Source organism: Lactiplantibacillus xiangfangensis, assembly GCF_001438845.1.
Lineage (GTDB): Bacteria > Bacillota > Bacilli > Lactobacillales > Lactobacillaceae > Lactiplantibacillus > Lactiplantibacillus xiangfangensis.
The window spans coordinates 1-57,671 of the sequence record NZ_JQCL01000055.1 but is presented as its reverse complement, the minus strand read 5'-3'; the positions used below and the strand labels follow the sequence as shown (position 1 = coordinate 57,671).

At 45.4% G+C, this 57,671-nt stretch carries 52 protein-coding genes and 2 pseudogenes (1 of these 54 running past the window's edge); 43 read left to right on the top strand and 11 right to left on the bottom strand.

The window, feature by feature from the left end; translation table 11 throughout:
• Both IV64_RS05155 and rplQ read left to right on the top strand, forming a co-directional pair.
• Positions 1-151, top strand: partial view of a DNA-directed RNA polymerase subunit alpha gene (locus IV64_RS05155; protein WP_057706081.1) — the 3' end only. It extends 794 nt beyond the left edge of the window; only the last 151 of its 945 coding nucleotides appear in the window; its start codon lies off the left edge, out of view; it ends in the stop codon at positions 149-151.
• A 21-nt stretch (positions 152-172) separates the two neighbouring features.
• Complete coding sequence (gene rplQ / locus IV64_RS05150; RefSeq protein WP_057706080.1) at positions 173-556, top strand: 50S ribosomal protein L17; 384 nt, start codon at positions 173-175, stop codon at positions 554-556.
• Between the two features lie 672 nt (positions 557-1,228).
• Here the strand turns inward: rplQ and IV64_RS05145 are convergent.
• The 4 genes from IV64_RS05145 to IV64_RS05130 form a co-directional block, all read right to left on the bottom strand.
• Positions 1,229-2,221: a polyprenyl synthetase family protein gene (locus IV64_RS05145; protein WP_057706079.1), complete on the bottom strand. Its 993-nt coding sequence runs from the start codon at positions 2,219-2,221 to the stop codon at positions 1,229-1,231.
• A 6-nt stretch (positions 2,222-2,227) separates the two neighbouring features.
• Positions 2,228-2,797, bottom strand: a complete 570-nt coding sequence (locus IV64_RS05140; protein ID WP_057706078.1) for a Gx transporter family protein — start codon at positions 2,795-2,797, stop codon at positions 2,228-2,230.
• A 6-nt stretch (positions 2,798-2,803) separates the two neighbouring features.
• Complete coding sequence (locus IV64_RS05135) at positions 2,804-3,295, bottom strand: NusG domain II-containing protein (protein WP_057706077.1); 492 nt, start codon at positions 3,293-3,295, stop codon at positions 2,804-2,806.
• A 95-nt stretch (positions 3,296-3,390) separates the two neighbouring features.
• Positions 3,391-5,301 carry an NAD(P)/FAD-dependent oxidoreductase gene (locus IV64_RS05130; RefSeq protein WP_057706076.1) on the bottom strand — a complete coding sequence of 637 codons (1,911 nt, stop codon included), beginning with the start codon at positions 5,299-5,301 and terminating at the stop codon, positions 3,391-3,393.
• Between the two features lie 283 nt (positions 5,302-5,584).
• On the opposite strand from IV64_RS05130, the gene pplA reads away from it, so the two are divergent.
• The 13 genes from pplA (at position 5,585) to IV64_RS05065 (ending at position 16,803) form a co-directional block, all read left to right on the top strand.
• The gene (gene pplA, locus IV64_RS05125) at positions 5,585-6,511 is read left to right on the top strand and encodes an extracellular electron transfer flavoprotein PplA (RefSeq protein ID WP_057706075.1); all 927 of its coding nucleotides are present in this window, start codon (positions 5,585-5,587) and stop codon (positions 6,509-6,511) included.
• Positions 6,512-6,782: 271 nt separating this feature from the next.
• Entirely contained in the window at positions 6,783-7,895 is a 1,113-nt protein-coding gene (locus IV64_RS05120; RefSeq protein ID WP_057706074.1) for an FAD:protein FMN transferase, read from the top strand.
• A 47-nt stretch (positions 7,896-7,942) separates the two neighbouring features.
• Positions 7,943-8,788 carry an energy-coupling factor ABC transporter ATP-binding protein gene (locus tag IV64_RS05115; protein ID WP_057706073.1) on the top strand — a complete coding sequence of 282 codons (846 nt, stop codon included), beginning with the start codon at positions 7,943-7,945 and terminating at the stop codon, positions 8,786-8,788.
• On the top strand, positions 8,764-9,651 hold the full coding sequence (locus IV64_RS05110; protein WP_057706072.1) for an energy-coupling factor ABC transporter ATP-binding protein: 888 nt from the start codon (positions 8,764-8,766) through the stop codon (positions 9,649-9,651). Before IV64_RS05115 ends, IV64_RS05110 begins: the two co-directional genes overlap by 25 nt.
• The gene (locus IV64_RS05105) at positions 9,641-10,441 is read left to right on the top strand and encodes an energy-coupling factor transporter transmembrane component T family protein (protein WP_057706071.1); all 801 of its coding nucleotides are present in this window, start codon (positions 9,641-9,643) and stop codon (positions 10,439-10,441) included. The genes IV64_RS05110 and IV64_RS05105 overlap by 11 nt, the downstream gene beginning before the upstream one ends.
• A 57-nt stretch (positions 10,442-10,498) precedes the next feature.
• Positions 10,499-11,290, top strand: coding sequence for a tRNA pseudouridine(38-40) synthase TruA (gene truA, locus IV64_RS05100; RefSeq protein ID WP_057706070.1), 792 nt, complete (start codon positions 10,499-10,501; stop codon positions 11,288-11,290).
• Positions 11,291-11,522: 232 nt separating this feature from the next.
• Positions 11,523-11,966: a 50S ribosomal protein L13 gene (gene rplM / locus IV64_RS05095; RefSeq protein WP_057706069.1), complete on the top strand. Its 444-nt coding sequence runs from the start codon at positions 11,523-11,525 to the stop codon at positions 11,964-11,966.
• 13 nt (positions 11,967-11,979) lie between these two features.
• Positions 11,980-12,372: a 30S ribosomal protein S9 gene (gene rpsI / locus IV64_RS05090; protein ID WP_057706068.1), complete on the top strand. Its 393-nt coding sequence runs from the start codon at positions 11,980-11,982 to the stop codon at positions 12,370-12,372.
• 386 nt (positions 12,373-12,758) lie between these two features.
• Positions 12,759-13,544, top strand: coding sequence for a CAP domain-containing protein (locus tag IV64_RS05085; RefSeq protein ID WP_057706067.1), 786 nt, complete (start codon positions 12,759-12,761; stop codon positions 13,542-13,544).
• Positions 13,545-13,687: 143 nt separating this feature from the next.
• Positions 13,688-14,080, top strand: a complete 393-nt coding sequence (locus IV64_RS05080) for a hypothetical protein (protein WP_157061049.1) — start codon at positions 13,688-13,690, stop codon at positions 14,078-14,080.
• A gap of 178 nt (positions 14,081-14,258) precedes the next feature.
• On the top strand, positions 14,259-14,996 hold the full coding sequence (locus IV64_RS05075) for a metal ABC transporter ATP-binding protein (RefSeq protein WP_057706065.1): 738 nt from the start codon (positions 14,259-14,261) through the stop codon (positions 14,994-14,996).
• Positions 14,996-15,871, top strand: a complete 876-nt coding sequence (locus IV64_RS05070) for a metal ABC transporter permease (protein WP_057706064.1) — start codon at positions 14,996-14,998, stop codon at positions 15,869-15,871. The genes IV64_RS05075 and IV64_RS05070 overlap by 1 nt, the downstream gene beginning before the upstream one ends.
• Positions 15,868-16,803, top strand: a complete 936-nt coding sequence (locus IV64_RS05065; protein WP_057706063.1) for a metal ABC transporter solute-binding protein, Zn/Mn family — start codon at positions 15,868-15,870, stop codon at positions 16,801-16,803. The genes IV64_RS05070 and IV64_RS05065 overlap by 4 nt, the downstream gene beginning before the upstream one ends.
• 261 nt (positions 16,804-17,064) lie before the next feature.
• Here the strand turns inward: IV64_RS05065 and IV64_RS05060 are convergent, their stop codons facing one another.
• Positions 17,065-17,934 (bottom strand): DegV family protein, encoded by an 870-nt coding sequence (locus tag IV64_RS05060; RefSeq protein ID WP_057706062.1) that lies wholly within the window; start codon positions 17,932-17,934, stop codon positions 17,065-17,067.
• A 282-nt stretch (positions 17,935-18,216) separates the two neighbouring features.
• Here IV64_RS05060 and IV64_RS05055 point away from each other — a divergent pair, with 282 nt between their 5' ends.
• Positions 18,217-19,059 (top strand): triphosphoribosyl-dephospho-CoA synthase, encoded by an 843-nt coding sequence (locus IV64_RS05055; protein ID WP_057706061.1) that lies wholly within the window; start codon positions 18,217-18,219, stop codon positions 19,057-19,059.
• Positions 19,060-19,148: 89 nt separating this feature from the next.
• On the opposite strand, the gene IV64_RS05050 is transcribed toward IV64_RS05055, so the two are convergent.
• A complete protein-coding gene (locus IV64_RS05050) occupies positions 19,149-19,460 on the bottom strand; it encodes a hypothetical protein (RefSeq protein ID WP_057706060.1) in 312 nt (103 codons plus the stop codon).
• A gap of 379 nt (positions 19,461-19,839) precedes the next feature.
• Between IV64_RS05050 and IV64_RS05045 the strand changes: the two genes are divergently transcribed.
• Together IV64_RS05045 and IV64_RS05040 are read left to right on the top strand one after the other, a co-directional pair.
• A complete protein-coding gene (locus IV64_RS05045) occupies positions 19,840-20,766 on the top strand; it encodes an L-lactate dehydrogenase (protein WP_057706059.1) in 927 nt (308 codons plus the stop codon).
• 31 nt (positions 20,767-20,797) lie between these two features.
• Positions 20,798-22,216, top strand: coding sequence for an anion permease (locus IV64_RS05040; protein ID WP_057706058.1), 1,419 nt, complete (start codon positions 20,798-20,800; stop codon positions 22,214-22,216).
• A gap of 80 nt (positions 22,217-22,296) precedes the next feature.
• Here the strand turns inward: IV64_RS05040 and IV64_RS05035 are convergent, their stop codons facing one another.
• Positions 22,297-23,259: a sugar-binding transcriptional regulator gene (locus IV64_RS05035; RefSeq protein WP_057706057.1), complete on the bottom strand. Its 963-nt coding sequence runs from the start codon at positions 23,257-23,259 to the stop codon at positions 22,297-22,299.
• A 161-nt stretch (positions 23,260-23,420) separates the two neighbouring features.
• Here IV64_RS05035 and IV64_RS05030 point away from each other — a divergent pair, with 161 nt between their 5' ends.
• The 9 genes from IV64_RS05030 (at position 23,421) to IV64_RS04990 (ending at position 33,443) form a co-directional block, all read left to right on the top strand.
• Positions 23,421-24,578 (top strand): NAD(P)-dependent malic enzyme, encoded by a 1,158-nt coding sequence (locus tag IV64_RS05030; protein WP_057706056.1) that lies wholly within the window; start codon positions 23,421-23,423, stop codon positions 24,576-24,578.
• A 15-nt stretch (positions 24,579-24,593) separates the two neighbouring features.
• On the top strand, positions 24,594-25,649 hold the full coding sequence (citC, locus tag IV64_RS05025; RefSeq protein ID WP_057706055.1) for a [citrate (pro-3S)-lyase] ligase: 1,056 nt from the start codon (positions 24,594-24,596) through the stop codon (positions 25,647-25,649).
• Positions 25,639-25,929, top strand: a complete 291-nt coding sequence (citD, locus tag IV64_RS05020) for a citrate lyase acyl carrier protein (protein ID WP_057706054.1) — start codon at positions 25,639-25,641, stop codon at positions 25,927-25,929. The genes citC and citD overlap by 11 nt, the downstream gene beginning before the upstream one ends.
• Positions 25,929-26,843, top strand: coding sequence for a citrate (pro-3S)-lyase subunit beta (gene citE, locus IV64_RS05015; protein ID WP_057706053.1), 915 nt, complete (start codon positions 25,929-25,931; stop codon positions 26,841-26,843). Before citD ends, citE begins: the two co-directional genes overlap by 1 nt.
• Positions 26,833-28,371, top strand: a complete 1,539-nt coding sequence (gene citF, locus IV64_RS05010) for a citrate lyase subunit alpha (protein WP_057706052.1) — start codon at positions 26,833-26,835, stop codon at positions 28,369-28,371. The genes citE and citF overlap by 11 nt, the downstream gene beginning before the upstream one ends.
• A gap of 375 nt (positions 28,372-28,746) precedes the next feature.
• The gene (locus IV64_RS05005; protein ID WP_057706051.1) at positions 28,747-30,129 is read left to right on the top strand and encodes a class II fumarate hydratase; all 1,383 of its coding nucleotides are present in this window, start codon (positions 28,747-28,749) and stop codon (positions 30,127-30,129) included.
• A 65-nt stretch (positions 30,130-30,194) separates the two neighbouring features.
• Positions 30,195-31,583 (top strand): flavocytochrome c, encoded by a 1,389-nt coding sequence (locus IV64_RS05000; RefSeq protein ID WP_057706050.1) that lies wholly within the window; start codon positions 30,195-30,197, stop codon positions 31,581-31,583.
• A gap of 445 nt (positions 31,584-32,028) precedes the next feature.
• A complete protein-coding gene (gene citX / locus IV64_RS04995) occupies positions 32,029-32,565 on the top strand; it encodes a citrate lyase holo-[acyl-carrier protein] synthase (RefSeq protein WP_057706049.1) in 537 nt (178 codons plus the stop codon).
• The gene (locus IV64_RS04990) at positions 32,562-33,443 is read left to right on the top strand and encodes a LysR family transcriptional regulator (protein ID WP_057706048.1); all 882 of its coding nucleotides are present in this window, start codon (positions 32,562-32,564) and stop codon (positions 33,441-33,443) included. The genes citX and IV64_RS04990 overlap by 4 nt, the downstream gene beginning before the upstream one ends.
• Here IV64_RS04990 and IV64_RS14650 read toward each other — a convergent pair.
• Positions 33,412-33,947 (bottom strand): annotated as a pseudogene (locus IV64_RS14650) (transposase); the annotation flags it as partial. The gene IV64_RS04990 and the pseudogene IV64_RS14650 overlap by 32 nt on opposite strands.
• 534 nt (positions 33,948-34,481) lie before the next feature.
• Between IV64_RS14650 and IV64_RS14330 the strand changes: the two are divergent.
• Both IV64_RS14330 and IV64_RS04975 read left to right on the top strand, forming a co-directional pair.
• On the top strand, positions 34,482-34,658 hold the full coding sequence (locus tag IV64_RS14330) for a hypothetical protein (RefSeq protein ID WP_157061047.1): 177 nt from the start codon (positions 34,482-34,484) through the stop codon (positions 34,656-34,658).
• A 47-nt stretch (positions 34,659-34,705) separates the two neighbouring features.
• Entirely contained in the window at positions 34,706-35,374 is a 669-nt protein-coding gene (locus IV64_RS04975) for a CPBP family intramembrane glutamic endopeptidase (protein WP_057706045.1), read from the top strand.
• Between the two features lie 712 nt (positions 35,375-36,086).
• Here the strand turns inward: IV64_RS04975 and IV64_RS04970 are convergent.
• The gene (locus IV64_RS04970) at positions 36,087-36,977 is read right to left on the bottom strand and encodes a LysR family transcriptional regulator (protein ID WP_057706044.1); all 891 of its coding nucleotides are present in this window, start codon (positions 36,975-36,977) and stop codon (positions 36,087-36,089) included.
• 212 nt (positions 36,978-37,189) lie between these two features.
• Between IV64_RS04970 and IV64_RS04965 the strand changes: the two genes are divergently transcribed.
• The 10 genes and pseudogenes from IV64_RS04965 to IV64_RS04925 all read left to right on the top strand — a co-directional run bounded on the left by IV64_RS04965 (position 37,190) and on the right by IV64_RS04925 (position 47,787).
• Positions 37,190-38,830 (top strand): malolactic enzyme, encoded by a 1,641-nt coding sequence (locus IV64_RS04965; RefSeq protein WP_057706043.1) that lies wholly within the window; start codon positions 37,190-37,192, stop codon positions 38,828-38,830.
• Between the two features lie 86 nt (positions 38,831-38,916).
• Entirely contained in the window at positions 38,917-39,888 is a 972-nt protein-coding gene (locus IV64_RS04960) for an AEC family transporter (protein WP_057706042.1), read from the top strand.
• Between the two features lie 225 nt (positions 39,889-40,113).
• The gene (locus tag IV64_RS04955) at positions 40,114-41,517 is read left to right on the top strand and encodes a zinc ribbon domain-containing protein (protein WP_057706041.1); all 1,404 of its coding nucleotides are present in this window, start codon (positions 40,114-40,116) and stop codon (positions 41,515-41,517) included.
• 18 nt (positions 41,518-41,535) lie between these two features.
• On the top strand, positions 41,536-41,625 hold the full coding sequence (locus IV64_RS14860) for a zinc-ribbon domain-containing protein (RefSeq protein WP_083491577.1): 90 nt from the start codon (positions 41,536-41,538) through the stop codon (positions 41,623-41,625).
• Positions 41,626-41,659: 34 nt separating this feature from the next.
• Positions 41,660-42,406 (top strand): annotated as a pseudogene (locus IV64_RS04950) (DUF6574 domain-containing protein); the annotation flags it as partial.
• A gap of 25 nt (positions 42,407-42,431) precedes the next feature.
• Positions 42,432-43,067, top strand: a complete 636-nt coding sequence (locus tag IV64_RS04945; protein WP_057706039.1) for a zinc ribbon domain-containing protein — start codon at positions 42,432-42,434, stop codon at positions 43,065-43,067.
• 23 nt (positions 43,068-43,090) lie between these two features.
• On the top strand, positions 43,091-44,737 hold the full coding sequence (locus IV64_RS04940; RefSeq protein ID WP_057706038.1) for a zinc ribbon domain-containing protein: 1,647 nt from the start codon (positions 43,091-43,093) through the stop codon (positions 44,735-44,737).
• Between the two features lie 31 nt (positions 44,738-44,768).
• Positions 44,769-45,200 (top strand): zinc ribbon domain-containing protein, encoded by a 432-nt coding sequence (locus IV64_RS04935; protein ID WP_057706037.1) that lies wholly within the window; start codon positions 44,769-44,771, stop codon positions 45,198-45,200.
• A gap of 309 nt (positions 45,201-45,509) precedes the next feature.
• Entirely contained in the window at positions 45,510-46,931 is a 1,422-nt protein-coding gene (locus IV64_RS04930) for an amino acid permease (protein WP_057706036.1), read from the top strand.
• A gap of 268 nt (positions 46,932-47,199) precedes the next feature.
• Entirely contained in the window at positions 47,200-47,787 is a 588-nt protein-coding gene (locus IV64_RS04925) for an ECF transporter S component (RefSeq protein ID WP_057706035.1), read from the top strand.
• 322 nt (positions 47,788-48,109) lie between these two features.
• Here the strand turns inward: IV64_RS04925 and IV64_RS14550 are convergent, their stop codons facing one another.
• Together IV64_RS14550 and IV64_RS04920 are read right to left on the bottom strand one after the other, a co-directional pair.
• Entirely contained in the window at positions 48,110-48,286 is a 177-nt protein-coding gene (locus IV64_RS14550; protein ID WP_191982888.1) for a hypothetical protein, read from the bottom strand.
• Between the two features lie 65 nt (positions 48,287-48,351).
• On the bottom strand, positions 48,352-51,054 hold the full coding sequence (locus tag IV64_RS04920; protein WP_057706034.1) for a serine aminopeptidase domain-containing protein: 2,703 nt from the start codon (positions 51,052-51,054) through the stop codon (positions 48,352-48,354).
• A 435-nt stretch (positions 51,055-51,489) separates the two neighbouring features.
• On the opposite strand from IV64_RS04920, the gene IV64_RS04915 reads away from it, so the two are divergent.
• The 4 genes from IV64_RS04915 to cydC all read left to right on the top strand — a co-directional run bounded on the left by IV64_RS04915 (position 51,490) and on the right by cydC (position 57,525).
• A complete protein-coding gene (locus IV64_RS04915; RefSeq protein WP_057706033.1) occupies positions 51,490-52,929 on the top strand; it encodes a cytochrome ubiquinol oxidase subunit I in 1,440 nt (479 codons plus the stop codon).
• On the top strand, positions 52,922-53,917 hold the full coding sequence (gene cydB, locus IV64_RS04910; RefSeq protein WP_057706032.1) for a cytochrome d ubiquinol oxidase subunit II: 996 nt from the start codon (positions 52,922-52,924) through the stop codon (positions 53,915-53,917). Before IV64_RS04915 ends, cydB begins: the two co-directional genes overlap by 8 nt.
• A gap of 129 nt (positions 53,918-54,046) precedes the next feature.
• Positions 54,047-55,780 (top strand): thiol reductant ABC exporter subunit CydD, encoded by a 1,734-nt coding sequence (gene cydD / locus IV64_RS04905; protein WP_057706031.1) that lies wholly within the window; start codon positions 54,047-54,049, stop codon positions 55,778-55,780.
• Positions 55,780-57,525 carry a thiol reductant ABC exporter subunit CydC gene (gene cydC, locus IV64_RS04900; protein WP_057706030.1) on the top strand — a complete coding sequence of 582 codons (1,746 nt, stop codon included), beginning with the start codon at positions 55,780-55,782 and terminating at the stop codon, positions 57,523-57,525. Before cydD ends, cydC begins: the two co-directional genes overlap by 1 nt.
• Positions 57,526-57,671 lie beyond the last annotated feature (146 nt).

The window sequence follows — 57,671 nt, the reverse complement described above, 5'->3', positions numbered from 1 at the left end:
CTTGAAACGTGCTGGTATCAACACGGTCCAAGAATTAACTAACAAAACTGAAGCTGATATGATGAAGGTTCGCAACCTTGGACGCAAGTCACTCGAAGAAGTTAAAGCAAAATTAGCTGATCTCGGGTTATCATTACGCAAAGAAGACTAATACAAGGGAGGATATCCGTTCATGAGTTACCGTAAATTACAACGTACAAGTTCACAACGTCGTGCCTTACTTCGTGATTTAACGACTTCATTAATCGTTAATGGTAAGATCGAAACTACCGAAGCACGTGCTAAGGAAGTTCGTTCAACTACCGACAAGATGATCACTTTGGCAAAGAAGGGTGATTTAAGCGCCCGTCGTCAAGCTGCTACGTTTATGCGTGACGTCGTTGCCGATGTTAAAGAAGATGGCGACAACGTGGCTGTACAAACCGCTTTGCAAAAGTTATTTAGTGACTTAGGTCCTCAATACACTGACCGCAATGGTGGGTACACACGAATTTACAAGACTATGCCTCGTCGTGGAGACGGTGCACAAATGGTAGTCTTGGAACTTGTTGACTAGTTAATTGTTTTACGGATCACTGGGATTGATGATTGACGGACGCTATGATGATGGTTACTCTTTGAGTTTCCAAGTCTAGTTCGGAAGTTATTTATGGTTAACATAGATGGCGTATCGCAATCTTAAGTGATTTTTTTTGGCGCTAGCCAACCAAGACCGTTAGTCCAACTCTATGTTGGGTTAACGGTTTTTTTGTACATTTTTTTATTGTCGTTGTTTTCCAGCTGGAATGATTGGTAATTCCATCGTCATGGGAACCGGTTAGTGCCTGAAAAGCGGTCACTAACCTCATCAATGAGACTTGCATAAACAGCACGCAAGTCTCATTGATGTTCCGTACGGTTAAATTGGCAACCCCACCAATTTAACCGTACCGCCACGACGATTCCATTGCCAATCATTCCAGCCTAAAATGTGCCCTAACTACAATGTAACGAGGAGTTAGTTAGCAGGTTAAAGAGAAAATACATATAGAACCTTATCTTCTGGTTATTAGTTGCTGACAGGTGTGTGTGGTTATGATGTGGATAATATTCTGACCGTTAAATAGTCTGGTTAATTGATAACTAGTGGAGGCGACATAGCACACTGGTTCTGCCCGCTGGAACGGCATAGATATACAAAAAAGCTGGCCTCAAAGAAGAGGTCAGCTCAGATAGTAAAGTGATTCGGCTAGTTATGCCGAGTTAATAATTGCGTGGTTAATTGAATGAGGTTATCTTTAGCAGGGTTATCAGGAAGCTTGTTCAAAATGTGCAAGGCGTCCTGAGTGTACTTTTCAGCGAGCTGTTGGGCTTTCGTAACCCCACCAGCATCAATGACCATCCGCTGTAATTCCCGGCGCTGAGCGTCTGTAATGGCACCCTGAAGCCGCATCAGTGGCAAGATATCGTGACGTGCGTCCGTTTGTAAGGCAAAGATCAAGGGGGACGTATAAACGCCTTCAGCGACGTCTTCTAAGATTGGCTTACCAATTTCTTGACTGTCTTCTTGGTAATCGAGAATATCATCTAAAATTTGGAAAGCCATCCCGATTGCCATGCCGGCTTTACGGGCTCGCTGTGAAAAGAGGGTGCTTTGACCAGATTCAAAGGCGCCTAAGAAACAACTGAGCGCAAAGAGTTCGGCCGTCTTGCCTTGAATCTGTTCCTTATATTGATCCATGGTAATGTCGATATGGTAGTGGCGGTCCTTTTGCTGAACCTCACCGACCAAAATCTTTTCCATGTTTTCAGAATTGACCTGAATACTTTTGAAGCTGCTTGAATACTTAGCCAGAATTTTGAAAACCACGACGAATAGATAGTCGCCGGCATAGACCGCGACGTCCTTACCGAAACGCTGCTGAATCGTCGCGCGGTGCCGACGTAACTCGGAATCGTCCAAGATGTCATCGTGGATCAAAGTTGCCGTGTGGAGCGTCTCTAAAGAGGCTGCCAGGGCAATCATCCGGTCGCGGTCCGTATCCTTAAACGATGAGAATAGCAGACAATACGCTGGCCGTAGTAATTTACCACCACTGTGAATCATATCAATAATCGCGTCAGAAATGGCGCTGTCTTTAATGTTAATGTTATCGGTCATAAGCTGCATGACCTTGGTTAATTCCGGCTGCATGGCCGGGTAATCACGCCAAATTGGGTGTAATTGCGTTGCCGATTGCATAAAATGTTACTCCTTTGTTTTACTTGGGTGCTTGGTGCGCTTAAACCGCAAGTAGCTTAGAATTGTCACGTGTGTAAATAAGTAGTTCGCGGCAATCCCTAAGGCAATGCCGGCTGCGATTCCGATGATTGACATGGCCGGGAGGTATAGCATGACCGTCCACGTCTGGGCAATCAGACTCGCCACTAATAGTTGGCCAACGTTGTGCATCACGCCCCCAGTTGCTGAAATTCCGATGATACTGACCCGTTTTGGCCCTAGCAACTTAACTAGGAGCATTGAAAACAGGCTCAGAAACGCTCCCCCAAAGCTGTACAGGAACGTTGACATTGTTCCGCCCAGTAATGCGGTTAGAATCAGTCGTAACCAGGTCAGCGTAATCACGTCGCGAAAGGACAATGTGAAGATGGCAACAATTGTGATTAAGTTAGCTAACCCCAATTTGGCTCCCGGTGCGAAGGCGAACGGGAAGGGAATCATTCGCTCTAAAATTCCGATGATCACCCCTTGAGCAACTAGGAGGGCAATGTAAATATTCCGATGGGTCTTATTTGATTGTCCAAATGAATTATTCAATAGTTTTTACTCCGTAACTAGCCCGTTACCGCCGGACTTAACGTGTCCGGACCCTGACTTGATTTCAACCAGGACTTTATGCGGTAAACAGACGATCGTTTGGCCTGGTTTAGTAATCCAGCCTCGCCGAATGCAGACTTGATCACTGCAGTTAGCCTTGGTAATCGCGACGCGTTTAGGTTCAAACGTAACGGTATTATAGTGGCCATCCTTAGCGCGATAGGTGTAGCGTTTTGTCTTGGTCAAAGTCGTTAAATTGACCCGCTTTAAAACGGTCCCGTTATGAGAAACAACCGCGGTATAATCCGTCCGACTTTTCTTGGCCTGTCGTTTGGCGATTTGTTCAGCACGTTGGGCTTGTTGTTTTTGCTGATATGAAAAAATTGCTATTGGGGTAAACGATAAAATAATTAAGGCAACAATAATAACAATGTCAAAAGGTCGGATCATGCCGCCGTAACGCCTTAGCACTCGTGCGGTCGCCCGTAATTTCTTCATCGCCAGCCCTCCTTTTTTCGTTGCATAAAAAATGGTTCAAGGGGAAAAAGCAACCCTTGAACCATCGGGAAACTATTCAATTAATTATAACGCATCTAGCGGGTTTTGACAGCATCGTAATGTGAACGAACGTTGCCGTACCACCAGTGCCCAAGATGTTTTTGCATCCACGGAACAACCCAGTAGTCCAAACCAAATGTCCGGCCGGAACCGTTCATTAAGGCGAGGGCGACGAAGACCATCCAAATGTTGACCCAGTAGAACATCCCTGACAAGCAGAAGACAACGACTAAACCAATTGTGATGGCGTTAGCTAACCAGCTAAAGAGACCGAAGAAGATGCAAAGTGCAATCACGATTTCAACACAGGTCATGAATTTCTGGAAGAAGAGCGCCATGCCCATGTTTGGTACGAAGACCTTTGTAACGGATTCGAACCAGTGTGGCATCTTGTCAAAGACCATCAGTGGTTCCTTACCGTACATGTAAGATAAGCTGAAGACACCCTTGGCAGCTTTCGCAGTCGATGATGCTGCTTCAGAAGCACCACTAGTTGCAGCAGCCTTAGTTGCTTGACTGGCACCACTAGTCGCGGCAGCTTGTAACCAACTAAATGGTAAGCGAAGTTTGTCAGTGAACCATGATTCAGAACCCTGAACCTTCGTCCAGCAATCCCACAGCCACATTGCGCCGTAGAAGAACCGAAGTGGCACACTCCACAAAACGTTACCAGCACGTGAAATCCAGCCACGTCCGAGGTTCCGACCATTGCGGGTCCGGAAGAATTCGTTCATGAAGTACTGGAAGAGGTAGTAGCCAGAGAAAATCTGGCAGTAGTACAACCAGTTGATTGCGTGTTTCAAAAGAACGGCGATGAACCCAGAAACGTTCCAGTTGTCCATCACTTGTGCAACGGCGTACTTGGAACCAATCGAATCAACGGAAGCTTGGTAAGCACCCTTGAACGGTTTGATTTCTTTGCTACTGCCGTCAACGTTCTTGATAATCCCTTCAACCGCTTTGGCAGCCGTTTCTTCGGCACCTTGGACGATTTGTGGGACGGGACGTGGTTGGTCAGGTTCTTGATAACTCGTTGAGTCACCAGCTAAGAAGACGTTCTTGGTATCCTTAGCTTGCATGAATTCGTTAGCAAGTAAACGGCCACCGCGAGGGTTCGTTTCAATACCAAAGTTCTTGACAACACTGTTAGCCCGCACACCGGCGGTCCAAATTAATGTATAGGTTGGAATTGGATCCTTGCCCTTTAAGTTAACGTGATCAGCAGCAACTTCGGTAATCATGGAGTTGGTCATAATATCAACGCCATGTTTAGTCATGTATGCTTCAGCTTTTCCAGCTTGCGTCCGGTTGAGCATGTTGATAATGGTAGGTGCCGCTTCAACTAATTGAAGGGTGATTTCGCTAGGATCTAGCTTGTTTTCTTTAGCTAGAACGTCGCGGTATTCGATCAATTCACCAATCAGTTCGGAACCAGTGAAACCAGAACCGCAGACTGTGAATGTCAGCATTGCTTTCCGCTTAGCTGGATCTAATTCAGCAGCACCGCGACGAATGATCGCCGCTAAGTGTGCTCGTAAGGCCATTGCTTGTTCAAATGACCATAATTCAAATCCGTGTTCTTTAACACCAGGGGTGCCAAAGTCATTGGATTCCCCACCTAAACTAATGAGCAATTGATCATATTGATAACTGCCGTTCTTAGTGGTAACAACTTGTTTCTCTTTATCAACACCAGTTACTGTATCAGTAACCAGGCGAACATTCTTCCGTCGTGCGAACAGCCGTTGCAAATCGTATTGGATATGCCCAGGCTCCACCCGTTCAGTGGCTACTTCATGTAGTTCGGTCATGTACGTGAAGTATGAATGCCGATCAATCAACGTAATCTCAACGTCCGCATTTTTTTTGAAATGCTTAGACAGTTTTTTGGTTGCGTAGACGCCGGCAAACCCCGCACCGACAACGACAATGTTTTTCTTTGCCATTGCGTAACAACTCCCTTGAATAATAATAGAAAAATAATAATTCCACTAATAATTATAACGATAATGTAAGCGGTTGTCTATGGGTTGACGGTAAGAATGCATAATAAATCACATTGTTTAAGTGCGCCAAAAATTGGTTAAGATGGAAATTGGTAAAACGCTGCCATTACTGCTACCGTTGCGTTAAAATACGATTATATTTATAAAATAGGATTGACTAATTGATTTTTAAACGTTAAGATTAATGTGAATTTTCATACAAAAAGGTTAGGAGTGGGATATTATGAAGTTTAAATCAGTTTCTGCAGTTGCATCAGTTGTCGCAATTTCAGCTTTAGTCTTAGCAGGTTGTGGGAGTAGTTCATCAAGTTCTAGTTCATCATCATCTTCTAAGAAGAGTGCTTCTTCAAGCTCTGCCAAGACAACTAAGGTTGCTAAGTTAACCGCTGGCGGTAAAATGAAAGCGGGTACTTACAAACTCGAAGAACAAAACTATTCTTATGGCTACCGTACTACGATGAGCATCACCGTCAACAGCAAGGGTAAAATCACTAAGTCCAGTTATGATCAAGTGAATAAGAAGGGTAAGTCCAAAGTTGACGATACTTCGTACAACAAACAAATGAAGAAGGGTTCAGGTACGAACCCTAAGGCTTACATTCCTAAGTTGAACAAGTCATTGACTAGCACCGCCGCAACCGGTAATGTTGGCTCAATCGATGTTGTTACGGGTGCAACGGAATCTTCCAAGACTTTCCAAAACTACACGCAACAATTAGTTCAAGCCGCACAAGCTGGTGATACTGCTACCATCAAGATCAACAACGGCAAGAAGATGAAAGACGGCACTTATAACTTAGCTGAAAAGAACTACTCACATGGTTATAAAGTAACGTTTGGCATCACCGTTAAGAATGGTAAGATCACGAAGTCAGACTACAACCAAGTTAACAAGAATGGCAAGTCCAAGACTAATGATGCTTCATACAACAAGCAAATGAAGAAGATTGCTAAGACTGATCCAAAGACTTACCAACCAGCTTTGAACAAGTCATTAGTTAAGAGCAGTGACCCAACTAAGGTTGACGTTGTTACGGGTGCTACTGAATCATCAAACACCTTCGTTTTGTATGCTGAACAACTACAAAACGCCGCTCAAAATGGGAACACTAAGAAGATCACTGTCGACAACTTGATCTTTGCCGAATAACAATTAAGTACGTTTTAGTAAGGAGCCTGAGGCGAAAGCTGAGGGCTTTTTTTGTTAAAAGCGGTCTTGACCAGTTATTGGGGTGAAGCGCCAATAATACTAATCTTCTAATGATAAGTAGTGCTATGGCAACGATTGAACTAGTTTTAGCACTTTCAATCATGTATTAGTTTACACAATGTTTCTGAAAGGGTTTTAAATTCAACACCACCGGTTCATAAAAATTTTGGTATAATTACGATTGAAATTATATATAGGGGAAGTTAACGACATGAAGCTAAGAAAATTAGTTCAGTTAGGTTTAATAGTGGCCATGGTAATTCCTTTGACCGCTTGTGGTGCAAATTCAAACAAGCGTGCGGCTAGCAGTAGTCGACCGAAACCTACTAAGGTGGTTCAAACACCATCCGAAGATACCCAGTTTATGATGGGAACCGTGGTGACCTTGCGGGTTTATAACAAAGGCAAGTCCAAAGTAATCGACGGGGCCTTTAGTTTATTGAAAAAAGAGGCCCGGGCGGTCACGGTCAATCAAAAAGGCTCTGAGATCGATAAGATCAACGCCGCTGCTGGGAAGAATCCGGTCAAGGTTAGCAAGGATATCTACCCGATGCTCAAAGCAGCCTACTACTATAGTAAGAACTCCGATGAATCATTCGACATGGCCATCGGACCCATCACGCAATTGTGGCACATTGGCTTCTCCGATGCGAAGGTCCCAACGCAAAAGGAAATCGATACTAACGTTAAGCTAGTTGACTACAAGAAGGTCAAGTTAAACGACCAAAAGCGGACCGTGTACTTGGAACAAAAAGGGATGCAACTCGACTTAGGCGGAATCGCCAAGGGCTACATGGCTGACCAAGTGAAGACGTATTTCTTGAATCACGGCGTTTCAACCGCCATTATTGACTTGGGTGGGAACATTTACGTTCTCGGTGACAGTCCTAAGGGCACGAAGACGGGGAATTGGACCGTCGGCATTCAAGATCCTAAGGCTTCACGGGGGACCGCAATTGGGTCAGTCCCAGTCAAAAATATGTCCATTGTCACGTCTGGTATTTATGAACGTTACTTAAAGAAACACGGTAAGGTTTACAGTCACTTGATGGATCCTAAGACCGGGGCGCCATACCAAAATAATTTGATGGGGGTTTCGATTATTTCGAAGAAGTCCACGGACGGTGACGGTTTGTCAACGGCCACCTTTGACAAGGGACTTAAAGATGGGATGAAGTATATCAACGGCAAAGCCGACAAGGGTATCGGTGCCATCTTTATTACGAAGGATAAAAAAGTCTACGTTTCAAATAACTTAAAGAAGAAGTTCTCGCTGTTTGGTGATAACGGGTATAAATACGGATCTGCTAGTGATTTGAAATAGTTAGGTATGTTATGATTAGAACCAGCAATTTATGGAAATGAGGGACCATGGTGAGGCCGATTATTGACGTTGAACATTTAAATTACCGCTACCCACAACAGGCCAAAGATCAGCTAACGTTACGCGACGTTTCATTTTCAGTCGATGCTGGTGAATGGGTCGCCATTGTCGGCCACAACGGTTCCGGAAAGTCGACGTTGGCTAAAAACCTTAACGGGCTGCTAGCGCCAGCTTCAGGAAAAATTACGGTGGATGGTGACGTCCTGTCAGAGAAGACCGTTTGGGAGATTCGCAAAAAAATTGGCATGGTTTTCCAAAATCCAGATAACCAGTTCGTTGGTGCTACGGTGGCCGATGACGTGGCGTTTGGTTTGGAAAATCAAGGCGTCGCGCGTGACGAAATGCTTCGCCGCGTGCCAGCCGCACTCAAACTAGTCAACATGCAGGATTTCGCCACCCGTGAACCCGCTCGTTTATCAGGTGGACAAAAGCAACGGGTCGCGTTAGCAGGGATGATTGCGGCCCGTCCTCAGATTTTGATCTTGGACGAAGCCACTTCAATGCTGGATCCGCGGGGACGCGAAGAAGTGTTGGCGACGATTCGCCAAATGAAGGCCACGTCGGATTTAACGGTGCTATCGATCACGCATGATATTGACGAAGCTGCGAGTGCCAACCGCATCTTAGTCGTTAATGATGGTGAAGTAAAAGAAGAAGGAACCCCAGCGGAAATCTTCCGCCACGGGGAAGCCCTCATTAAGATGGGCCTGGACATGCCGTACGCTGAACGCTTAAAAGCAGCGTTGAAGCGCCGCAACGTTCAGGTGCCAGCAACTTATTTAACGGAGAAAGGGATGGCTGACTGGTTATGGCAATTACGTTCAAACAAGTAGATTTTACCTACCAACCGGGCACTCCCTTTGAGACGAAGGCGTTAACCGACATCAACGTCACGATTCCGGACGGGTCGTACACGGCGCTAATTGGACACACCGGGAGTGGCAAGTCCACTCTTTTGCAACACTTAAACGCGCTGTTAAAGCCAACCAGTGGGACCGTTACGATTGGGGAACGGGTCATCACACCCGCAACCAACAACAAGGATTTAAAAAAGCTGCGCCAACACGTCGGCATCGTGTTTCAATTCCCAGAAAGTCAGTTGTTTGAGGAAACGGTTGAAAAAGACATCGCGTTTGGGCCGCAAAACTTCGGCGTCAGTGAAGCTGACGCGTTGAAGACGGCGGCCGAGATGTTGGACTTGGTCGGCTTGAATCAAGACTTACTTAAACGCTCGCCATTTGACCTCTCGGGGGGCCAAATGCGGCGGGTTGCGATTGCCGGGGTACTCGCGATGAAGCCCCAGGTGCTGGTTCTCGATGAACCGACAGCTGGGCTTGATCCGCAGGGCCGTTTAGACATGATGGAAATGTTTGCGCGGTTACGGCATGAACAGCACTTAACGGTCGTTCTCGTCACCCACCAAATGGATGACGTTGCGAACTATGCCGATAATGTCATCGTGATGGACGGGGGCCGCATTGTGAAGACGGGGACCCCGCGGGAAATCTTTAAAGAGCCGCAGTGGCTAGTTGAACACCAACTTGGATTACCAAAGACAACGGCGTTTGCCCAGCAGTTAATCGCGCGCGGTTGGCAGTTTGACCGCATGCCGTTAACGGAAGATGAATTAGCTGAAGATTTAATTGCCCAGCTACCGACAACGGCGTTTGGGGGTGCGACGACCCATGATGAATAAGTTGATCTTTGGGCGCTACATTCCGGGTGATTCAGTGATTCATCACATGGATCCCCGCGCCAAACTATTACTGAGTTTTTACTTTATTGGGATTATTTTTATCGCCAATAATTGGATGACGTACTTGCTATTATTTGCATTTACCTTTTTGGCGATTACCATGTCCGGCGTGAAGTGGTCATTTTTTATTAACGGGGTTAAACCGCTGATTTGGCTAATTCTGTTCACGGTGGTCCTGCAAGTGCTCTTTAGCGCAAGTGGGGGCCCGGTTTACTGGCACTGGGGCATTATCACCATTAGTCGGTTAGGGCTGATCAACGGGGCCTACATTTTCTGCCGGTTCGTGTTGATTATCTTTATGTCGACACTGTTGACGTTAACGACGCCACCGTTGGAACTTTCCGACGCCATTGAATACATTTTAATGCCGCTAAAAGCCGTTCATTTTCCGGTCTACGAAGTCGCGTTGATGTTATCGATCGCACTGCGGTTTGTCCCGACATTGATGGATGAAACGGAAAAGATCATGAATGCGCAGCGAGCGCGGGGCGTTGACTTTGGAGCGGGTAATATCTTCCAACAAATGCGTGCCGTGGTTCCGCTGCTGATTCCACTGTTCGTCAGCTCGTTTAATCGTGCTGAGGACTTGGCAACCGCCATGGAAGCGCGGGGCTATCAGGGCGGTGAAGGCCGCAGTAAGTTCCGGATTCTGAAGTGGCACGCCCGCGATTCGTGGGTAACCGTGATTTTTGCCGCTTTGACGGTGGCACTGATTTTTCTAAGAGCATAAGGTTAAAGTTGGTACGGCCAGTTAGGCGCACCAACTTTTTGAATCATGGAGGATATATTGACAACCAGATATAAAGTAGTTTTGGCCTATGATGGGACCAACTTTGCGGGGTTCCAGCGCCAACCCAATCAGCGGACCGTGGAGCAAGTCTTCAGTAAAGCCGTGAATAAAATGGCCAAGGATCCCGCTGAACCAATCATCGTTTACGGTGCTGGACGGACCGACGCCGGGGTGCACGCCTTTGGGCAGACGATTCACTTCGACTTACCGTATGAGATTCGTGCGGAGGGTGTTCGGCGGGGGCTAAATAGTCTGTTACCAATGGATACTTTAATCAAGTCCGTGGAGATCGTTTCCGCTGATTTTCACGCTCGTTATGACACGGTCGGTAAGCGGTACTGGTACCGAGCGTATCAAAATGAGTTTGTTGATCCGTTCAAACGGCACTATACCGGCCACTTTAAGTTCCAAGCAGACATTGCGCGTATTCAGCAGGCGATTCCTGATCTGGTTGGTCGGCATGATTTCTCGACCTTCGTGGCGTCGGGCTCACAAGCGCATGACCACGTTCGTGAAATCTATTCCGCCAAGGCGTGGGCGTTGCCGGATGAAAATGAAATTCAATTTGAATTTTGTGGTAGCGGCTTTTTATATAACCAGGTTCGCATCATGGTCGCGCTATTGATGGAGATTGGTCAGGGACGGCGCGCCGTTGACTGTATCCCAGGCTTACTGGCTGCAAAGGACCGCGAACAGGCGCGTGGGACGGCCCCGGCTTCCGGGCTATACATGAAGCGGGTCTATTATGACCAAGCTGAGTTGGAACGGGATCTTGAACAAGAAAAGTAAAAAATTAAGCTGTCATTGGAAGACAAGTGGTCTTGAAAGTGGTAGACTGATAGCCTTGTATCTGACGTGTCATTAGTAGCGTCAGGTCTTTAAAAACCGAATTTGTCAACTAATAAAGGATTGACTTCTGAGGCTAAGTTAGGTAAACTGATTGTTGGTATTGTTTGCCCCACGATAAGCCCCGGAAATCTTATTGAGTGTCAAACAAACACAGAAAATGGAGGAACACAACGTGCGTACAACATATATGGCTAAACCAGGTGAAATTGATCGTAAATGGTATGTAGTTGATGCTACGGATGTCCCAATGGGTCGTCTTTCAACTGTCGTTGCATCAATTTTACGTGGTAAGAACAAGCCTGTATTTACACCTAATGTAGATACTGGTGACAACGTGATTATTATTAATGCAAGCAAGGTCGCTTTGACTGGGAAGAAAGCAGAAACGAAGATTTATTATCATCATACTGCTTATGCTGGTGGTTTAAAGGAACGGACTGCCGGTGACTTCTTGGCTAAGGAACCTACTAAATTAATTGAAACTTCAGTTAAGGGTATGCTTCCTCACAACTCTTTGGGTCACAAAATGGGCTTGAAGTTGCATGTTTATGCTGGTGCAGAACATACGCAACAAGCACAAAAACCTGAAGTTTTGGACATTACTAACTTAATCTAAGGAGGAAACTACATTGGCTCAAGTACAATATCGCGGCACAGGCCGTCGTAAAGATTCAGTTGCCCGCGTACGTTTAGTACCAGGTACTGGTAAAATTGTTATGAATGACAAGTCAGTTGATGACTACATTCCATTTGCAGATATTCGTAAGGAATTGTTACAACCATTCGAAGTTACTGAAACCTCAGATCAATATGATGTTTTAGTAAACGTTAATGGTGGTGGCTTCCATGGTCAAGCCGGCGCAACCCGTCATGGGATTGCTCGTGCTTTGCTCGAAGTTGATCCTGATTTCCGTACTCCTTTGAAGCGCGCGGGTCTCTTAACTCGTGATGCTCGTATGAAGGAACGTAAGAAGCCAGGTTTGAAGAAAGCCCGGAAAGCTTCACAATTCTCAAAACGTTAATATTTTTAGAAAAAGCGTTGCATTATCAACATTTTCTGAATCCAAAAAAGAGTGTTCGTCCTTTGGGCGGATGCTTTTTTTGTTGGCAAAAATTCGAATTTTTGGACAAGTAACAGATTGTTACGTGGTTTGATGGACAAGTCAGGCTATTCCATTGGAGGCTTTTAAATAAAAATAGATACTGAAACCTAATTTTTCGTCTCAAAATAAATAAAATTATATTCTTATTGATAATAGACTTATCGTTTGATAAGATTAGCGTCGTTAAGCCGTTTGGAAAAATGAGCTTCAGGGGACTGAATTGACGGCGCATTTTTGCAAACGATTCTTAACGATTACTTAGCTGACGACCGCGTAAGCCGCCAACTTCAATTGGAGGAATTGATATGAAGGCAAGTAAGTTAATTGTATCGACGATGACGGTTTTAAGTATTGCAACCATGGGCGCGGCGACGTTACCAACTGGTGCGGCCACTGCTTTGGCGAAAACTAAGGCTGCTAAGGTCGTTAAAACGACTAAGTATAAGTCGAAGCACAAGGTCCATGTTCGGGGCGGATGGATGTATTCCAGTGCTAAGTTAACCCATAAGAAGCACCATATGACGAAGTATTTGTATACTAAGTTTTACGCGACTAAGAAGGTCCAAGTACGCAAGTCTAACGGTAAGACGGTAACCTTAAAGTATATCAAGTCCAAAAATGGCAAGGTCAAGGGCTACGTAGCTTCGACCTACGTTTGGAACCAGTGGGGCTACGGTAAGTACAGTGTCAAAGCTTATAGAAAGAGCGCACTGGCTGCGGTTAATAAGGACCGGCGTGCTAACGGCCTCAAACCGTTGAAAGAAACGGCTAAGTTGGATAAGGTTGCACAGAAGAATAGTGACCAGATGCTTAAAAAGGGGAAAAAGTTCAAGTTAAACGTCAAGGGTGTGACGCACGCTGGCTGGGTGACCGACGCTTACATTGCGCCTAAGAACAATCCCATCGTCCACTATCAAAATGGCAAACAATGGGGACACGGCATGATCGACGCTTTTATGGGGCGGACCAATCTAAATATCAATTATGGGGCGAAACCTTACTTACTCAGCAAGAACCACACGCAGATCGGGTTTGGCGGAACGCAGCACGGCGAAGCAATCTATGAAGTACTGTTGCTCTCACATAAATAATTAAATAAAGTTTGATTAATCACGAGTAACGTCTCACGGAATGGTAAAACTTCTGAGGGACGTTTTTTAGTATCACCGAGTTAACGGTGACTGGTGTAGAATAAAGAAGGATACTGATGTTATCAGTGAGTGGAGGAATCAATGTGAAAAGATGGTTAACAGATTACTTATTAGGATTGCCAGGATACATACTTAGTCTTTATTTAGTGAGTCCGCTACACGCAACTACTTGGTGGGGACTAATCTTGTACCTATCAGTGAGTTACTGGGTAGCGTACCCGATTTTACTACGGATGCAACCCGCGTTAGGGCTGATTCGGAGTATGAGTACTTATGAGCCGCCGTACGTCAAACAGTTGACGGACCCGGATAAACGCGCACCCCGGGAACCAGTCACGCCGCCAAGTTCCTTAGGCGAAGTTTCCCATGAGGTCGATGGCTTTGGCTGGCTTTCCGTGGGATTAAAGCGGTGGGGACTGTCAATCTTGGCGTTACCATGGATTGGCGTGCTAGCTTTAATGCGTGCTAAGAAGTAATGAGACTAGGTAAGATCGTGCCGGCTGGGGACGGTCTTTTTTTAACCAGTAAAAAATTCATATAAAAATATTATAAAGTTAACGCCGCCTAACAATTATTTGCATAAAAGATAATAATCCGTTATGATGAGTCAAGATACAGAACTACCGACAACCGCGATGAACGGAGGAAACTTTTATGCTAAAAGTACAAAACCTCACCGTGGCATACAGTGACACACCAGTCTTTGCTGATGTAGCCGTTAACTTTAACGCCGGCAAGATTACTGGAATCATTGGCCCCAACGGTGCGGGAAAATCAACACTGATCAAAGCCATGCTTGGCTTGATCAAGTCACAAACTGGAACGGTCAGCTTTAATGGTCATGCGTTAAAACAATTTCAAAAACAAATTGCTTACGTGGAGCAGCGAAAAGATTTAGATCTGACCTTTCCAATTAGCGTTTTTGACGTCGTTTTGACTGGGACCTACGGCAAGCTCGGCCTGTTTCGTCAACCGAGTAAAGCTGACCGGCAGCGGTGCCTAGTAGCATTGAAACAAGTTGATTTGGTGGAATTTGCTAACCGCCAAATTGGCCAACTCTCAGGTGGACAGTTGCAACGGGTCTTCGTGGCCCGAGCCATTTTACAAGATGCGCAACTCATTATATTGGATGAGCCATTTGTTGGAATTGATCTCCAAAGTGAGACGGCCATCATGGCGATTTTGCACCAGTGGCGTGATGAAGGCAAAACCATTATCGTGGTTCACCACGATTTGAATAAAGTTTCACACTACTTTGACGACTTGGTGATTTTAAATCACGGAATCGTTGATTACGGGCCGGTGGACGACGTCTATACGCCCGCCAATATTGAACGAACGTTTAGTGCCGATCTCTCGGCAGTGTTATTTGCTAAGGGGGGTGCGCAATAATGCAATCAGTAATGACTTTTATTAGTGCTTTAGGGAAGTACGATTTCTTACAGAGTGCCCTCATTACCGCCATTATGGTTGGCGTGATGTCCGGGATGATTGGGAGCTTTATTATCTTGCGCGGGATGTCGATGATGGGGGATGCCATCTCACACGCCGTCCTACCCGGTGTCGCCGTCGCCTACATGTTAGGCATCAACGTGATGATTGGGGCGTCAGTCTTCGGTATCTTAGCCGCGGGATTGATAGGATTAGTGGCTAGCAAGAGTAAAATCAAGACCGACACGTCGATTGGGATCGTGTTTAGCGCCTTTTACGCGTTAGGCTTTATCCTGATTTCATTAGCGGAAAGCTCGACTAACCTGCACCATATTTTATTTGGCAATATTTTAGCCGTTAGCGATACCGATATGATGACGACAACGGTCGTATTAGGGTTAGTGATCCTGTTTGTTGTTTTCTTCTATAAGGAACTGTTGATCACGTCGTTTGACCCGACCTTTGCCCAGACATATGGTTTTCGGGTTCAAATCCTGCACTACGCGTTGATGCTAGTGTTAACGCTAGTTACCGTTTCAGCTTTGCAAACGGTTGGAATCATTCTCGTGGTCGCGATGCTAATTACGCCGGCCGCGACTGCCTTTCTGTGGACGGACCGCTTAGGCGTCATGTTAGGATTGGCCGCAACGATTGGGGCGGTGGCGTCAATCGTTGGCCTGTACTTCAGTTATACGTTTAACTGGGCGTCGGGTCCGGCAATCGTGTTAGTGGCCGCCGTACTATTTGGGATTTCCTTTGTGATTTCACCCAAACAGGCCTTGTTGCCAACGCTCTTTAAGGGGAAGGCGCAGTTACGGCGCCGGGTCACCGCATGAAAAAGAATTTAATTGCACTCGTGAGCGTGATCGCAATGATTAGCGGGATGGCCGTCTTCTTGAATCAGCGCCAAAACGTTGAAGCGGAGACGACGACTAGCGAAAAGCTCCGGGTCGTCAGCACGAACTCCATTATTGATGACATGGTCCAAAACGTCGGTGGCAAACACGTCGCAAACTACAGTATTGTCCAACGTGGGACCGATCCGCATGAATACGAACCGCGGCCGACCGACATTGCGGCAACCGCTGAAGCCGACGTGGTCTTCTATAACGGGCTCAACTTAGAAACGGGGGGCAATGGCTGGTTTAAAAAGCTAGTTCAATCCTCAAAAAAAGAGTTTAATCGGGATGTCTTTGCCGTTAGCAAGGGCGTTAAGGTCAAATATTTAACGACTAACGTTAATGAACCCGACCCGCACGCGTGGTTGGATTTAGCCAACGGAATCAAATACGTGGAAAACATTAATCGAACTTTGCAATCAAAGGACCCGCAACACGCGGCGGCGTATCAAAAAAATACGGACCGTTACGTGGCGCAGTTAACCAAACTGCACACGCAGGCCCAAACCAAGTTTAGTCAGATTCCGGCTGAACAGCGTTTGTTAGTGACATCTGAAGGGGCCTTCAAGTACTTTTCCGCAGCCTATGATATTCCCGCTGCTTATATTTGGGAATTGAATACGGAAGCGCAGGGGACGCCGGCGCAGATGCGAGCGGTCTTGAAGAAGGTCAACTGTTCGAAGGTTAAAAGTTTGTTCGTTGAATCCTCAGTTTCACCAAAGTCGATGAATAAGGTTGCTCAGGAGACGAGCTTACCGGTTGCCAGCACGGTCTTTACCGATTCGCTAGCGAATGAGGGCGAACCTGGCGACACTTACTACACCATGATGAAATGGAACCTCGATAAAATTTATGATGGCTTGAAATAGCTAAAACGACTAGTGCTCATTCTGATTCACTCGGAATGAGCACTAGTCGTTTTAAAATCAGTTATTAAATAAAAAAACGACCATCCTCAAGAGGATGATCGCGTGGTCGGCTTCACAGACCTTCTGAACGCTTGCGCGCCGATCCGGAGCTGCCAACCGTGGTTTGGCACCGTGAAACATTATCACACGAATGACTAGCTGGCGTCAACCCTAATCTTTTTGATGCGAGCGGTTGTTTATGTTTGAATGATGCCAGACGGCCTACTCACGTTTGGTTTTTCCAAATGAAAAGACGGCAACGCACCCTAGGCCGGTATGGCTAGAAATGGTGGGGCCAATATTGGACAATAGGATTTCAGCGTTTGGCAACTTTGCCAAAATCTTTTCACGGATGGCCTGGGCCGCGTCGTCTGCATCACTAGTTGCGATAATGATCCGCGGATTGTCCTGATTACGCAGATTCGTGATGGTGTTAGTCACCAGTGTGGTGAGTGACCGCCGGCGTGAACGAACTTTTTGGACGGGCCGTAAATGTCCAAGTGGATCAACATCCATCACGGGTTTAATCTGCAAGAGTGATCCAACCGTGGCGGATGTACGTGAGACCCGACCACCATGGTAAAGATATTTCAAATCATCGACGGTGAACCATTGCTGATAATATAACCGGTTTTCAGTCAACCAATTAGCCAGTTGGTCAATCGGCATCCCCGCATCACGTTTATCGACTGCGTCCAGTAGCATCAAGCCTTCTCCACAGCAAGCGGCTAACGAATCTACAAGGTAAATTTCGGCTTCGGGGAAGTCCTGCATGAGCATGTCTTTAGCTTGCCGAGCATTGTTAAAAGTACCGCTTAACCCGGATGAAAAGCCGAGGTATAAAATCGGCGTGTGGGCTTGCACGTAGGGTTTGAAGAATTCGATAAATTGACCAATGTTGATTTGCGCGGTCGTCGGCATCACGCCGTTGCCGATTTGGCGATAAAAATTAGCCAAATCAAAATGGTGCCCTAAATCGTCAGAAGATTCCTGATTATCAATGGTGACGTTCATAGAAACGAAGTGAACGTTATTGTCTTTGAGCAGTTGATAAGGCAAATCCACGGTTGAGTCTGTTAATAGCTGATACATAATATTCTCCCTTAGTTGTACTTATGACTACATTCTACGCTTATTTGGGCGCGCGTGGGTGATTCAATTAATTTTAGCGTGTGGCATCACTTAGTCTCAGTGATGTAAGCCATTTAAGAGGGAAACTAAGTAGCCGGCATTTCATAAGGATCGTCGTCAGGTCATGGTGGCACTGTTAATTTCGGTATAGAATCGGTAGTATGATAAAGAGACGATTACTGGTTTTGACGTTGGAGTACAGCGGAGATGCCGATGAGTAATGAGTCAGATGGAGGAAAAGTGTTGGAAACTACGGTTATTGTTAATCATGCGCTACGAGCGCTATTATACGAGGTGACGGTTAATCCGAAGCCGGGACTAGTGGACCCATTATCAGCTGGTCCGCATCCGGATATGAACGCCTTCATGTTTATTGATAGTGCACTAAGTTTGGAACCTTATTTTAAGGCCTGTGCATCGGCGGGTGCGACTTATACGGCTGACGATTTAACGGGATTGTTTCAAAAGATTCGGTCAGTCGGTGTTGAGGCGGAGCGGACCATGTTTGCGGCGACCAACGGCGTTAACACGCATAAGGGCGCCGTATTTTCACTGGGAATTTTGGTGACGGCTGCGGCCTATCATGCACAGCAACCGGCGCAAACGCTGACGGCCATTGTGCAAGCAATGCTTAAGGGCCTGACCGCTAATGACTTTAGCGGCTTGGATACGAAGGACCCGGCGACGCTAACTGCCGGCGAACGTGAATACCTGACGTATGGCATCAAGGGGATTCGTGGGGAAGCCGAGGCGGGCTATCCAACCGTGATGACGGTGGCGTTACCGGCATTGCAGCGGAGTCACGGGACGATTAATCAGCGCTTACTGGATACCTTGATGGCAATTGTTCAAGCTACCGTCGACACGAACTTAGTTAAGCGAGCCCGTGATCCGCACGTGGTTGATTGGGTCCACGAACAGGCGCAACGATACTTTGAGCTGGGTGGAAGTCGTACGGAAGCCGGGATGGCCTTTTTGCGGGAGTTGAACCAAATCTTTGTAACCCGGCACTATAGCTTGGGCGGGTCAGCTGATTTGCTGATCTTAACCATTTTTCTAGGATTAGAGATGCAGCTATTAGCCTGATTTGGCAGTAGTGTGTAATAAAAATAAAAACGGACTGTCAAAATTATTTTTGGCAGTCCATTTTTATTTTACAGGTACTGAACGGGGCGTTAGTCTTCGGATTCAAAGGATAGTTCTGTCATAGAAAGTTCAAGATCGTCAAGCACGTCATTTTCGCTTAAAAATCGTGCCCAAGCAGCGGGTGTTTGTTCGCGCGTATGGGGTGCAATTTTGCCATGGATATTGTCAATCACGCTGTCCAGCATTTTTTCAGCTTGACGGGTGATTTCTGCATCGTTATAGCGACGGGCTGGTGCTCGGTCTGCATTTTTACGATTTAGAAAATCAGTTGCTTTGTCCATAAAAATCGTAATGACTTGGGAGTTATCGGCCAAATAGTTTTTTAAAGTTTCATTATCCAAGTTAGTAATCCTTTCTTATGTTGAGTGTATGTCTAATATACCACGGCTAGCGCATTTTAACCGGATGAGGGTGCGGAATTGCGTCGAGCGTTTAGTTTTTTTGGAAGAAAAAGCAGGCTAAATAAGCTGGAAATGAAACCGGTTACGAAATAAGCTTCACAAATCGCTACTTTTTAAATGATTCACAAATAAAATAATTAAAAACACTGTTAAAACAAGCTTTATAGTCATAATTATGTTTAACTTTTTCAAAAAAATAAATTATTTTTAAAAAAATAGAAAAAATGAAAGCATTTGCGTTATAATACTTGTGAGTTAGGTAACTAAGTTACAAACCTCCTAACTAAATAGACATTTTTGATGAAAGAAGGATATTAAAATGGATAAGAAACAACGCAAGGTCGTTATTGTTGGTGATGGTTCGGTTGGCTCATCATTTGCCTTTTCACTTATTCAGAATTGTGCGCTTGACGAACTCGTCATTGTCGATTTGGTTAAAGAGCATGCAGAAGGGGACGTCAAGGATTTGGAAGATGTCGCTGCCTTCACGAATGCCACGAAGATTCACACTGGTGAGTATGCGGACGCCCACGACGCTGATATTGTGATCATTACGGCTGGTGTGCCACGTAAACCGGGCGAGAGTCGTCTAGATTTGATTAACCGCAATACGAAAATTCTAGAATCAATTGTTAAACCGGTCGTTGCTAGTGGGTTCAACGGTTGCTTCATTGTTTCAAGTAATCCGGTTGATATCCTTACTTCCATGACACAACGGTTATCCGGGTTCCCTCGTAACCGGGTCATTGGTACTGGGACTTCATTAGATACGGCGCGGTTACGGGTTGCATTAGCTCAGAAACTAAATGTCCCAACAACTGCGGTTGATGCAGCTGTCCTTGGCGAACATGGTGATAGTTCAATCGTTAACTTTGATGAAATTATGATTAATGATCAGCCACTTGCAGAAGTCACGACGGTCGATGACCAGTTCAAAGCTGAAATCGAGCAAGCTGTTCGTGGCAAGGGTGGCCAGATTATTAAGCAAAAGGGCGCCACGTTCTACGGGGTTGCGGTTAGCTTAATGCAGATTTGCCGCGCTATTTTAAATGATGAAAATGCTGAATTGATTGTTTCCGCTGCACTATCTGGGCAATATGGAATTAATGACTTGTACTTAGGATCACCCGCAATTATTAATCGTAACGGATTACAAAAAGTAATTGAAGCTGATCTATCAGACGATGAACGTGCACGGATGCAACATTTTGCAGCTAAAATGCTCGCAATGTTGAATGCGGCATAGTTACAAGGAAAGATAGTGGGGAGGAACTAAAATGACACTAAATAAGATTAATTATCGTAATTTTATTATACCGCTACTGGTGGGATTGATTATTTGGGTAAGTAGTCCCATTAAGCCAGCCAGCGTCTCACTGAACGCTTGGCATATCTTTGCTATTTTTGTGGCAACGATTATCGGATGTATTACCCGGCCATTACCAATTGCCGGGGTCGCCATTGTTGGGTTGACGTTAACGGTGCTGTTTGGCATCGTCCCAATGAAGACTGCGGTGTCCGGCTTTGGGAGCAGTACGGTATGGATGATTGCAATGGCATACTTCATGTCACGAGGCTTCATCAATACTGGGCTAGGACGACGGGTTGCGCTGGTGTTTGTGCGACTGTTCGGTAAACGGACGTTGGGCTTAGCGTACGCGTTAATTGGAGTTGATTTAGTAACTGCACCGGCCACACCAAGTAACACGGCCCGTGCTGGTGGGATTGTTTATCCGATTATTAAATCCTTAGCCGAAACGTTCCACTCAGATCCTAAAGATGGGACACAAGGAAAAATTGGATCATTCTTAGTATTTGCTGAATTTCACGGTGATTTAATCACTAGTACGATGTTTATGACAGCCATGGCACCAAACTTAGTGGCTGTGACGTTAGCCAAGAGCTTACATATCACCTTATCATGGATGCAATGGTTCTTAGCTGGGGTCGTTCCTGGGATTATTTGTTTATTGGTTGTGCCATATTTAATTTATAAAATGTATCCACCGGAAATTAAAGATACGCCTAATGCTAAGGCATGGGCAGACAGTGAGTTAGATAAGATGGGTAAAATGAGTCTTCCTGAAAAAATCATGGGTGGCGTCTTCTTACTTGCTTTAGTTTTATGGATGCTGTCTAGCTTTATCGGTTTAGATGCTGCGTTAGTTGCCTTCATGGCTGTTTCACTTCTACTAGTTTGTGGGGTCCTTTCAGTTGACGATATTTTGCATGAAACCGGTGCTTGGAACACGTTGGTCTGGTTCTCAATCTTGATTTTCATGGCAAATGAATTGAATTCTTTAGGATTTATTCCATGGCTTTCAGGTGCGATTGGTGGTGCACTGAAGGGCTTTAGTTGGGGCATTGTTTTGGCCGCATTGGCATTGTTCTACTTCTACAGTCATTATCTATTCGCTAGTGGGACCGCCCACGTTTCAGCAATGTACGCCGCGTTACTTGGCGTGGCTGTGTCAGCTGGTGCACCAGCAACCTTCTCTGCTTTGATGCTTGGCTTTGTCGGATCAATCTTCGCATCAACCACGCATTATGCGAACGGTCCAGCGAGCGTGCTATTTGGCTCAGGCTATGTGAGTCAAGGCAAATGGTGGCAATTAAACTTCGTCTTAGGACTATTCTACCTAGTTGTTTGGGGCGGTGTTGGTGCCCTTTGGATGAAAGTAATTGGAATTTGGTAGTGTGATTTAGGCGAATTAAAAACAGGTGCCAAGCTGCCATAACTGGTCAGTGTCGGTACCTGTTTTAGAAAAAGCACTTATTAAGGTTTAAATGGTAGAACTTGATCCTCTTGGAGGACCCGGTTAGCAACCGCCTCATCGATGATGATGTCGGTTAATAGGTGACCGCGGATGGCGCCCAGCAACGCTTTGCTCTTAAATTTACTTTTAACAATGGCAAAGCGCCGCGGCACCTTCAAAATCGTTGCGAGTTTGGCTCCAAATAACTTATCGTGATGTTCGTTGAGAATGTGACCATTGATGTCATATGGCCGACCATACAACATGCCGACAACGTCTTCGGGGTTCGCACCACCTAAGATTTGCTGACGATTTTGTTTCCAGATTGGAATCGAATCAATTGAAGCCAGCGTGCCGATTCCTGCGAATAGCATATCCATACGGTCAAAATTGCTAATGGCGGGGGTAATGGCAGGTTCCTGTGCTAGTGCTTGGTGCGCTTGATCGTTGAACAAGTACAAAGGTGCCGGGATGGTAACGTATTTGGCCCCAAACTTGGCGGCGGCCTTTTGAACTAATGGGGTGGAACCGTTGGCTGCATTAGTTTTAAGGTTATCCCCCATAAATTGCGTGAAGAGCAGGTCATTACGAGTGCTCGTTTGGAAATTATCGATGACGCTCAATACGGTGCCACCCCAAGCAACTCCGATAATTTGACTCTGCAAGATTTGGTGTTGAATTTCTTCAGCGCCAAATTCAATGACGTGGCGTTCGTCATCGCTAGTCGTATCCGCATCTTTAATAATGTAGATGTGATCAATTGAAAATCGATCTTTAAATTTAGTTTCTAGTTCACCATTGCGTTCAATGGGTGTGTTGATGTTGATTTTAACTAAACCGGTAGCCATGGCTTCGTCTAAATATTTAGAAATTAAGTAACGACTGACCTGGTATTTCTTGGAAATTTCAGCAATGTTGATTTTAGATAAGTAGTAATCATGTGCAATCCCAATCAGCAGCCGGCGATGATTCATGTCATCCATATCAGTAACCTCTTCGTTTAAATATTAAGTTCATTATACCAGAAAACTAGTTTTTGAAAAATTTTAAAAATTAGGTCTAAATTTGATATTTTTTAAAATCAGTCGTAGACTTAGATTAATGCAATGAACGGTATTTTAATGAGAAGAGAAGGCATGCCAATATGGTTGAACAAGATGAAATTTTAAAGTTACACGCGGCGCACACCGGGGTTTTAGATATCCATTCGGATTTACAAGTTACTGACAAGACGGAATTAGGAAAGGCGTATACGCCAGGCGTTGCGGTTATTTCCAAGTTAATTGCGGCTCACCCAGAGTTAAAAGCCAAATATACAATGAGCGGTAAGTTAGTGGCCTTAATCACTGATGGTTCTGCGGTCTTGGGTCTCGGTAACATTGGTCCCGCTGGTGGTCTGCCAGTCGTTGAAGGCAAAGCCTTACTCTACAAAAACTTAGCCGGAATTAATGCCATTCCATTGGCATTAAACCAGGTTAGTGTTCCTAAGATGGTTGAAACGATTAAGAATATGTCGTTATCGTTTGCGGGGATTCACTTGGAAGACATTACGGCACCAAAATGTTTTGAGTTGGAAGCCGCTTTAAAGGCTGAACTAGACATTCCGGTTTACCACGATGATCAAGAAGGAACGGCGATCGTTGTTTTAGCCGGTTTGATCAATGCTGCACGGGTGGTCGGAAAAACGTTGCAACAAATGCGCATCGTCATCAACGGCGTCGGGGCTTCTGGACTGGCGACCGCCCGATTACTAGCAGCGGTGGGCGTTAAAAAATTGACTTTGGTAGACGTTTACGGCGTTGTGACGGCGGATGATCGCCGGTATAACCGTTATCAACGTGATTTGGCTAAGCAGTTACAAACGCCGGCCAGTCTTAAAGGGCAACCGTTAGCCAAAGTAATGGCCGATCAAGATGCGTTTATTGGCTTATCAGACGCTAACGTCTTGTCGGCTGGCGCGGTCCATCTAATGAATCATGACCCAATTATCTTTGCGCTGGCTAATCCGGTGCCAGAAATTGATCCAGCGGTGGCTGAGAAGGCCGGTGCAACGATCATCGCAACTGGTTCTAGTCAGTATCCCAACCAAGTTAATAATATTTTGGCCTTTCCAGGGCTGTTCAAGGGTCTGCTAGATAACGGGGTCAAACAGGTTGATGATGAATTGCAGGTTCAGGTCGCGCAAGCATTAGCGAAGACCGTGACGAATCCAAGTGCGACAGCCATTGTTCCGAGTGTTTTTGACGCCAGCGTTGTCCCAAATGTCACGGCGGCAGTTGCGGCCTATGCACATCAATCATAAGAGGGGTGACCGTTAATGACAGCTCAGGTTGTTGAGATGCAGTTGAATAATCCTCACGATCGTACTCAGTGGCAACACTTTTTAACGTCATTAGGCATTACCAATTTTAGTGCGCGGGAAGTTGACCAAATTGATACGACCCTCGGGCTAATTGAAGATGATCAACTGGTCGGTACGGGGTCGATTGCGGGAAACGTCCTTAAATACGTGGGTGTCTGTAATCTGAATAGCCGACCGGGCGCGCGGTTTAATCAAATTGTGAGTGCGTTAGTGAGCCGATTATTTCAAGCTCATATTTTTCATATGATGGTCTTCACAAAGGCCAAGTATTCGTTAAGCTTTCAGCACGTTGGGTTTAAAGAACTGGCTCATTCAGATGAAGCGGCGGTTTTGGAAAACGGTTCACCGGACATTGCTGACTTTGTCCGACAATTGCCGAGTATTACGAATCAGGACGATCAGCGCGTGAGTGCAATCGTGATGAATGCGAATCCGTTTACGTGTGGACACCGTTATTTGGTTGAACAGGCTGCGGCGGTTAGCGATTTGGTTTACGTGTTTGTGGTGGCAACGGATGCTAGCTTGTTCCGGACTGCTGAACGGGTTAAACTCGTCCAGCAGGGGACGGCGGATTTGCCAAATGTGCAAGTCGTCAGTGGTGGCGACTACCTTGTGAGCGCCGCGACTTTTCCGGCTTACTTTCTAGACTCAGCGGCCAGTGCAATTGAAGCACAGACAACGTTGGATGCCCGGATCTTTAAAACGCAGTTAGCACCCGCGTTGCACATTACGACCCGGTTTGTCGGGAGTGAACCGACCTCACGGACAACTGCAATTTATAACCAAGTCTTGCAGCGCGAACTGCCACCCACTGTTAGCGTCCAAGTCGTGCCGCGAACTGAAGTGGCGGATCAGCCAATCTCAGCACGGACGGTTCGACAATGGATTCAAAGTGGCAACTTAACCAAGTTAAATCAACTAGTACCGCCGACAACGGCACAGTTTATAAAAAATAATTTATCAGTGTTACAAAGTCGTATTCAGGAAGGAATGAAAATTAATGGAAATTAAGACATCGGCATTTGCCGGAACGTTGGAATCATCTGATATTCAGATCATGTTAATGGCGGGGGATAACGGCATTCAGATTGATTTGGAATCAGACGTCATTAAACAATTTGGTGCTCAAATCAAACACGTGATTACCACCACGTTGCAGCAATTAAATATTGATAATGTAAAGGTGCGTGCTGTTGATAAAGGGGCTTTAGACTGTGTCATTAAAGCGCGGACAATTGCCGCTGCACAGCGAGCACTCGAAACCACGACACCAGCATGGGAGGTATTATAATGGCTGAAAAAGAAGAACGGTTACGTCGTACAATGATGTTTGTGCCAGGTAATAACCCCGCAATGGTTAAAGACGCGGGGATTTACGGTGCCGATTCCATTATGTTTGACCTGGAAGATGCCGTTTCGATGGCTGAAAAAGATGCTGCTCGTTTACTCGTGTACGAAGCCTTAAAGACCCAGGACTATGGTAATGCTGAACTCGTTGTTCGGGTTAATGGCTTGGATACTAAGTACTACGCGGATGACGTTAAAGCGATGGTTAAGGCGGGAATCGATGTTATTCGGTTGCCAAAAGTTGAATCCGCAGAAATGATGAAGACACTGGTCAAGGATGTGGCTGCTGCTGAAAAAGAATTTGGGATTCCTGTAGGGACGACCCACGTGATGGCCGCAATTGAAAGTGCTAAGGGTGTGTTAAACGCACCAGCCATCGCAGCGTCTTCCGACCGGATGATCGGGGTTGCCTTGTCCGCAGAAGATTATACGACCGATATGAAGACCCATCGTTATCCTGACGGTGCTGAATTAGAGTTTGCCCGTAATATGGTATTGCATGCCGCTCGGGCCGCTGGAATTGCAGCGTTTGATACGGTCTTTACGAATATGTCTGATCCCGAAGGCTTCTACCGCGAGACGCGCCACATTCATCAACTTGGTTTTGATGGCAAATCACTCGTCAACCCACGTCAAATTGCGATGGTCAACTCCGTCTACGAACCAACTAAGGATGAAGTTATCAAGGCGCAAAAGGTGATTGCAGCGATTGAAGAAGCCCGGATTAAGGGTTCTGGTGTCATCTCGATGAACGGACAAATGGTCGACCGGCCCGTTGTTCTACGTGCACAGCGTGTGATGAAGCTAGCCAAAGTTTCCAACCTACTTGATGAGGAGGGCAATTACATTGAAAAATAGTGTAAATCGTGAATTACCAGCGGATTTAATGGAAAAGTTAAATTATCAAGGTTTTGAATCAACCGAAATCGGTCACCCAGAGATTCAACGAGTGGCACCAAAAGTCCACGTTTCAACCGGGGACGATAAGGTCGTTGATTCCGTTGCGGACGTCGTTAAAGCAACGGTTAAAGATGGGATGACGATTTCATTTCACCATCATTTCAGAAATGGTGACTTTGTCTTTAACCAAGTAATGCGGGCGATTATTGATGCGGGCATTAAGAACTTAACGTTAGCACCATCTTCATTAACGGGTGTGATGAACGATATGGTTATTGAAGCCATTAAAGCTGGCACCATTACGAACATCACGAGTTCCGGGATGCGGGGCTCGCTTGGCGACTTCGTTTCACACGGTGGCTTAGCCAACCCAGTGATTTTCCGGTCACATGGTAACCGCGCACGGGCCATTGAACACGGCGATATTAAAATTGACGTCGCCTTTCTAGGGGTACCCAACGCTGACCGGTTAGGGAATGCTAACGGGATGGCTGGTAAGGCGGTCTTTGGTTCATTGGGTTATGCGCTAATGGATGCTCAGTATGCCAATCAGGTCGTGCTATTAACGGATAATTTAGTGGCTTACCCGAATACGCCAGCGTCAATCAAACAAACCCAGGTCGATTACGTGGTAAAAGTTGATCAAGTTGGTGATCCTGACAAGATTGGTTCTGGGGCAACCCGGTTTACCAAAGACCCTAAGGAATTGAAGATTGCGCAGACTGTTAATGATGTCATTGTGAACTCACCATACTTCAAAAATGGCTTTTCATTCCAAACTGGTTCAGGTGGTGCAGCGCTGGCCGTAACGCGTTACTTAAGACAAGCAATGCTCGACAATCAGATTAAGGCGTCATTTGCACTTGGTGGGATTACGAAGCCAACGACGGACTTGTTAGAAGAAGGCTTAGTCGACAAGGTTATGGACGTTCAAGATTTCGATAAGGGCGCGGCGGCATCTATGCATGCTAATCCAAACCAACAAGAAATTGACGCGTCATGGTATGCTGATCCTGATAATAAAGGCGCGATGGTTGATCAATTAGACGTTGCGATTCTGAGTGCTTTGGAAATTGACACGCACTTTAACGTCAACGTTATGTCTGGTTCAGACGGCGTGATTCGGGGCGCCATTGGTGGTCATCAGGACGCTGCGACGGCCAAGTTAACCATTATTTCTGCGCCACTTGTTCGTGGTCGGTTAGCGACGATTGTCCCAGAAGTGACGACCGTGGTAACACCTGGCGACTCAATTGATGTCGTTGTGACGGAATACGGCATTGCCATCAACCCACGTCGTCAAGACCTAGTTAAGGCGCTGAGCAATGTTCCCGGGGTACCGGTCTACACCATTGAAGAATTGCAACAACTTGCTGAAAAGAAAGTCGGCCAACCACAGCCCCTTGAATTTACGGATCGCACGGTTGCCTTGATTGAATACCGCGACGGGACGATTATTGATAGTATCAAAGCGGTTAAAGATTAAGCTTAATCGTGTTTGATTGCTAGAACGTGACATTTAAATAAATACCTAAAACAACGTTGATACTTTTGTGTCAACGTTGTTTTAGGTATCACGAAGTTAGCTGAAAATAGTCTATTTTGACGACTAATTTGAGGTGGGAAAGCAAACGTGATTGATCAGTTCATGTGAATAAATAAACATTTTTATTGAAGCCGGCGGTCAACCGGATTTTGTGGCTTTAATCGCCGTCATAGCAGCCTCATAATTAATACTTATAGCTAAAACTGGTTTTGACTATAGCCATATTGAGGCATTAGAATTAAATCATAAGTTGAATGTTATTTTTTTCACACATTTAGTAAGCGCTTACTACTATATTAATTGGAGGTCATCAACATGACAGAATATCGAGTAGAATCAGATACGTTAGGCGAAGTTAAAATTCCAGCAACCGCACTATGGGGTGCGCAAACTGAACGCAGTCGTCACAATTTCCCGACTGGAACGAAAATGCCACTAGAAATGATTCGGGCACTGCTTCAAATTAAGCGGGCAGCCGCGATTGCGAACAAGGAAGTTGAAGCAATGACTGCTGAAAAGGCTGATTTGATTGTGGCTGCCATTGATAAGCTGTTAGCGTTAGATGACGAAGACTTGCGTAAAGATTTCCCACTGGTTGTTTATCAAACCGGTTCCGGGACGCAAACGAACATGAACGTTAACGAAGTTGTGGCGCACATGGCTGGTAAAATCAATCCAGATATTGAAATCTTGCCAAATGATGATGTGAACCATGGTCAAAGTTCTAACGATATCTTCCCAACGGCAATGAATATTACGGCCGCCGTTGCAGTGGATAATTTAATTGCCGCTGCGGAACACTTATTAGCCGAATTAAAACTCAAGCAAAAGAAGTACTGGCGCGTCGTTAAAATCGGCCGGACCCATCTTCAAGATGCGACCCCACTAACATTCGGTCAAGAGGTTAGTGGCTGGGCTAGTGCCATTGAACATGATATTAACTACTTAAAACAATTGAACCCAACCTTGAGTGAACTTGCCATGGGCGGAACGGCCGTTGGGACTGGATTAAACGCTGCGCCGCACTTTGCTGAAAACATTGCGGCGGCGATGAGCAAACTTTATGGGATCGAATTTACAGCGGATTCCAACAAGTTTTATGGCTTAGCCCATCATTCTGGCTTGAACGTGGTTCACGGTGCCATTAAGACGTTGGCCGCTGATCTGATGAAGATTGCTAACGATGTTCGCTTCTTGGCTAGTGGTCCCCGTGCCGGCTATGATGAATTAAACATTCCTGCTAATGAACCTGGCTCATCAATTATGCCTGGTAAAGTTAACCCAACGCAGGCTGAAGCCATTACGATGGCGGCTGTCCGGGTTATGGGTAACGACGTGGTCGTGGACTTAGCATCAAGTCAAGGTAACTTTGAAATGAACGTTTACAAGACGGTCTTAATTGATGCCTTCTTGCAATCGGCTGAATTATTGACTGGGACCATTACTGGGTTCACAGACCGGATGATTGCCGGGTTGACAGTTAACCAAGATCGGATGGCTGAATTAGTCGACAGTTCATTGATGACCGTTACGGCCCTTTCACCACACATTGGCTACCATGACAGTGCGATGATTGCTCAGGAAGCTGAAAAGGCGGGAACGACTTTACGCGAAGCTGCAATTAAGTCTGGAAAAGTCACAGCGGAACAGTTCGATGAATGGATGGTTCCACTAGACATGACGAATATTGACGATTAAAGTAAAATGGGCTGAATTTTTTCAGCCCATTTCATGATGTGAGATGAAGTGAGAGGGGTAATTTGATGGCTGACAAATTTACGTTTACACCAACAGCATTAACGAATCTAAAAACCAATTATGACGTGGTCATTATTGGATCTGGTGGCGCCGGATTAACGGCTGCCATTCAAGCACATGAATTAGGACTGAAGCCGGTAATTCTAGAAAAGATGCCGAAAATTGGTGGTAATACTAACCGAGCATCCTCTGGTATGAATGCGGCGGAAACCAATGTGCAACTGCATCACCATATCGTTGACAGTTTTGAAGGTTTCTACGATGAAACCCTCAAAGGTGGCGGCGGGATGAACAATCAGGCATTGCTGAAGTTCTTTACAGAACACAGTGCCTTAGCAATTGACTGGTTGGCTGACCACGACATCAAACTGGATGATTTAACCATTACTGGTGGGATGAGTGTTATGCGGACCCACCGGCCAAGTTCGATGGCCCCAATTGGTGGTTTCTTAGTAACCGAATTATTAAAACAAGTTGCGGCGGCAAAATTACCATTATTTACGGACGTTAAAGTTGATAAGCTAATTATGACGGCTGGCAAAATCAGTGGTGTCCAGGCAACGACTCCTGACGGTGCAGTCACGATTACTGCGGGAGCAGTGTTACTAGCAACGGGGGGTTTTGGTGCTAACAAAGCTTTGCTAGGCAAGTATCGTGATGATCTCAAAGGTTATCAAACGACCAATCAACCGGGTGCAACCGGTGATGGGATTCTCCTAGCAGAAGCAGTCGGCGCAAAGGCGGTTGATATGGATCAAGTCCAAGTCCACCCAACTGTTCAGCAGGATACTGACCACGTTTACCTGATCGGTGAAGCCGTTCGGGGTGAAGGCGCAATCTTGGTCAACAAGCAGGGGGCCCGGTTCGTCAATGAATTGGATACACGTAAGAACGTCACGGCCGCAATTGACCAACTTGGTGGCACGGGTGCTTATCTGATTTTTGACCGGGGAATTCGTGACCGGGTTAAAGCGGTTGAATTTTACGATCATGTCGGTTTAGTGAAGACTGGTGCGGACTTAACCACGCTGGCGACTGAAACTGGATTGGATGGGGCCACGCTTGAAAAGACGGTCGCTGACTGGAATCAAGCGGTTGCCAACCATAAAGACACGGCTTTTAACCGGACAACTGGGATGGATCGCGACATTGCAACTGGCCCATTCTATTCAATTCATATTGCACCCGCCGTTCATTATACGATGGGGGGGATTGCAATTAATCCCGCAACCCAAGTGCTCGACAAAACGGATCAACCAATTGCTGGTTTGTTTGCGGCCGGCGAAGTCGTTGGTGGACTTCATGGGAATAACCGGATTGGCGGTAACTCGATTGCTGAAACGGTCATTTTTGGTCGGCAAGCCGGTCAACAAATGTTCAAATATTTACAGTAATTTTTTGAATAAGTAAGCCTTAATCGATCGTACGACTGTCACTAGTTGTGCGGTCGATTTTTGTATTCCAGTTGTCACTGATGACATGCGGTCGTGGGACCGGGGCTAGCCTGGGGAGCGGTCTAGCCCCTCGTCCGGAACAATTGCAAAAGGCGCAATTGTCCCGGACCGTCCGTGGTGTAAGGCCGGCAAAAAAAGCGCCGGTCAAACACCACCATCACGACCAATGCCATCAGTGACAACCTTCGATCATTCAATAAATAGAACGACAGTAAATCTATTGAAGTCGGACAACCTAATTCAGAAATAACGATTACTGTTTACAGTATTGATGACAGCTCAAACTGGGTCCTAACAGTAAATTAAGCGATAAATAGCTTGAAAATTAGTGGGGTTCAGTTAAGCTGAGAGTATAAGCAATTATTATAGGAAGAAAGTGACGAGCATGGCAACGATTTTTACGACGGGAGCATCACAAACGATTGCTGATATGCTGACGGCACGGGATCAACGTGTCGCGTATCAGCAAAAGTTAATGGCGGTCAATCCCCAAGCAACGATTGCGGCAATTAAGTTGAATATTCCGGGACCGATTAAGAATAACGATGCGCTCCGGCGGTTATTTTTGGCCGGAACGAAACGATTTGAAGCTCAGTTGTCGACGTACACCGTGGCTGCCGATTGGAATCATCCGGCAGGCAACGAACGGTTCTTGATTTTAGAGACGGACTTTGCAACGAGCAAGCGAATTGCCGTGGCTTTTGAAGAACAAGATCCACTCGGCCGTCTTTATGATATTGATATCTTGTGGGCGGGGTCGCAACGGGCAATGTCGCGGACGGACTTGGGGTTGCCGAAACGCCGCTGTCTATTATGCAATCGTGAAGCCAAAGATTGCGCCCGGTCGCGGCGGCATTCAGTTGCGGAACTCCAGCAAAAGATTGCTGACATGTACGTGACGGAATTTGGTGACCGCGCATGAATACGCGTGATTTAGATTATTTTCGGGCGTTAGTGGATTGCCAAAACTACACCATGGTTGCGAAACAGTTTGCCGTCTCACAACCAGCGGTGACCCAGGCAATTCAGCGGTTAGAAAAAGAATTCGCCGTCAAACTGGTTATTCAAGATCGCCGGCACCAGCAAACGCACATTACTCGTACTGGGTTGTTGCTTTATAAAAATGCCCAACAGATTCAAGCGAGTCTGAAGTTAGCGCATCAGGAGATTAAAAGTGCCCAGCAGACGGATATCAGGTTTGGCTTACCGCCAATTATTGGGACGCTATATTTTCCACAGATTGCGGAAAAGTTGTTACAAAATGGCTTGTTACAACAATTAAAAATCACTGAAACGGGTTCGGATGAACTACTGCGTAAATTGGTTCATGGCGAAATCAATATTGCGTTACTAGGGTCATACTTGCCATTTGATTTGCCGACGGTTCACGCGGATCACCTAGGTGCCCGGCCGTTTAGTATTATTGTGAGCCCGCAAAATAGTCTAGCGAAACAAACGGCGGTTAATTTTAAAGATTTAGGCCAAGCACAGTTTATTGGGCTTGATGGTAAGTACGTGCACCCGCAGGCTTTTCAGGCTTATTGTGATTTTGCGGGGGTTCATCCAGAAGTGATTTATCGGACGCCGGATATTTCCTGGGTAAAAGCTTTGGTTAAGGCCAATATGGGCATCAGCTTGCTGGTCCGTGATGTCGTCAAGGCGGATGATGGGGTGGTCTGTCTAGATATTAATGATCAGTTACCAGTCAGCTTTAATATTTCAGTTGTCACGCGAGCAGGCTATATACCAACGGCAGATGAACGACGGTTTATTGATCAGCTACTTCAAATGCGGATTTAAGAGAATTAAGGGTAGTTTGTTTAATGCCAGCAAGCAAATATGGCATATAACTTATCAGACTTGTTATTGTTGCAATGTAAAAAAGGGGGGCTGTGACAAAACTAGCTCCTGATAATTGAAAATGGACGTAAAGCCAAATTTTGGCTTTACGTCCATTTTTTGTTTTTGATTTTTGTCGCGTAAGTCGACCTATTGCGGTCAACTTGAGGATGTTTAGTGCCATTATAACGATTCCGACTTCCTTTTTGGTCTTTTCAAGACCTCGAACCAATTGAAATCCAAATAAGCTTTCATTTTTCCCAAAATTGGCTCGACATCAATCTTGCGTTGCGCGTAGATCGAACCAGTTTCTTGTGCTGAAAGTAGTTTACGTTTTTTAGCTTTAAAGTATTCCCAGGCCTCGTTAACTGAGATTCGTCGCAAATTCCCCTTCGATGTAAGCGCAGATGAGATTAACTAATGGTTCTCATCATATTTTTCAGCGATATACTCTTTGAATTGCCGTTAAATTTATTATCGCACTATTCACACGATTTAACGTAACTTTTAGATTGAATATCCGACGATTCTACTATATAAATGGAAAAGTCTTTGCGTTACTCTATGAAATTGGATGGAAGGAGTGAGGTTGGGACATTAGTGTGCTGACTTATTGGGATGGTGATTGTTAGCTGAAAATATTACGTTTGTAAAAATGTCGTTTAATAGGTTGGGGAGGTGTTATATTAAAAACATTGAAAGGCAATTAGTATTGAATTGATAAGCGACAAAAGTACAATGGATAGATTGGCTTACAATTATATTATTGTCTGACAATATTGAATGATACTGAATATACGATGAGAAATTTATTACGAAGAACTTCACAAGTTTGGATAGTTTTCAATCTTTAACAAAGAAAAACATGCAAAAATTTTCAGGTGGTTCACAAGCTGATTATAACTTTTTCTTTGTGGTCGGTCGTGGTGTTCGTAAAGGGTTGAGGTGGATTGGTAAACAGCATTTAGTTCTTGCATAACTTGGTAAGGGGGATAAATTATGAATAAAAAATTTGAACAGTATAAGGAATTATCAAATCAAAATTTATCAGGGATACAAGGAGGTAAATTCAGCTTTCTTATGCCTAATTGGTCTCAAGCACGCGATTCCATTTGGGGGTTCGTTGACGGGGTAATGGGGTACAAACATAAATCTAACAAAAAACGTCATTATTAAAAAAGTAAAGGGTCGCAGAAGCGCCTTTTTTGATTAGGAGAGAAAATATGATAACCAAGGGACTAAGTATACTAACAAATATATTTATTGGAATTGGATTGTTCTTGTTTATTCAGGTTCCAATTCTAGCTGACGGGTACTGGGATTGGTGGGGAGAGGATCGCACTAATGTAAATTTAGTTGCACATTGGCTGACCTTTCTAATATTAACAGCGTTTGTATCTGGAATAGTATTATGGATTTATCATGTGAATTTTCAACGATATCCATTTTTTAAAGGTATAAGCGTTAAAAATGTGTTAGCCACATTAGCAATTGCGGCTTTACTCGTTATAATTCAAATGGTTTTAAGTTTTGTTTTTTCCGCACATACGGAGAGCGAAAATAACGAAATCTTATCATTAATCAATAGCCCATTAGGTATGATTACCTTGATTGGATCAAACTTTGTAAGTCCTTTTTTAGAAGAAGTCTTATTTCGTGGAATTCTTCAAAACTATTTAACAATACATCTTTCGATGATTCCTTCATTGCTTTTAACAAATTTTTTATTTGCACTTGGACATGGATATGATATCGGAAATGCATTAGGAGTCTTCATAACAGGTTTAGGACTTTCGTGTCTTGCTGTTAGTACTAAGCATTTAGGTACCGCCATTTTAGGACATATTTGTGTTAATTGGATAGTAACCATTATTAATGTAGTAGCTAACTAAGCGATACGGGTTATTTAAGTGCAAAGACAGCATCACGAGTCCACTACTCTTCAATAAAATTATTGTGTTGGCAGAATGACCATTCTGATTCTAAGTAAAAGTCTCAGGTATTCTCAATTTGGGGAAAGCCTAAGATTTTTTTAACTCTGTGCAGATGTTGCCTGATGGTACTGCGGGTTTAGGAAAACACCTAAACAAGCCATACTCGTCGATAGCTGTGATTGGTCTTCTAGGAGATGTTTTATTAAAGTACAACACCGCGGTTAGTCCGTGGATAATGATATTAATTGCAATCTATTTATTTTTGCGTATATTTTTGTGAATAAATCAGGTTAAAGACATGAAAGTTAAATTTAGGGATTAATTACGGTTGCATCAGTATCTAGGCCAATGTGCACTGGTTATTCCGGTCGTCCGAAAATAATTGCAATAGCAAAGTTAATTTAGCGAAGGCGGACAGAATTGATGTGCTGTGTCGGCAACGGTAGCCGATGGTTCTTATCGACTACTGTTGCGGGGCGCTTCAAAGACGTGGGTTGTCGGCTTTGAAGCGAGGTCGCAGACCGTCCTGTGGCTGGGAACGTCCCCCATAGCACATCGGTTCTGTCCGCCGAAGCGACTAATTTATAAATAACTGGTTTTAAAAGTTGATAAAAAAGTGCTTTCAGAATTTTTGAAGGCACTTTTTTTATTAACGATAATCGAATTTGGCTTAATCATCAGTTGTCAAAGTCTCGTGCAGGATCGTGAGCAATTGTTGTTGCGCGGGTGTCAAGATGTGCGTAGTTCGGTACACGATGCTAGTAATGAATTCGGGGGGCTCAATGTCCATCAAGTCTAACCGGACGACATCCTTACGGTAATGGTCAACGATACTAGTGAAGAAGCCGATACCGACATTTTGGCCGATTAGCTTCATTAAGACGTGCGTGTCGTTAGAACGGAACACGATGTTGGGGCGGAAATGGTTTCGACGGGTGAGCTTATTGAATGCCGTGTTGTGAATAAAGTTACTGTTGAAAAAGACAAAATTTTCATGACGGAGTTCGCTAAAGTAAATCCGTTTACGTTGAGCAAGCGGGTGCTGCTTAGAGACGTAGATACAAAATGGCTGCCGGTCGAATTCCTCTGCAACCAAAGTCTGGTAGGCGAGGGGTTCGATTGACCCGAGCAGTGTCATGTCAACACGACCGTCACGGACGGCGTTGCGTAGCCAAATTGAGCCACCTTCAACCGTTTCAAGACCGGATAGGAGACCGGCTGACGCCAACCGGGCCCCCACCTTAGGAAAATAATGATTCTCGATAATTGGTGGCAAGCCTAAAATTAAGCGGTTCTGTGATAAGTTGTCAATTTCTTGATGAGCAAGCTGCAGTTCGTGCAAGACAATCTTGGTGTGCTCAGCTAATTGAGCACCGCTAGCCGTGACGTGTAATGTGTTTTGCGTGCGGTCGCGAATGACGAGTGGTGCGCCAAATTCAGCTTCGAGTCGTTTGATGGCAGTCGTAATGGTTGGCTGACTGACATTGAAAATTTTTGCGACTTTTGAAAAACTTTTTTCAAAAATTAATTTATCAAAATAAGCTAAGTCTTTTGTGTTCATTTCTATCACCTTTAAAATCAACGTTTTCAGTTACCTTATTTAATATATTTATATCATATCACAGATTTGACTATAAGAATTCCTTAAGATTAAACTTACGAATGTAAATTGATGAGCGCGTTGTGGTGATTTCATCCAAGCGCATTCGCTGACCGATGAATTGAAAAAGGTTAGTTCGTAAAATTAATTAATATAATATGGAGGAATTAAACATGACTCAAACTGCTGATAAGATTTTAAATAACCCATTTTTAAACAAAGGGACGGCATTTACGAAGGCCGAACGGCAAGCTTTAGGTTTGACCGGGACGTTGCCAAGCAATGTGCAGACGATCGATGAACAGACGACCCAAGCATACGCACAGTTCCAAAGCAAGGCGACTCGTTTGGAAAAACGGATTTTCTTAATGAACCTCTTCAATGAAAACCGGACGTTGTTCTACCATTTGATGGACGAACACGTGGTTGAATTTATGCCAGTCGTGTACGATCCAGTCGTTGCGGATTCCATCGAACAATACAACGAATTATTCTTAGATCCTCAAAACGCCGCTTTCGTTTCAGTTGATGCACCGGAAGACGTTGAAGCAACGTTACGTAACGCAGCGGAAGGCCGCGACATTCGTTTAGTTGTTGTAACTGATGCTGAAGGAATTCTTGGTATGGGGGACTGGGGTGTTAACGGTGTCGACATTGCCGTGGGTAAATTAATGGTTTACACCGCTGCTGCCGGAATCGACCCATCACAAGTTTTACCCGTAAGTATTGACGCCGGAACGAATAACCAAAAATTATTGGATGACCCGTTGTACTTAGGTAACCGTCACAAGCGTGTTTACGGTGACCAGTACTACGACGTGATTGACAAGTTCGTTGAAGCGGAACAAAAGTTGTACCCAGATTCACTCTTACATTGGGAAGACTTCGGTCGTTCAAACGCCCAAGTGATCTTAGACAAGTACAAGGATAAGATCGCAACTTTCAACGACGATATCCAAGGAACTGGGATGGTTGTTTTAGCCGGGATTCTCGGTGCCTTAAACATCTCAAAGGAAAGCATTAAGGATCAAAAGATTTTATCATTTGGTGCCGGTACTGCCGGAATGGGGATTGCTAACCAGATCATGGACGAATTGATGCAAGCTGGCCTGACGGAAGAAGAAGCTAAGCAACACTTCTACGCCGTTGATAAGCAAGGGTTGTTATTCGATGACACCGACGACTTGACGCCAGCACAAAAGGCCTTCACGCGTCAACGGAGCGAATTCAGCAACGCTGACGAATTGACCAACTTGGAAGCCGTTGTTAAGGCGGTTCACCCAACGGTTATGATTGGGACGTCAACGCAACCAGGGACCTTTACGGAAAGCATCATTAAGGAAATGGCTGCGCACACGGATCGGCCAATTATCTTCCCATTATCAAACCCAACTAAGTTAGCCGAAGCAACGGCTGAAGACTTGATCAAGTGGACGGATGGCCGTGCCCTGGTTGCGACTGGGATTCCAGCCGACGACGTTGAATACAAGGGTGTGACTTACCAAATCGGTCAAGGAAACAACGCCTTGATGTACCCTGGTTTAGGCTTTGGGTTGATTGCCGCAACTGCGAAGGTCTTGAACAGTGAGACTTTATCCGCAGCTTGCCACGCATTGGGTGGAATCGTTGATACGACTAAGCCGGGTGCCGCAGTCTTGCCACCAGTTTCAAAGATTACGGCTTTCTCCCAAACTTTGGCAGAAGTCGTTGCACAAAGTGTTATCGATCAAAAATTGAACAAGGAACCAATCAGTGATGCGAAGCAAGCCGTTGCTGATATGAAGTGGGTTCCTGAGTACAAAACAAGTAAGTAACAAAGTGGTTGGCTTTTAGAGAGAGCAATAACAACTAGTTTCAATAGTACACATTAAAAATTGTAGGAAGTGGGGACAAAAAACTCATGACTGTTTTATGGAATTCGATTCAAAGTGTCCTAGTGGTCGTTTTGATCATGATCTTAGGGTATGTACTACGACGGACGGGCTGGTTTGACGATCAATTTGCGGGGACCATCTCGAAATTTATCAAGAACATTGCATTGCCCGCATCCATCTTCGTTTCGGTGTTAGGACGCCTAACCCGGGGCCAATTAGCCTCATTTGCCGGTTACTTGGCATACGCCTTTGTGGCCGTTATCATTGGTTACTTGATTGCATTTGCGCTGGTTCGGATTATGAAAATCCGTCCTGGTCGTAAAGGGATCTTTATCAACGCAATCGTTAACGCCAACACGATTTTCATTGGACTACCATTAAACATGGCACTGTTCGGTGAAAAGAGTATGACGTACTTCCTGGTTTACTACGTGGTTAACACGGTCTCAACTTGGGCCTTCGGGGTATTCTTGATCTCTAATGATGACCCAACGAAGCCTAAGGAAAAGACCCACAACAAGATCGACTGGAAAAAGGTTATTCCAATGCCGTTGGTTGGTTTCTTAGTTGCCTTGGTCTTCTTACTGTTAAACGTTAACCCAACAAAGATTTCCTTCATTGGTTCAACGTTAACTTACGTTGGTAACTTGGTCACACCATTATCCCTGATCTATATCGGGATCGTGTTAGCTGACGCCGGCTTAAAGAGTATCCGGTTCGATCGTGATACGATCGTTGCTTTAGTTGGCCGGTTCGTCTTATCACCGGTCGTGATGGTCTTAGTACTCATGGCCGTTGGTAACATGGGTGTTTCGATGCCAACCTTAGCTTCACAAACGTTAATCGTGCAATCCGCGACACCGATGTTGGCTGTCTTGCCCATCTTGGCTAACGAAGCGCATGGGGACGTTGAATACGCAACGAACATTGTCACAACTAGTACCGTATTGTTCATTGTTGTTGTGCCAGTTCTGATGACATTAATTCAATATATCTAATTCATAAAAAAGCAATCTAAGCCGCTACTTAGATTGCTTTTTTTGGTGATAAATTGTGAGCAACTAAAAGTAAAAAAATTTTAAGTGCAAGTATTAAGTTTTCCATAAATTAATCTTTTATTATGTTAAAGTATTATTAGGAAATGCTGGGTCAATCGCTAGTTTGAGCCGGTTTCCAGTAAGGGTATTAGGAATTCAAAAAATGGAAGGGAAGTTTTTAGGGGGATGTTTGAGACACAGCGCACGTATGCGGCTGCTGATGATCATCAAGCGGGCGTGTTTTGTCCAAATTGTGGCCATTCGGTAACCGCTGGGGCAAAGTTTTGTCAACATTGTGGTTATGATTTAACAAGCGTCACGACGAGTCGACAAACACAACCGAAACGGCGGGTTTCACGGTGGAAGTGGATTACTTTGGGGATCGTTGTGGTCGCTTTGGGCGGTGCTTACGGCTATGGTCGCAGTTACTTTGCGCCTAGTAAGCAGCTTGACCGTGCCATTACCGCTATTAAGGGCAACCAGAAGACGGTGGCACAACAGTTTACTAGTTCGGATTCATCATTGAAGCTATCAGCGACGACGCTTAAACCATTGTTGACACACTTTAAAACGAAGCAGGCGGATTTAGCTCGGTTCCAAGAACAATTGAAAAATCAGTCAGTCACTAATGATGGTAACTTTCAATACGTTAAGACGGGGCGGACTTGGTTATTGTTTGATAAATATCAGATTCAAGTCAAACCACTTTACGTTAGTTTAACGACCAATCATAAAAACGTGCAGCTCAGCATGGACGGCAAACAGGTCGGAATCGCCGACAGTGACGATTATGATCAAAAAGTTGGGCCGCTGGTGCCAGGCGACTACACGCTTAGTTCAAGTGGCGTTGTGGGTGGTCACCGGCTTAAAAATAGTGCAACTTACTACCTCAAAGAAAACGCCAAAAGCTATGATTTAGGCTTGCGCACGATCTCGTTTAACGTGATTGGGGCACCGGGAACGGTCGTCTATTTGAATCACCAATCAGAGGGGACGATTGGCGATGACGGGACGTTAGCCGTTAAAGACGCGGCTTGGTCCAGTAATCTTGAATTGACTGGCAAGTATCCGGTAGGCAAGACCATGGTGGCGTCCAACCCGACTAGAATTAGTGACGGGGATGCCGATAGTGACGTCACGGTTGATTTTCCTAGTTTGATGTCTAAATCGGATGCGGATGATTACATCACGCAACTCTTTACGGCAATCAGTAATTACACTCGGAGCGGAGAAATCGATGACGCGACCGATGACAACAATAAAGCGTTATCAGATTACTTTGTTGACGGCACCGCTAACCGCGACTATCAGGAATTTATCGATATGGCGAAGGGGTATTACAAAAATGACGATGTCATGAGCGTGGATTACGAGCCAAGCGTCAGTTTATCCGTCCCCGCAACTAAGGGTCGCAGCCAGGTAACGTATGACGTTAAGTACCACTTTTCAAATACGAAGGACGACCGGGAACAAGTCTTTCGTTATACGGCAACGATTCAAAAAAATGGTGAGGACTACCAGATTGTTAAAATTAGTCCCGCACAAAAAATTCGTGCACACACAACTAACACTGATGAAGATGACGATTAACAGGAGGAGTTATAAATCATGAAATTTTGTCCAAACTGCGGGGAACAGGTCGATGGTGACACCCGTTTTTGTACGCACTGTGGGTATGACTTAAGGTCAAGCCGCTGAAACGGAAAACGGTCAGCCAGCAACTAGTCAAGCACCAATTGAACAGCCCGCAGGCCAACCTGACAACCAGGCCGCCTCAACGGACCGGGTGGCACAGCTACAATCATTATCCAAAAACTACTTTAAGTGGTTAGTTGATTCAATCAAACGGCCCAACGAAGAAGTCGAAGCGCAAAAGTATTTTGGCCTCGTGTCCATGCTGATCAGTGCGTTGTTGTTGACTTTTGCCATTGTTGCAGCAATCAACCGCTTCATCAAGCAAGCTTCCGAAGCTACCAATAACACGGTTACAATGAAGAGCCTTTCTTTTGGATTAGATTTTAAATTATTTATTCTAGTTGTTATTGGAATCTTGTTCTACGTCATCATTGGTTTTGGGGCCAGTGCGTTAGGCAACAAAGATGGCGGCGTTAACTTCTTTGACTATGTAAACCGCTTTGGTCATTTAACCAACGTGGCGATGATCTTGAACGTTATCCTTATTTTGTCCGTTTATACGATTACTTTTACCTCGGGCACATCGCTGACGTTTATTAAGCAATTAGGTTTTACGTCGATGGTTTTGATTGCCATCAGTTTGATTTGGCAAGTTGGGTATATTCTGTCCATTAACCAATCGCTTCACGCACCACGATTTGATAAGTTTTACGTGATTGTCTTAGCTTTAATTGTCCTAGCACTAGCCTTTTACATTTTTGGACGGGTCGAATGGGAGAACCTTGCCCTGGACTTCTCGTCTGAATTTTCACAGTCTAACAGTGGTTTAGGTAGTCTTTTCTAAGATAATGAATAATGGGGGATTAACAATGTTTTGTTCAAATTGCGGTCAGAAGGTTCCAGCGGATACGAAGTTTTGTCCACACTGTGGGGCGGATTTGCAGGCAGCCAAGGCGACGGATCAGCCACAAAAGGCGGCGGTTAAAAAGACAACGGCTACACCTCAAACGGGTCACGGTCGGTTAAGTGGCTTAGTTAACTGGTATCACGGCTTACAACGGCCGTGGTTAGTTTGGTTAGTCGCTTTATTGGTCGTTGTCGGTGTCGGTGGTGGGATTTACCACTACCGCAGTTTCCAGGTAGAAGTTGGTCGGCATAATCCGTGGTATTTAGTAAATACGACTCAGCTAGATGGTAAGACGGCTGCTATGAAACTCAGCTTTAATGACAGCGGTCGTGTGACGCTTAATGATAACAGCGATTCTGAAACGTTTGCCGCGTCGCTAAACGATTCCTTAGTTGATGGTGGTAGTTGGCATGGCGACCATAAAAAGGTTGTCATCAATTTGAATAAGAATGTGTATGGACAAAAAATCACTTTGACCAAGATGAATAAGGTATCGAAAACCATCGATGGTCATACGTACAAAGGGTATTTTGTTCAGACTGATTTCAACGCAAACGGGGGAAAGAGTAGCGTCAACATGTATTTGTTACACCGGTAGAATGGATTTTTGGAGGAAACGATATGCAACTTAATCATAAACGCTATCAGGCGGCCGATGACCGTGGCGGTAGCGATACCATGTTCTGTCCGAACTGTGGTCAGAAAGTAAAAACAACGGATGAGTTTTGCGGTAACTGTGGCTATAATTTAAAAGAGTTTAAGGCCCAGGAAGTTAGTGAAAGTGCGGCAGCACAACCGACGACACCAGCAAGCGCGCAATCAACCGAGGCGCCAGTCAGTGCACAGCCAAGCAAGGCGCAACCAAGTAGTAGTCAGGCGCAACAGCCTAAGTCTGGTGCAACCACGGCGAATGAAAAGGCTAACGTAGCGCCTAAGACAAACGATACGCAAACGACTGGTCCAACCCGTGAAGAGACGGTCCACGTGACCCGCAGTCGGAGCGAACACGTGGCGACGGGCAAGCCCGCTGGTACTAACGGAAGCGGTAAAGCGACGCCTAAGTGGGTTTGGATCGTTATCGCACTGGTCGTCATTGTATTAGGTGGCGGATACTTATTTGGGAAGAACTACTATTCACGCACGGCGCAATTGAATCGGGCCGTAACGGCCGTTAAAAACGGTGACAAGGGTGTTGCGGGATACTTTAGTTCTACAGATCCTAACTTGAAGTTAAGTGACGCTAAAATCAAGCCGTTAACGAAACACTTCAAGTCCAAGCCAGCGGCGTTAGCGAGTTTTAAGCGCCAGTTAAATAATGGGCAGACGAATGATGAACGCTTCACGTACCAATTGAGTGGTAAGCACTGGTTGCTTTTTGACAAGTACACCATTCACGTTAAACCAATCTACCCAACGGCAACTACTAACCGGGACGGTGCCAAGATTACGTTAGACGGCAAGCAAGTGGCGACGTCTAACAGCACGACCTATTCTAAGCAATTAGGGCCGTTGGTTCCTGGTGATTACAAGATTGCCTCTAACGGGACGGTTAACGGTTCGAAGATGACCAACAGTGGGACCTACTTTATTGATAAAGCGGGTCAAAGTGTTGATTTGGCATTACGGACGATTTCCTTTACGGTTCAAACGTCACCAAAGACGGCCGTTTACGTGAACGACAAGAAGGTCGGAACTGCGGACTCAACGGGTGACCTGAGCGTTAGTGAATTACCATGGTCTGGTAACATGGAAGTCACTGGTAAATACGGCAGTGGCGCTTCAACAGTGACCTCTAAAGCTTACAAAGTGACGACCGACAATGAGAACGTCACCTTGGAATTTGACGGTGTGATGAGCATGGACGATGCGAAGTCGTACATGGACGAATACTGGACGGCCATCAGCAACGTGACGTCATCGGGTGACGAAAGCGATGCGACTGATGATAACAGTAAGGATTTGAGTGAATACTTTACTGATGGGACGGAAAATCCTCAGTACAAGGAAATGATTCGGATGTCGAAGAGTTATCACAGTGCCGATGACATTTACGGGGTTAGCTATGACTGTGATGTCCGCTCGGTAGTGCCAACTGGCAAAGATAAGTTTACGATCACTTATTACCTGACTTATACGTTTGAATTGGAAGATACCAACCATATCCAAGAATTCAGCTACGATGCACACATGCAAAAGACGGGTAATGACGACTATAAGGTTGTTAAAGTCACGGGTGGTCAAAAGATTCGTGACACGCACGAAGATTAATTAATTACGACGGTAAAGCGAGGAAAAATTGATGTTAAATGAACGTTATCGGGTTTGCCCTAATTGTCAGTACGAAAATTTACAAGATGCAAATTTTTGTTTGAATTGTGGCAATAAGTTATCTACAGCGGATGAAAAATTACGGTTACCAAATTCAGGTGATCAACATTTCTTACATCCCGGTGTACAACTTGATGAGAGCGAACAAGCTATCGTTGATCAGTTAGTGATTACGAACGGAACGGTTCCTAACGGCTATACCCGGGTCACAGCGGTTTTTGCGACCGGAGATAATCAGGGTGAACGGGGCTATAAAGGTGCTTGGGAGGACTTAAACGTCAACCTGTGGCGGCTATGTGTCGGTAACCACTATGATGGGGTAGCGAACTTAAAAATCGTCCCAACGGTTCAAGGAGACCGCATTCGACTGTTTGGTTACGCGGATGGGCTAAAGAAAGCCTAAATACCCAGCGAATTAATAAAATCAAGATAGGGCTTAAGCAATGAGAAAAGTTGTTTAAGCCCTATCTTTTTTTGCTATAAAAATTAGAATATAATTAATTTTAATTGGATGATAAGTTTGAATATTGAAGACCCGATGAGAATAATCAATTGGATTGTATAAATTAACCAATCCCGATGAAACCGCTTATTTATAGCATTTGTAGAATAAATAAGTCGAAAAAATCGAGTTTTACTTGACACTTTGGGTGAAAATTAATAAAATTAAAAACGTTGTATTAATAAGAATTTGATTAGGAGGCAGCGATAAATGAAAGAATCACGGCGGTTATTGGTAAAAAAGCCGGTAAATCCAGCTAATTTTAATAAAAGTGGCCTCGCAAAAACGTTAAATGCGTTTAGTTTAACGATGATGGGGGTTGGCGCAATCGTTGGTTCCGGTATTTTTATTACCCCCGGAATTATTGCGGCCAAGTATGCCGGTCCGGCTGCCATGCTATCCTTTGTGATTGCTGCTGCGGTTTGTTCGTTAGCTGCCTTGTGTTATGCAGAATTTGCATCAACCATCCCGTTAGCGGGGAGTGCTTATACTTACGTCTATACGGTTTTTGGTGAATTTTTAGCGTGGATCTTAGGTTGGTCTTTGATTTCAGAGTACCTATTTGCGGTCTCTTCGGTGGCGGTCAGCTGGTCGTCATATTTCCAGAACCTACTGAGTGGATTTGGGATTAAGATTCCCGCATTCTGGTCGGCGGCCGCTGGTACGGCTGGCGCGCCACACGCTGGTTTTAATATTATTGCCTTTATTGTTGTGTTAGCCATTTCATTACTGTTAGTCGGTGGGGTGCAAGAATCAACCCGGGTCAATTCAATTATGGTAATTGTTAAAATTTTGGTCATCGTGTTGTTTATCGCCGTGGCAATCTTCTTCATTCGGCCCGCTAACTTCCATCCGTTCATGCCCCACGGGGTGCACGGACTAGTTAAAGGGGCGTCGTTAGCCTTTTATGCTTACATTGGGTTTGACGCCGTTTCAACGGCTTCTGAAGAAGTAAAAAATCCGAAACACGATATGCCGATTGGAATTATTGGCTCATTAGTCGTTGCTTCAATTTTGTACGTTGCCATGGCCGCCGTTTTAGTTGGGGTCGTCCACTACACTAAGTTAAACGTTGGGGACCCAGTGGCGTACGCGTTAGCAGTTATCCATCAAAATTGGGCAGCGGGGATCGTTTCCCTAGGTGCCGTTGTCGGAATGACGACCGTGCTGATTGTGATGCTTTACGGTGGGACCAGGTTGTTATTCGCAATTAGTCGGGACGGGTTATTACCAAAGGCATTTCGGACGTTGAGTCCCCGGACAAAGGTCCCAGTGCAGAGTACTTGGATCTTTGGAATCATTGCCAGCATTTTTGCGGCGGTCATTCCACTGGATAAAATTGCCGAGTTGGTGAATATCGGAACGCTATTTGCATTCGCGATGGTTTCTATCGGGGTCGTCTTTTTACGCAAGCACGAAACGCTACAACAAATTAATAGTTCGTTCAAAGTGCCGTTCTACCCAGTATTACCAGTTGTATCATTTTTAGCATGTATTTATTTAATGATTAACTTACAAGTGTTCACGTGGCACATGTTTGCCATCTGGATCACGATTGGGATCATTATCTACTTCCTATATAGCTACCGGCATTCACGAATTCGGGCCAATTTACGTGAAAACGATAAGTAGGGATGGAATTCAAAAAGCCAATCAGAAAAAATTCTGGTTGGCTTTTTCTATTGTTATAGTCGAAACGTGGGCCAAAAGGCAGTTTGTTCCGCTTAACCCGAAATCAGCGACTACTCCGAACTCAGGAATAATCGCTGATTTCACGTTAGTGCTCGCAAACTAATCGCCTTTTGACCCACTCTTAGCCCGTTTTCTATTTTACTAGTAGCGTGAAATCGGCAATGTTATAATGATTTGTATCTTAAATTCGTAGATTGGGGTGGCAAGTATGCAGCGACGGTCAAACGCTTACCACATAAGTGTATTAGCAGTATTAATGGCGATTATTATTATCCAAAATGTCGTCCCATTTTTGGGCTACATTCCATTAGCAGGGCTTAGTATCACAACGATTCATATCACGGTAATTATTGCGGCTGTCATACTTGGCCCACGTGACGGGGCATTAGTTGGTGGTATCTGGGGGATAATCGACTGGATTCGGGCGTTTGTAGCGCCGACTAGCCCGTTGGCCCCAATGGTATTTACTAACCCGTTAGTTTCGGTCTTACCACGAATCTTAATCGGCGTCGTTGCTGGTTGGGTGTTCATTTGGTTCAACCGCCGGCACAAAGCTGAATTAGGCTTGACCTTGGCAGGCATCGCCGGATCACTCACGAATACAATCTTAGTTTTGGGCCTGATTGGAACGTTGTACCAGCACCAAGCGGCTGGTTTTTACCAGGTTGATTTGAGTAAATTAATGCCATATTTATTAACAATCGTCGGGACCAACGGGGTGCCAGAAGCAATTTTGGCTGGGGTTTTAACACCGCTGATTGGGACCGCATTGTTACGGTTTAAACATAAATCGTAATTAGATTATTACAATAATACTAATATCCAGAATGCCATTTTTGGTGATAACGTTAATGTAGGATTAATAACAATAATAAATATGTGTTTTAGCGCAGGCGGGCAGGATTGGTGTGCAGTGGCGGCAACATTAGGCGGTGGTTCTTAGCCGACTGATGTTGCGGGGCGTTTTAAAGACGTGGGTTATCGGCTTTAAAGCGAGGGAGCAGACCGTACTGTGGCTGCGACTGTCCCTCACAGCACACCGATTCTGCTCGCCGGAACGGGAACACATGGCTATATATAAAAGAAACGCGATCTTCGTCTTGAAGATCGCGTTTCTTTTATTGAACGGCTTGAACTTGTTTTTGACTAATGACCACTTTGTCGTGATATTTGTCGACAATTTCAGCGTCCGTACTTTCAAATTCAATTAAGAAAGAGTTGGTATACACTTTGGCAATGGTGCCAGTAAACGGTTTACCTTCTAGTTGAAACTTAACTTGTGTGCCGATTTCCATGGTTAACCCTCTTCTCGTGGATCCTGTCGTTAATATAACACGGATTGCCAATTGAAGATAGTTAATTAACGGTTGAAGCGGCGACGTAAACTAGCCCAGAGACCAGTTGCCAAGGCGGCTAAGCTTGCACCTAAAGCAGCAATCCAAGTTTGTGGCTTGTCAGAAGTCTGTGGCAGGGTGTCAGCTTGTGCGGCAGCTGGTGCTTCTGAAGCGACACTGTGGTCAACCAATTGAGTTGGCGTTGCATTTGTCGTGTCAGTTGCATCAGTCGTATTAGTCATGTCAGCTGTATGAGTTGGCACACTAGCAATCGTAAAGCTTGATGCACTTGCTTGGGTACTATCGTCATGTTTAAGACTAGCTGTGACCACGGAACCGCTCTGATCTTCATCAATCAGGTCGTTAGCATTTAAGGTTAACACTGGTTTGGGCGTAACGGTAGTGGCTGCAGCTAAGCTGACGGCACTAACGGGACTGTCCGTTGTCGCGGTTAAGACTTTGAGGTTAACGTTGTTAGCAGCTTGAGTGTCGTTTTCTGAAACAGCCTTTGAATCGGTCTTAGTTGCCGTTGGGTCTAACGTTACTGGGTTAGTCTGATCAACATCTTCAGGCTTGGCCTGATTGAGCGTTGTTTGGCCTTTAGCGTTGTCGGTTGAATCCAAATGAGTGTTCTGACCTGCATTAGAATCGGTGGTTGGTTGTTCGAGCAACTCATCTTCAGGATCAACTGTAGTGGTTCCTGAATCAATGACGTTATCGTCTTGATCAGCCGTATCAGTCGTCGGTTCCGGAGTAGGGGTGATGATTTCAGCATCTTCTGGATCAACAGCTTCGCCGGTATCAACGTCCGTTGCCGTAGCGGTTGCTTCAGCAAGGAAGTCTTTAATGTGTTGCGTGTATTGAAGCACCGCATTATTTGCCCCGGCGTGACCACCAACTTCGCCTGGTAAAATCCAAACAGTTTTAATCTTGGAATTATTAGCAGCGGCCAGTTCCAATGATTGCGTATACGGAATAAAAGCATCGTCTTCAGTGTGAATAAGCATTAGCGGTACCGTTACTTTGCTGGCAGCACTCACGCCGGAAATGTCATCGACGCTGAAGCCTTGTTGTTTCATTAGACGGTTGTTGATGACTGCTAGAACTTGGTCATACGATAAGAATGGAATGCTCGTGATTGCGGGCAGCCCAATTGACGTTAATTTAGATGAAATTGCCGCCACGGCCTTGTTGTATAGCGAACTTCCTAATTCGGGTAAGGTCGCGTAACCAGCATCGGCAATGACCGCCTTAACTGATTTTGAAAGACCTTGCACGGAAGCGGCTTCGATGACGGTATCGGCGCCTAGTGATTGACCGTAAAAGACGACTTCACTGTTTTTACCATTGCGTTCGTCAACTAAGCGAACCCAGTTCAACCAGTCGTACTTATCTTGGTAACCAAAGGTCATGTCGTTACCGTCACTTAAAAATTGTCCCCGTTGGCTTGGCATCAAAATATTATAGCCCATGTCGTACCAAATCTTAGAAACGTAACCGATCCAGTCCGGACGTTCGGTCCAACCTTGGCCAATGACAACGGTCTTGGTGGAATCACCATTTTGAATATAAGTTGCCCGAACATTTTGCGTTGGGTCGTTATATTCTGGTAGTGACCAAGTTTCTTTGGCGACGTTGTTGTACCAAGTTACGGCTGCTGGGTAATACGTTTCTGCGGCTTCGCGATCAGCGGCGTAGGCCACTGGATCAAGGCCGGTCCAAGTATTGGAAATGTCATAACGGGTTGGGTCAAGCGCGGTCCGAAAATTGGACAGGGCTTGAGAACCGGTTCCAGTAAAGACCATTTGATAGAGCAAGTTTCCAACGAGTTGGCTAGCAACTTTGCTTGGTAAGGCCTTTAGTTGGGCAACCATTTCCTCATACTTAGCTTTTGCTGCGGCCAGTTTATCCGTATTGCCAGTTGTGTCATTGATCGTTTTGATCAGGTTAACAAAGTCGCTGGCATCGAGGGTAACGGTCTTAGTTTCAGTCTGGTTAGTCGTGGAAACTTCTTTCCAGGTAATGGCATAAGGACCAGTTTGTTCAATGGTGATTTTACCTTGATGGTCCAACGTTTTATCGTCAGTCGTGTAGACGGGACCGTGGGAAGCATCCTCGGCTAAGCGGGCATCGGAAAGAACGGGTGAGATGGATTCCTTCTTGTCGAGCGTCGGTGTTTCAGCTGCTCGTTGTTTAGAGTCATCAGAAATAGCATTTGAAGTCACGTGACTATCAGCTGACGAGTCAACTGATTGCGCGTCGCTAGTGTCTGATGGGGTCCCTTCAGAACCGTCCGACGTGCCACTATTCACAGTGGATCCGGCAGTATCTGACTGGGTGGCATCGCTACCTTGTGAAGATTGGCTCGAATCACCACTACCAGCGTTGTCGCCATTCGTTTGACCATTCGTGTCATTGTTGCCTGGAAGGCCAGTCGGTTGGTCTTGTAACGATTGCTCGTTATTAGTCTCTTTGTTTTCAGTTCCGGCGGGAGCAGCGGCCCCATTCGCTGCTTCGTCCATATCCTCAGTTGCTACGGTAGGCTGTGCAGCAATGGCAGCGGTTGGTGCATCGGAGCCATTATTTGTGTCGGCTGCTTGAGCGTTGGTCGTCATTAATAGCGTTGTCCCCACACTAGCTAATGTGATTCCCGCGTATACCCAATGCTTACCGTACTTAAACATCTTATATCGGTCAATGACCGGTTTGGTTTGCGGTTTTCTGTTCATTATTTACTCCTCGCAATGATTTAATCTATTTCGTATTACGAATATACCATGTATAAACGGTTTTGTTAGCGGTTATCAATTTTATAATGAGCAAACGGGGTGCCTTTTAGATGATTAGGGTATATGTTCATACTATAAAATGGTTTAATATGCTGATTAATTGGATTGTAAAGCAACTTTACAAGCGCCAAGCGCGCTGCTTAAGTCTTTTAAAGTGATTTGAGTAGGGACAAAAATCACTAAAAAGCTGGTAAAGTGGTCATTATTGAAATAGCAACCGACTTTGAAAATTAAAGCGTTTGACTATTTTAGGATTAAAAGTTGAGATTGATTGAAATTTCACTTATCAGTTGATATGATAAGGATGAATCATTGTTTCCGCTTTCTTTGATGGGTTAGTGGGGGCGACAATTTAATAAAAAAGGGGGGACCATTATGAATCTCGGATTAAGTATTGTATCCTTAGCGCGGTTTCAATTTGCAATGACTACGGTGTTTCATTTCTTCTTTGTGCCATTATCAATTGGATTAGCCTTCGTAGTTGCGGTTATGGAAACAATTTACGTGGTTAAAAAAGACGTAATGTACAAACATATGGCGCAATTTTGGGGTCGAATTTTCCTACTTAGCTTTGCAGTTGGGGTAGTGACGGGGATAATTCAAGAATTTCAATTTGGGATGAATTGGTCTGAATATTCACGGTTCATGGGTGACATCTTTGGCGCACCGTTGGCGATTGAAGCCTTGGTTGCGTTCTTCATGGAATCCACGTTTATTGGTTTATGGATGTTTGGTTGGGACCGGTTTAACGCCGGTATCCACTGCGCATTTATCTGGTTAACTTCCATTGGGACGATGATTTCCGCAATGTGGATCTTAGCGGCCAACAGCTTCATGCAAAACCCAGTCGGTTTCATGATTAACGCCAAAACTGGGCGGGCACAGATGACCAGCTTTGGTGCTGTTATCAAGAACCCGCAACTGTGGTATGAATTGCCACACGTTTTGTTTGGTGCGTTTGTGACGGGGTCATTCGTTGTCGCAGGGATGGCAGCGTTCGCACTCTTAAAAAAGAAGAATGTGCAGTTCTTCCGCAAGTCAATCAAAGTTAGTCTAATCATCGGTTTGTTGGCAACGGTCGGCGTTGTCGGCATGGGTGATGTTCAAACCCGTTACATCATTAAAGAACAACCAATGAAGTTTGCCGCAACTGAAGGACTGTATAAGGACTCTGGTTCACCAGCAGCTTGGGCGATTGTTTCGGGTATGGATACTAAAAACCATAAGACGGATTGGTCGATCGAAGTACCGTACGTCTTGGACATCTTAAGCTACCACAAGCTTCAAGGTAACGTTAAGGGTCAAAATGCAATCAATAAAGAATTGCATGCTAAGTACGATAAGAAGTTTGGCAAGGACATGAATTACTATGTACCAACGAAGACGTTGTTCTGGAGCTTCCGGACAATGGCTTTCTCCGGCGGACTCTTCGCGTTGATTGCCATTGTTGGGCTGATCTTTAACCGGGCAAGTTCAACGCTGATTGAACGGCAACGCTGGTTCCTGTGGGTTCTTGGCATTTGCACGTTCCTACCATTTGTCGCGAATACGGCTGGTTGGTTCATTACGGAATTGGGTCGTTATCCATGGGTTGTTTATGGCCTGTTAACGATTGCCGATGCCGTTTCACCAAATGTCAGTGTGGCTTCACTATTAACTTCAAATATTATTTACTTCTGCCTGTTTAGTGGATTAGGTGTTGTGATGATTGTCTTATCACGACGTGCACTCCATCATGGTCCGGACGACTTGTTGAATGCACCTGATGACGCACCATACGATCCTTATGGTAAGGAGGCGTTCAGCCATGAGTAATTTACAATTTTTATGGTTTGTTCTGGTTGGCGTTTTATTTAGTGGCTTCTTCTTCTTGGAAGGGTTCGACTTTGGGGTCGGCATGGCCATTAAAAGTTTGGCGCAGACGCGTGAAGAACGCGACGTCGTTATTCATACGATTGGGCCGCACTGGGATGCCAATGAAGTTTGGTTGATTACTGCTGGTGGGGCGATGTTTGCTTCGTTTCCAATGTGGTATGCATCCTTATTCTCTGGATTCTATTTAATCCTATTGTTGATTTTAGTTGCCCTGATTATGCGCGGGGTCTCCTTTGAATTCCGGAGCCGGATGGAAAGCGATGCCGGTCGGAATTTCTGGGAATGGGCTGCAGCCATTGGTAGTGGTTGTGCCGCATTCTTATTCGGGATGATGTTTACCGCCATGGTCAAGGGGATGCCAATCAACGCCAATGGTGACATGACGGCACACTTTACCGACTACGTGAACTTGTTCTCAATCGTTGGTGGGGTTGCGGTCACGTTGCTCTGCTACTTGCACGGTCTGAACTTTATCCGTTTAAAGACGACCGGGACGTTGCGCGAACGGGCACTCAAGTGGGCTAAACCACTCTACTGGGTCCTGTTTGCTGGTGAAGTGGTCTTCGCCATCCTGCTTTTCTTCAGCACGGATTTCTTCGTAAAAAAGCCAATTTCAACGCTGATTCTAGTCGTTGTTTTGGTCGTGCTGACTTGCTTAGCCACTTACGGGGTGTACGGAAACCACGAATGGTTATCCTTTATTAGTAGCGGGTTATCGTTGATCGACGTGGTCGTGCTGTTATTTAACGGCCTCTTCCCACGTGTCATGATTGCCAACAACGCCGCTAACAGTATTTTGATCAAGAACGCTTCGAACTCACCATATACGCTTCACCTGATGACGGTCATTGCGTTATCGGTATTGCCAATCATGCTGGTCTACTTCATTTGGAGTTACTGGGTCTTCTATAAGCGCTTGGCTTCTTAAAGCAGTGTATTTTAACCGTGTGCCGCATCGTGCGGTGGTACAATTACTTTAATAGCACGATAGGGTCGTGACTTGGCCGCAGTGCCAAGTCGCGGCCCTTTCAATTTTTTAAGGTGGGAGGGATCGAATGTGTTTGATCCAGCTTTATTTAAACTACCGGGGATGCGCCGCTTAACGGTCCTATTGGTTTTGTTAGCGGTCATCGAAGGTCTATGTATTATTACACAAGCTTATTTTTTGTCCGTCGCAATTGTCGGACTTTGGCATTTACACAGTTTGCAAACGATCGTTCAACCGATGCTGATCTTTGCGCTGGCCTGGGTAGGCCGTCAATTGTTAGTTGTCATTAAAAACCACTTGATGTATCCAATCGTTGAAAAAACCAGCGGGGACTTGCGTCGACAAGTGATGCAAAAGCTGTACCAGTTAGGGCCGAGTTACGTGGCGAAGACTGGGACTGGGAACGTCGTTACGACTGCCTTAGAAGGTATCGACAAGGTGCAGACGTACCTGATGTTAGTTGTCATCAAAGTCATCGATATGATGGTTATTCCGTGGGTTATTTTGATTTACATTGCGTTTTTGCGTTGGCACGAAGCCTTATTTTTATTAGCCATTTTTCCGTTAATCATCGTATTTATGATTATTTTAGGCTACGCGGCGCAAGCTAAGGCTGATAAGCAGTACGTTGGTTACCAGCGGATGTCCAATCACTTTGTGGACACGTTACGAGGGTTACCAACGCTGAAACAGCTGGGTCTCAGCAAGCAGTACGCTAACAATGTTTACCATGTCAGCGAGGGGTACCGTAAGCAGACGATGTCCGTCATTAAAATTGCGATGCTCTCAACGTTTGCCCTCGATTTCTTCACGACGCTTTCAATTGCGGTCGTTGCGGTTTTCTTAGGCTTTGGCTTAGTTGACGGCACCATTACCTTACTGCCGGCGTTAGTGATCTTAGTTTTGTCGCCGGACTACTTCTTGCCACTGCGGCAATTTGCGAGTGACTATCACGCCACGCTGAACGGGAAAAACGCGTTTAGCGCCGTTCAGACTATGCTGGCGTTGCCAGTGCCAACTGAACGTGAGCAGCTTGGAACGACGCCGCTTGATTGGCAAGCGGATAGCACCTTGAGCTTGACCAACGTTGATTTTAGTTATGATGATCAGAAACCAGCTTTAAAGCAGCTCAGCTTTACGGCACACGGTTATCAACGCATTGGGATTATCGGCGCTTCGGGTTCGGGTAAATCGACGTTGATTAATCTGTTAGGGGGCTTTTTGACGCCCACTCCCGGCGCCGGTACTGTTCAAGTTAACGGTCAGACCGTCACGCATTTGAGCCAGCAAGCTTGGCAACAGAGTTTCTTTTACATTCCTCAAAATCCGTATTTGTTCCACGCGACGCTAGCTGAAAATATCGCATTTTATCAGCCCCATGCTGGACTGAGTGCGATTGGTCAAGCGGCTGAAAAAGCGGGCTTAACCGCTTGGATCAAGACGTTACCGGACGGTCTTGAAACCAAGATTGGTGAAGGATCGCGGGGCGTCAGTGGTGGTCAGGCCCAACGGATTGCGTTGGCCCGGGCCTTCCTTGACAGTAAGCGTAAGGTGCTGTTATTTGATGAACCAACCGCGCATTTGGATATTGAAACCGAAGCTGAGCTGAAAAAGACGATTTTACCCGTTTTAGACGATCACCTTGTCTTCTTTGCGACGCACCGGCTCCACTGGATTAATCAGATGGATTACGTGCTCGTGATGGACCACGGGCAAATCGTTGAACAGGGGACGCCCGCTGAATTAGAAGCACAAAACGGTGCGTACGTGCGGCTACGTAATGAAATGGTAGGTGCAGTGTAATGAAAGACTTTTTTGGAACGTTTAAACACGATACGTGGGTGATGCCGTACTTACGGAAGTATAAAAAGTTACTCACGCTAACCATCTTTTTAGGGTTAATGACCTTCTTCTGTGGGTCGGCGCTGATGTTTAACTCTGGATACTTGATTAGTAAAGCGGCGCGCCACCCCTATAATATTTTGATGATCTACGTGCCCATCGTTTTGACCCGGGCGTTTGGGATTGGCCGGCCCGCGTTTCGGTATGCGGAACGGATTACCAGTCATAACTGGGTGTTGCGCATCGTTTCCGATTTTCGTAAGAAGCTTTACCAGTCAGTCGCTAAGCACGCGGTGGCGATTCGGCAGAATTTCCAAACGGGGGATATCCTAAGCATCTTGGCTGATGATATCGACCACATCGAAAATTTGTACTTACGGACGGTATTTCCAACCGTGATTGCGCTAATCATGTACCTCGTTATTGTCATTGCACTGGGCTACTTCAGTTGGTGGTTTGGACTGTTAATGTTGTTACTGCTAGGATTAGTTGTGATTGTGATGCCACTGTGGTCCGTACTTTTAAACGGTGCGCGTGAATCGCAGAGCCGCAAGATTCAACAAAGTTTTTATACTGAACTGACGGATGCGGTCATGGGACTTGGCGACTGGTTGATTTCTGGACGTCAAAAGGATTTCTATGACCGGGAAGTCCAGCCGATTGAAAAAATCGCGGCGTTACGGCGTCAAGATCATCGATTCCAATGGTGGCGAGATTTTACAATTCAGATGATCTTTGGGGTGATCTGTATTGCGTTGTTAATTTGGAGTAGTTTCTACTGGACAACGAATTCAGCTAGTTCTAACTGGATCGCAGCCTTTGTTCTGTCAGTCTTCCCATTAGTTGATGCGTTGCTTTCTGTCAGCCAAGGGGTCAGTGAGTGGCCAAGTTATCAGCGGTCGATTCGGCGGGTCAACGCCTTAGACACCAAACCAACCGATGAAAGTGACCAGACCGTTTTGACGGAACCGTTCCAAGTCTTACAAGTTGCGGACCTGGACTTCAGTTACTCAGCGGGAAACCATCAAATTTTTGACCACTTGAACCTGACCTTGAAGGCTGGGGAAAAGCTCGCCTTGCTTGGGCCATCTGGGACTGGTAAGAGTACCTTGTTGAAACTGATTTTAGGCGATGTTCAGCCGGACCAGGGGAGCGTTCAGTTAAACGATGTGCCGGTTAGTCGGTTACAAAATCAGCGCGCCCAACTCTTTGGGGTGCTAGACCAACAACCATACTTGTTCAACACGTCGATTATGAATAACGTTCGAATGGGTAATGAGCAGGCTAGCGATGAACAGGTGAAGGCTGCGTTAAAGGCAGTCGAATTAGAACCTCTGATTCAATCACTTCCTGACGGCTACGAAACTGTCGTTGAAGAGGGCGGGGCCCGCTTCTCGGGTGGTGAACGGCAACGGCTCGCGCTGGCGCGGATTCTATTGCAGGATGCGCCCATCATTATTTTGGACGAACCGACCGTTAGCTTAGACCCAATTACGGAAGCCCACTTGTTAACAACGGTTTTCCGCGTACTACATGACAAAACGATTCTCTGGGTCACACACCATTTGGCTGGGGTCGAAAATGTCGATCAAGTTCGCTTCTTAGAAGACGGCCAATTCGACATGGCTGGCACGCCGGAAGAATTATACGCGACGGCACCTCGTTTTAAACGGTTATACGATTTGGACCGTGGCCGTGATGCCTAGCATTGTAGGACGATAGATTAATTTTAAAGGTAAAAAACAAACAGCCGTTAGGACCCTTTTTTCGAGTCCTAACGGCTGTTTTGATATTTATGGCTCTAGAATATTGGGTGTTGATGGAAATCCATCAACACCCAATTTTTGTGTAA

Coding starts and splice junctions, on each gene's coding strand:
- IV64_RS04955 (WP_057706041.1), top strand. CDS start 40,114: ATGTTTGAGACACAGCGCACGTATGCGGCTGCTGATGATCATCAAGCG.
- IV64_RS05065 (WP_057706063.1), top strand. CDS start 15,868: ATGAAAAAGAATTTAATTGCACTCGTGAGCGTGATCGCAATGATTAGC.
- IV64_RS04930 (WP_057706036.1), top strand. CDS start 45,510: ATGAAAGAATCACGGCGGTTATTGGTAAAAAAGCCGGTAAATCCAGCT.
- pplA (WP_057706075.1), top strand. CDS start 5,585: ATGAAGTTTAAATCAGTTTCTGCAGTTGCATCAGTTGTCGCAATTTCA.
- IV64_RS05060 (WP_057706062.1), bottom strand. CDS start 17,934: ATGTATCAGCTATTAACAGACTCAACCGTGGATTTGCCTTATCAACTG.
- citX (WP_057706049.1), top strand. CDS start 32,029: ATGGCAACGATTTTTACGACGGGAGCATCACAAACGATTGCTGATATG.
- IV64_RS05030 (WP_057706056.1), top strand. CDS start 23,421: ATGGTTGAACAAGATGAAATTTTAAAGTTACACGCGGCGCACACCGGG.
- IV64_RS05110 (WP_057706072.1), top strand. CDS start 8,764: ATGGCAATTACGTTCAAACAAGTAGATTTTACCTACCAACCGGGCACT.
- IV64_RS05035 (WP_057706057.1), bottom strand. CDS start 23,259: ATGGATGACATGAATCATCGCCGGCTGCTGATTGGGATTGCACATGAT.
- cydC (WP_057706030.1), top strand. CDS start 55,780: ATGAAAGACTTTTTTGGAACGTTTAAACACGATACGTGGGTGATGCCG.
- citD (WP_057706054.1), top strand. CDS start 25,639: ATGGAAATTAAGACATCGGCATTTGCCGGAACGTTGGAATCATCTGAT.
- IV64_RS05145 (WP_057706079.1), bottom strand. CDS start 2,221: ATGCAATCGGCAACGCAATTACACCCAATTTGGCGTGATTACCCGGCC.
- IV64_RS14860 (WP_083491577.1), top strand. CDS start 41,536: ATGAAATTTTGTCCAAACTGCGGGGAACAGGTCGATGGTGACACCCGT.
- IV64_RS05040 (WP_057706058.1), top strand. CDS start 20,798: ATGACACTAAATAAGATTAATTATCGTAATTTTATTATACCGCTACTG.
- cydB (WP_057706032.1), top strand. CDS start 52,922: ATGAGTAATTTACAATTTTTATGGTTTGTTCTGGTTGGCGTTTTATTT.
- IV64_RS05085 (WP_057706067.1), top strand. CDS start 12,759: ATGAAGGCAAGTAAGTTAATTGTATCGACGATGACGGTTTTAAGTATT.
- IV64_RS05070 (WP_057706064.1), top strand. CDS start 14,996: ATGCAATCAGTAATGACTTTTATTAGTGCTTTAGGGAAGTACGATTTC.
- IV64_RS04925 (WP_057706035.1), top strand. CDS start 47,200: ATGCAGCGACGGTCAAACGCTTACCACATAAGTGTATTAGCAGTATTA.
- IV64_RS04960 (WP_057706042.1), top strand. CDS start 38,917: ATGACTGTTTTATGGAATTCGATTCAAAGTGTCCTAGTGGTCGTTTTG.
- citE (WP_057706053.1), top strand. CDS start 25,929: ATGGCTGAAAAAGAAGAACGGTTACGTCGTACAATGATGTTTGTGCCA.
- IV64_RS05105 (WP_057706071.1), top strand. CDS start 9,641: ATGATGAATAAGTTGATCTTTGGGCGCTACATTCCGGGTGATTCAGTG.
- IV64_RS04920 (WP_057706034.1), bottom strand. CDS start 51,054: ATGAACAGAAAACCGCAAACCAAACCGGTCATTGACCGATATAAGATG.
- IV64_RS04915 (WP_057706033.1), top strand. CDS start 51,490: ATGAATCTCGGATTAAGTATTGTATCCTTAGCGCGGTTTCAATTTGCA.
- rplQ (WP_057706080.1), top strand. CDS start 173: ATGAGTTACCGTAAATTACAACGTACAAGTTCACAACGTCGTGCCTTA.
- IV64_RS04940 (WP_057706038.1), top strand. CDS start 43,091: ATGCAACTTAATCATAAACGCTATCAGGCGGCCGATGACCGTGGCGGT.
- IV64_RS04965 (WP_057706043.1), top strand. CDS start 37,190: ATGACTCAAACTGCTGATAAGATTTTAAATAACCCATTTTTAAACAAA.
- IV64_RS04970 (WP_057706044.1), bottom strand. CDS start 36,977: ATGAACACAAAAGACTTAGCTTATTTTGATAAATTAATTTTTGAAAAA.
- IV64_RS05045 (WP_057706059.1), top strand. CDS start 19,840: ATGGATAAGAAACAACGCAAGGTCGTTATTGTTGGTGATGGTTCGGTT.
- IV64_RS04945 (WP_057706039.1), top strand. CDS start 42,432: ATGTTTTGTTCAAATTGCGGTCAGAAGGTTCCAGCGGATACGAAGTTT.
- IV64_RS05135 (WP_057706077.1), bottom strand. CDS start 3,295: ATGAAGAAATTACGGGCGACCGCACGAGTGCTAAGGCGTTACGGCGGC.
- IV64_RS05000 (WP_057706050.1), top strand. CDS start 30,195: ATGGCTGACAAATTTACGTTTACACCAACAGCATTAACGAATCTAAAA.
- IV64_RS05130 (WP_057706076.1), bottom strand. CDS start 5,301: ATGGCAAAGAAAAACATTGTCGTTGTCGGTGCGGGGTTTGCCGGCGTC.
- IV64_RS14330 (WP_157061047.1), top strand. CDS start 34,482: ATGAATAAAAAATTTGAACAGTATAAGGAATTATCAAATCAAAATTTA.
- IV64_RS04990 (WP_057706048.1), top strand. CDS start 32,562: ATGAATACGCGTGATTTAGATTATTTTCGGGCGTTAGTGGATTGCCAA.
- IV64_RS05005 (WP_057706051.1), top strand. CDS start 28,747: ATGACAGAATATCGAGTAGAATCAGATACGTTAGGCGAAGTTAAAATT.
- IV64_RS04975 (WP_057706045.1), top strand. CDS start 34,706: ATGATAACCAAGGGACTAAGTATACTAACAAATATATTTATTGGAATT.
- citC (WP_057706055.1), top strand. CDS start 24,594: ATGACAGCTCAGGTTGTTGAGATGCAGTTGAATAATCCTCACGATCGT.
- IV64_RS05115 (WP_057706073.1), top strand. CDS start 7,943: ATGGTGAGGCCGATTATTGACGTTGAACATTTAAATTACCGCTACCCA.
- IV64_RS05075 (WP_057706065.1), top strand. CDS start 14,259: ATGCTAAAAGTACAAAACCTCACCGTGGCATACAGTGACACACCAGTC.
- IV64_RS04935 (WP_057706037.1), top strand. CDS start 44,769: ATGTTAAATGAACGTTATCGGGTTTGCCCTAATTGTCAGTACGAAAAT.
- IV64_RS14550 (WP_191982888.1), bottom strand. CDS start 48,286: ATGGAAATCGGCACACAAGTTAAGTTTCAACTAGAAGGTAAACCGTTT.
- IV64_RS05120 (WP_057706074.1), top strand. CDS start 6,783: ATGAAGCTAAGAAAATTAGTTCAGTTAGGTTTAATAGTGGCCATGGTA.